This window comes from Bacillus bruguierae (assembly GCF_037104725.1).
Taxonomy (GTDB): domain Bacteria; phylum Bacillota; class Bacilli; order Bacillales; family Bacillaceae_G; genus Bacillus_A; species Bacillus_A bruguierae.
In genome coordinates this window covers 1-48,104 of record NZ_JBAWSX010000011.1, presented here as the reverse complement: position 1 = coordinate 48,104, position 48,104 = coordinate 1, and the positions used below count along the sequence as shown (strand labels likewise).

43 protein-coding genes and 2 other annotated features are annotated in these 48,104 nt (G+C 37.2%); of the genes, 39 read left to right on the top strand and 4 right to left on the bottom strand.

Annotation, left to right across the window (positions count from 1 at the left end; all coding sequences use genetic code 11):
* The first annotated feature begins 319 nt into the window (after positions 1-319).
* From WAZ07_RS17370 to pyrE, 39 genes are all read left to right on the top strand, one after another.
* The gene (locus WAZ07_RS17370; protein WP_336473478.1) at positions 320-1,201 is read left to right on the top strand and encodes a 2-dehydropantoate 2-reductase; all 882 of its coding nucleotides are present in this window, start codon (positions 320-322) and stop codon (positions 1,199-1,201) included.
* Between the two features lie 78 nt (positions 1,202-1,279).
* On the top strand, positions 1,280-2,896 hold the full coding sequence (bshC, locus tag WAZ07_RS17365) for a bacillithiol biosynthesis cysteine-adding enzyme BshC (protein WP_336473477.1): 1,617 nt from the start codon (positions 1,280-1,282) through the stop codon (positions 2,894-2,896).
* Between the two features lie 383 nt (positions 2,897-3,279).
* Positions 3,280-4,212: a 16S rRNA (cytosine(1402)-N(4))-methyltransferase RsmH gene (gene rsmH, locus WAZ07_RS17360; RefSeq protein ID WP_090914377.1), complete on the top strand. Its 933-nt coding sequence runs from the start codon at positions 3,280-3,282 to the stop codon at positions 4,210-4,212.
* A gap of 15 nt (positions 4,213-4,227) precedes the next feature.
* Complete coding sequence (gene ftsL / locus WAZ07_RS17355) at positions 4,228-4,593, top strand: cell division protein FtsL (protein ID WP_336473476.1); 366 nt, start codon at positions 4,228-4,230, stop codon at positions 4,591-4,593.
* A gap of 21 nt (positions 4,594-4,614) precedes the next feature.
* Positions 4,615-6,786: a penicillin-binding transpeptidase domain-containing protein gene (locus tag WAZ07_RS17350; protein ID WP_336473475.1), complete on the top strand. Its 2,172-nt coding sequence runs from the start codon at positions 4,615-4,617 to the stop codon at positions 6,784-6,786.
* A gap of 85 nt (positions 6,787-6,871) precedes the next feature.
* Positions 6,872-8,788, top strand: a complete 1,917-nt coding sequence (locus WAZ07_RS17345; protein ID WP_090914382.1) for a stage V sporulation protein D — start codon at positions 6,872-6,874, stop codon at positions 8,786-8,788.
* Between the two features lie 364 nt (positions 8,789-9,152).
* On the top strand, positions 9,153-10,628 hold the full coding sequence (locus WAZ07_RS17340; protein WP_336473474.1) for a UDP-N-acetylmuramoyl-L-alanyl-D-glutamate--2,6-diaminopimelate ligase: 1,476 nt from the start codon (positions 9,153-9,155) through the stop codon (positions 10,626-10,628).
* 22 nt (positions 10,629-10,650) lie between these two features.
* Positions 10,651-11,622: a phospho-N-acetylmuramoyl-pentapeptide-transferase gene (gene mraY, locus WAZ07_RS17335; protein WP_090914386.1), complete on the top strand. Its 972-nt coding sequence runs from the start codon at positions 10,651-10,653 to the stop codon at positions 11,620-11,622.
* The gene (gene murD / locus WAZ07_RS17330) at positions 11,623-12,975 is read left to right on the top strand and encodes a UDP-N-acetylmuramoyl-L-alanine--D-glutamate ligase (RefSeq protein ID WP_336473473.1); all 1,353 of its coding nucleotides are present in this window, start codon (positions 11,623-11,625) and stop codon (positions 12,973-12,975) included.
* A 263-nt stretch (positions 12,976-13,238) separates the two neighbouring features.
* Positions 13,239-14,336 carry a stage V sporulation protein E gene (spoVE, locus tag WAZ07_RS17325; RefSeq protein ID WP_090914390.1) on the top strand — a complete coding sequence of 366 codons (1,098 nt, stop codon included), beginning with the start codon at positions 13,239-13,241 and terminating at the stop codon, positions 14,334-14,336.
* 167 nt (positions 14,337-14,503) lie between these two features.
* Positions 14,504-15,607: an undecaprenyldiphospho-muramoylpentapeptide beta-N-acetylglucosaminyltransferase gene (gene murG, locus WAZ07_RS17320; protein ID WP_336473472.1), complete on the top strand. Its 1,104-nt coding sequence runs from the start codon at positions 14,504-14,506 to the stop codon at positions 15,605-15,607.
* Between the two features lie 50 nt (positions 15,608-15,657).
* Positions 15,658-16,563 (top strand): UDP-N-acetylmuramate dehydrogenase, encoded by a 906-nt coding sequence (gene murB / locus WAZ07_RS17315; RefSeq protein WP_090914394.1) that lies wholly within the window; start codon positions 15,658-15,660, stop codon positions 16,561-16,563.
* Between the two features lie 96 nt (positions 16,564-16,659).
* Positions 16,660-17,406, top strand: a complete 747-nt coding sequence (locus WAZ07_RS17310) for a cell division protein FtsQ/DivIB (protein WP_336473471.1) — start codon at positions 16,660-16,662, stop codon at positions 17,404-17,406.
* A gap of 409 nt (positions 17,407-17,815) precedes the next feature.
* Positions 17,816-19,126: a cell division protein FtsA gene (ftsA, locus tag WAZ07_RS17300; protein ID WP_336473470.1), complete on the top strand. Its 1,311-nt coding sequence runs from the start codon at positions 17,816-17,818 to the stop codon at positions 19,124-19,126.
* 39 nt (positions 19,127-19,165) lie between these two features.
* Positions 19,166-20,317: a cell division protein FtsZ gene (ftsZ, locus tag WAZ07_RS17295; RefSeq protein WP_336473469.1), complete on the top strand. Its 1,152-nt coding sequence runs from the start codon at positions 19,166-19,168 to the stop codon at positions 20,315-20,317.
* Positions 20,318-20,736: 419 nt separating this feature from the next.
* Positions 20,737-21,654, top strand: a complete 918-nt coding sequence (spoIIGA, locus tag WAZ07_RS17290; RefSeq protein WP_336473468.1) for a sigma-E processing peptidase SpoIIGA — start codon at positions 20,737-20,739, stop codon at positions 21,652-21,654.
* A gap of 21 nt (positions 21,655-21,675) precedes the next feature.
* Complete coding sequence (gene sigE / locus WAZ07_RS17285; protein ID WP_020059244.1) at positions 21,676-22,392, top strand: RNA polymerase sporulation sigma factor SigE; 717 nt, start codon at positions 21,676-21,678, stop codon at positions 22,390-22,392.
* 141 nt (positions 22,393-22,533) lie between these two features.
* Positions 22,534-23,313 carry an RNA polymerase sporulation sigma factor SigG gene (gene sigG / locus WAZ07_RS17280; RefSeq protein WP_090914402.1) on the top strand — a complete coding sequence of 260 codons (780 nt, stop codon included), beginning with the start codon at positions 22,534-22,536 and terminating at the stop codon, positions 23,311-23,313.
* Positions 23,314-23,617: 304 nt separating this feature from the next.
* Entirely contained in the window at positions 23,618-23,896 is a 279-nt protein-coding gene (locus WAZ07_RS17275) for a YlmC/YmxH family sporulation protein (protein ID WP_090914404.1), read from the top strand.
* Positions 23,897-24,012: 116 nt separating this feature from the next.
* Complete coding sequence (pgeF, locus tag WAZ07_RS17270) at positions 24,013-24,831, top strand: peptidoglycan editing factor PgeF (RefSeq protein WP_336473467.1); 819 nt, start codon at positions 24,013-24,015, stop codon at positions 24,829-24,831.
* The gene (locus WAZ07_RS17265; protein WP_336473466.1) at positions 24,828-25,502 is read left to right on the top strand and encodes a YggS family pyridoxal phosphate-dependent enzyme; all 675 of its coding nucleotides are present in this window, start codon (positions 24,828-24,830) and stop codon (positions 25,500-25,502) included. Before pgeF ends, WAZ07_RS17265 begins: the two co-directional genes overlap by 4 nt.
* 19 nt (positions 25,503-25,521) lie before the next feature.
* Positions 25,522-25,983: a cell division protein SepF gene (locus WAZ07_RS17260; RefSeq protein WP_090914409.1), complete on the top strand. Its 462-nt coding sequence runs from the start codon at positions 25,522-25,524 to the stop codon at positions 25,981-25,983.
* Between the two features lie 6 nt (positions 25,984-25,989).
* Positions 25,990-26,256 (top strand): YggT family protein, encoded by a 267-nt coding sequence (locus WAZ07_RS17255; RefSeq protein WP_336473465.1) that lies wholly within the window; start codon positions 25,990-25,992, stop codon positions 26,254-26,256.
* 10 nt (positions 26,257-26,266) lie between these two features.
* Positions 26,267-27,040: a YlmH family RNA-binding protein gene (locus WAZ07_RS17250; RefSeq protein WP_336473464.1), complete on the top strand. Its 774-nt coding sequence runs from the start codon at positions 26,267-26,269 to the stop codon at positions 27,038-27,040.
* A gap of 92 nt (positions 27,041-27,132) precedes the next feature.
* Complete coding sequence (gene divIVA, locus WAZ07_RS17245; protein ID WP_090914414.1) at positions 27,133-27,639, top strand: septum site-determining protein DivIVA; 507 nt, start codon at positions 27,133-27,135, stop codon at positions 27,637-27,639.
* Positions 27,640-27,690: 51 nt separating this feature from the next.
* Positions 27,691-27,910 (top strand) — a binding site (T-box leader).
* A 79-nt stretch (positions 27,911-27,989) separates the two neighbouring features.
* Positions 27,990-30,755, top strand: a complete 2,766-nt coding sequence (gene ileS / locus WAZ07_RS17240) for an isoleucine--tRNA ligase (RefSeq protein WP_336473463.1) — start codon at positions 27,990-27,992, stop codon at positions 30,753-30,755.
* 129 nt (positions 30,756-30,884) lie between these two features.
* The gene (locus tag WAZ07_RS17235; RefSeq protein ID WP_090914418.1) at positions 30,885-31,217 is read left to right on the top strand and encodes a TraR/DksA C4-type zinc finger protein; all 333 of its coding nucleotides are present in this window, start codon (positions 30,885-30,887) and stop codon (positions 31,215-31,217) included.
* Between the two features lie 121 nt (positions 31,218-31,338).
* The gene (gene lspA / locus WAZ07_RS17230; protein WP_336473462.1) at positions 31,339-31,797 is read left to right on the top strand and encodes a signal peptidase II; all 459 of its coding nucleotides are present in this window, start codon (positions 31,339-31,341) and stop codon (positions 31,795-31,797) included.
* Positions 31,798-31,800: 3 nt separating this feature from the next.
* Positions 31,801-32,709, top strand: a complete 909-nt coding sequence (locus WAZ07_RS17225; protein ID WP_090914421.1) for an RluA family pseudouridine synthase — start codon at positions 31,801-31,803, stop codon at positions 32,707-32,709.
* A gap of 199 nt (positions 32,710-32,908) precedes the next feature.
* Entirely contained in the window at positions 32,909-33,451 is a 543-nt protein-coding gene (gene pyrR / locus WAZ07_RS17220; protein WP_090914423.1) for a bifunctional pyrimidine operon transcriptional regulator/uracil phosphoribosyltransferase, read from the top strand.
* Positions 33,452-33,598: 147 nt separating this feature from the next.
* Entirely contained in the window at positions 33,599-34,882 is a 1,284-nt protein-coding gene (locus tag WAZ07_RS17215; RefSeq protein WP_090914425.1) for a solute carrier family 23 protein, read from the top strand.
* A 148-nt stretch (positions 34,883-35,030) separates the two neighbouring features.
* On the top strand, positions 35,031-35,945 hold the full coding sequence (locus WAZ07_RS17210; protein WP_336473461.1) for an aspartate carbamoyltransferase catalytic subunit: 915 nt from the start codon (positions 35,031-35,033) through the stop codon (positions 35,943-35,945).
* Positions 35,929-37,215 (top strand): dihydroorotase, encoded by a 1,287-nt coding sequence (pyrC, locus tag WAZ07_RS17205; RefSeq protein WP_336473460.1) that lies wholly within the window; start codon positions 35,929-35,931, stop codon positions 37,213-37,215. Before WAZ07_RS17210 ends, pyrC begins: the two co-directional genes overlap by 17 nt.
* Complete coding sequence (locus WAZ07_RS17200) at positions 37,212-38,309, top strand: carbamoyl phosphate synthase small subunit (RefSeq protein WP_336473459.1); 1,098 nt, start codon at positions 37,212-37,214, stop codon at positions 38,307-38,309. The genes pyrC and WAZ07_RS17200 overlap by 4 nt, the downstream gene beginning before the upstream one ends.
* Positions 38,294-41,512 (top strand): carbamoyl-phosphate synthase large subunit, encoded by a 3,219-nt coding sequence (gene carB / locus WAZ07_RS17195; protein ID WP_336473458.1) that lies wholly within the window; start codon positions 38,294-38,296, stop codon positions 41,510-41,512. Before WAZ07_RS17200 ends, carB begins: the two co-directional genes overlap by 16 nt.
* Entirely contained in the window at positions 41,509-42,288 is a 780-nt protein-coding gene (gene pyrK, locus WAZ07_RS17190; protein WP_090914434.1) for a dihydroorotate oxidase B electron transfer subunit, read from the top strand. Before carB ends, pyrK begins: the two co-directional genes overlap by 4 nt.
* A complete protein-coding gene (pyrD, locus tag WAZ07_RS17185) occupies positions 42,285-43,199 on the top strand; it encodes a dihydroorotate oxidase B catalytic subunit (RefSeq protein ID WP_336473457.1) in 915 nt (304 codons plus the stop codon). Before pyrK ends, pyrD begins: the two co-directional genes overlap by 4 nt.
* Before the next feature lie 2 nt (positions 43,200-43,201).
* On the top strand, positions 43,202-43,918 hold the full coding sequence (gene pyrF, locus WAZ07_RS17180; protein WP_336473456.1) for an orotidine-5'-phosphate decarboxylase: 717 nt from the start codon (positions 43,202-43,204) through the stop codon (positions 43,916-43,918).
* Positions 43,915-44,547, top strand: a complete 633-nt coding sequence (gene pyrE, locus WAZ07_RS17175; RefSeq protein WP_336473455.1) for an orotate phosphoribosyltransferase — start codon at positions 43,915-43,917, stop codon at positions 44,545-44,547. The genes pyrF and pyrE overlap by 4 nt, the downstream gene beginning before the upstream one ends.
* A 407-nt stretch (positions 44,548-44,954) precedes the next feature.
* Here pyrE and WAZ07_RS17170 read toward each other — a convergent pair whose 3' ends face one another.
* The 4 genes from WAZ07_RS17170 to WAZ07_RS17155 all read right to left on the bottom strand — a co-directional run bounded on the left by WAZ07_RS17170 (position 44,955) and on the right by WAZ07_RS17155 (position 47,337).
* Positions 44,955-45,407: a hypothetical protein gene (locus tag WAZ07_RS17170; protein WP_336473454.1), complete on the bottom strand. Its 453-nt coding sequence runs from the start codon at positions 45,405-45,407 to the stop codon at positions 44,955-44,957.
* Between the two features lie 61 nt (positions 45,408-45,468).
* Entirely contained in the window at positions 45,469-46,149 is a 681-nt protein-coding gene (locus WAZ07_RS17165) for an HAD family hydrolase (RefSeq protein ID WP_336473453.1), read from the bottom strand.
* Between the two features lie 232 nt (positions 46,150-46,381).
* Positions 46,382-46,636: a YbeF family protein gene (locus tag WAZ07_RS17160; RefSeq protein ID WP_336473452.1), complete on the bottom strand. Its 255-nt coding sequence runs from the start codon at positions 46,634-46,636 to the stop codon at positions 46,382-46,384.
* A gap of 26 nt (positions 46,637-46,662) precedes the next feature.
* Positions 46,663-47,337 carry an MOSC domain-containing protein gene (locus WAZ07_RS17155; protein WP_336473451.1) on the bottom strand — a complete coding sequence of 225 codons (675 nt, stop codon included), beginning with the start codon at positions 47,335-47,337 and terminating at the stop codon, positions 46,663-46,665.
* 486 nt (positions 47,338-47,823) lie between these two features.
* Positions 47,824-48,048 (top strand) — a binding site (T-box leader).
* Positions 48,049-48,104 lie beyond the last annotated feature (56 nt).

The window sequence follows — 48,104 nt, the reverse complement described above, 5'->3', positions numbered from 1 at the left end:
AACAAGAGGGGGATGGAGCTTCTGACATAGAGGCGCTTTTTGCCTCGGCGGAAGACGCGAAGCCACCGACTGTTCTAGCCGCTGGAGCTGGATCATAAAGAAAAGCGGCGCCGACTGTTTAAGCCCTCATAGCTTAGGAGGCAGAGCTAGACAAAGATGTCGAAAATTAAAATGGATTTATATATATAGTAAAGCTTTCGTTAGTAGGAATTTTTTATTAGTGGGAAGCTTTTAACAATTGGTTTTTGTAGAAAGTTAATCATGATGTATCTTTTAAATTTTGATGTATAGCGTGATGAAAATGGGGGTCTTTTTAAAAATGGAAATTGGAATTGTTGGGCCAGGAGCAATCGGACTTCTTTTTGCGTTTTATTTACAAAAAAATGAGCAGGATGTCACACTGTATACACGAACAGTAGAGCAATCTGAGCACTTGAATAAGTGCGGGATTACATGTGTGCAAAATGGTATGAGGGAAACTGTATTTCCTCGTGTTAGCCCTTTAGAGAATATAAAAAATGAAACACATGATTATACGTTTATTGCGGTAAAACAATATCATTTAGAAGAGATATTACCGTATTTGCAAGCGGAAAAACGACTTATTTTCTTGCAAAATGGAATGGGACATCTTCATTTATTACAGCAAATTCAAGGCGCTAGTGTTGCGATAGGAATTGTAGAACACGGAGCGAAAAAGGAAAATGCGAGTATCGTTCATCATACTGGGGTAGGTAGTACGAAATTTGGACTCATACACGGAGAAAAGAAACAATTTGAACCTCTGTTACCTGCATTTTCTTCGGGTCTATTCCCAGTAGCGCTTGAAAATGATTGGAAGCGAATAATGATAAATAAGCTTGTCGTTAATGCGTGTATCAACCCATTAACTGCGCTGTTTGGTGTGCAAAATGGAGAGTTATTGACAAATCCCTCGTTTCACAAAGTGATGAAGCAAGTGTTTTCAGAAGTAATGGGAATTGTCGGCGATTTACAATGTGGAGAGTATTGGGAGCGTGTATGTACAGTATGTGAAAATACAGCTCATAATATTTCCTCTATGTTAACGGATATACGCAATAATAGAAAAACAGAAGTTGATGCAATTGTCGGTTATTTAATTCAAGAAGCAGAGAAGCAACAAAAATCAGTTCCGACGCTGTCTTTTTTGTATCATTCTATAAAAGGATTAGAAAGATAAGAGATATTCTTTGCTTTTACAACGAACATTGACTACAATTTGGTTGGTGAGAGATCAGGAGATGAAAGGAAGAAGTATATGGAGATAAAAGAAATCTCTGTCCCGCTTCAAGGAGTTGTTGCGGACTATTTAAACCATGAAAAAGATATTCAAGAATGCTTTGATTATCAAATAACAGAAGAGAGCTTTGTAAGACGTATACAAGATTTACGAAATAGACAGTATCCAAGACAAGAGTTAGTATCACATTTATTACAATATAATCAAGAATTAAATGCAGGAGAAAAAACGCTTCAAAATATTCATGCTTTGTTGGAAGAAGATACATACGTTGTTGTAGGGGGACAACAAGCTGGATTGCTAACAGGTCCTCTTTATACAATTCATAAAATTATATCTATTTTACAACTTGCAAAGGAAAAAGAAGCTTCACTTGGAGTACGAGTTGTTCCTGTTTTTTGGATTGCTGGGGAAGATCATGACATTGATGAAATTAACCATGCGTTCGTTACGAAAAACGGAAAAGTGAAAAAAACAATTTTTCATGAACGTCATCTAAATAAAGCAAGTGCTTCTGAAACGGAGATTTCCATCGAGGATTGTAAACAATGGATTGAAGAAATATTTAAAACATATCCAGAAACAAAGCATACAAAGGATGTCTTTCGTTTTGTAGAAGAATGTTTACAGCAATCACGCACATATGTTGATTTTTTTGCACACTTTATTACAAAGCTATTTGCGCATTCAGGTTTAATTCTTGTAGATTCTCATCATCCTATCCTTCGGAATATTGAAGTTCCTTTTTTAAAAGAATTATTAGCGCGCTACAAAAATGTGCAAGTAGCACTTAATGATCAACAACGTGTATTACGTGATTTGGGGTATAAACCGATTATTGAAACAAAACAGAATGTAGTTCATATCTTTATGGAAATGAATGGGGAACGTCTTTTGTTAGAGGAAGAAGAAGGGTGTTTTATTTGTAAAGAAGGGATGTATTCGTTTTCCTACGAGGAGCTTATAGAAAGTATGGAAGATCATCCGGAACGATTCAGTAACAATGTTGTTACAAGACCACTTATGCAAGAATATATTTTTCCTACACTTGCATTTATTGGTGGACCAGGAGAAATTGCGTATTGGAGTGAACTACAACAAGTGTTTCATGCAATGGACTTCCAAATGCCGCCGGTTGTACCTCGTTTGACAATTAGTTATTTAGCGCGTGATATTGAAACTGATTTACGGGATTTGCAGATTCAAGAGAGCGAAGTGTTCTGTGAAGGTATTGTTACATTACGAGAAAAGTGGTTATCTATGCAAGTTGAAGAGCCGATAGATAATCAATTTACGAATGCAGTGGAGCAGATTGGAGCAATTCATACATCTTTGCAGCAATTTGTTCAAAAAGTGAGTCCGGGCCTTCGAGATTTTGCGAAGAAAAATGAGTTGAAAATTATGCAACAACTTGAATTGTTAGAGCGGACACTTCAATCTGATTTAGAAAGAAAGTATGAAGTGCAGCTTAATAAATTCCGAAGAATCGAGCACTCATTACAACCGCTAGGTGCGCCGCAAGAACGAATATGGAACATTTGTTATTATTTAAATGGCTATGGGCTTGATTTTGTAGAGCGAGTTATGAAACAAACTTTTCGTTGGAATGGAAAACATCATATTATAAAATTATAAAATCTTGCTCTTAAGAGCAGGATTTTATTTTATTTTGTGGAATTACCTGTAAAATAAATTTATTTATTGATTATGTGTATCGTAAAGTATATGGGGTGAAAGCACTCTGTTTTTGAAGAACGGTTCTTTTTTGATAAAATGAAACAAAAAGAAGGTGAATTATTATCTTTTTCGGCATGTTTTTATGTAATTTCCCGAAAAAGATGATAAGATTTAGTATATAATAAGATAAGACTATTATTTAGTAGGGAGTGGAATTCTTACTAATTACTAACCTTTCCAATCGGAATTTTATGGACAATTATCCTGATTTCTCTTCGTTTTTGAAGTTTGGATAAAAAGATGACTCAAAAAGATTATTTTGTAAAAAAGTAGGTGCAACAATGTTTAAACATGTAACAGTGCTTTTAAAAGAAACAGTAGATGGGTTAGAAATTAAACCAAATGGTACATATGTAGATTGTACGCTAGGAGGTGGAGGACATAGTGCTTATTTACTATCTCAACTTTCTGAAGAAGGAAGACTAATTGCATTTGATCAAGATGAGGTTGCAATTCAAAATGCAAAAGAAAAATTCTCTTCTTACAATGGTCAATTTATAACTGTAAAAAGTAACTTTCGTTATTTAAAGGAAAGGTTATATGAATTAGGAATAACAGAAGTAGACGGTATTTTATTTGATTTAGGTGTTTCTTCCCCACAATTAGATACGCCAGAACGTGGATTTAGTTATCACCACGATGCTCCGCTTGATATGCGCATGGATCAAAATGCCCCGCTAACAGCATATGACGTTGTAAATAGTTGGTCATATGAACAACTTGTAAGAATCTTTTTTCAATATGGTGAAGAAAAGTTTTCAAAGCAAATTGCAAGGAAAATTGAAGCGTACCGTGAAAAACAACCAATTGAAACAACTGGAGAACTAGTGGAGTTAATTAAAGAAGGGATTCCAGCTCCAGCAAGGCGAACGGGAGGACATCCTGCGAAGCGAGTATTCCAGGCAATTCGTATTGCAGTTAATGATGAATTGAAAGTATTTGAGGAAGCGTTGGAAGCGGCAATTGACATGACAAAAACAGGTGGCCGAATTAGTGTGATTACATTCCACTCGTTAGAAGATCGGATTTGTAAAACGACATTCAAAAGATATAGTACAACACCACAGCTTCCACCAGGATTGCCAATTATTCCTGACGAATACAAGCCGAAGTTGAAACTAATTACAAGAAAGCCGATTTTGCCTTCTGATGTAGAGTTAGAAGAAAATAACCGAGCGCGTTCTTCGAAGTTACGAATTGCTGAAAAACTATAAAAAGGAGAGAGAGGTATGTCGAATTTAGCTGTTAAGTATAAAAAGCAACAAATAGAAGTACAATCTCAAGCTCCGCAGCAAGTAGTACAGCCAGCTGTAAAAACAAAAGTTAAGCGAATTACAAGAATTGAAAAATTATTGTATGTTGCATTTATTGGTTTTTTACTATATGCATGCGTAGCCTTTATTGGTAATAAAGCGGCATTATATGAAGCTGATGCTAAAGTAACAGAAATAGAAAGCACGCGCATAAAACAACAAAAAGAAAATCAAGAATTACAAGCTGAAAAGGAAAAGCTAACACGTTATGATCGCATTGCAGAAATTGCAAAAAAACATGGGCTTGAAATTAATGCCAATCATGTAAAAGGCTTAAATTAATATAATAGGTGTGAAGAAGAGATGAATATACGTAAATTTCATACCAATAAAGGAGCAGGATTCTTCATTAAGGTGTTTCTCCTGCTCTTTTTTCTGTTGTTAGCCCGCTTTCTTTATATTCAGACAATGAAAACAGTGCATGGAGTAGATTTAAAACCAATTGCAGAGCGAAAACATAATAAAAATGGAGTACTTGAAGCGAATCGAGGAACGATTTACGATCAAAATGGTTACGTGCTTGCCCAAGATGCAAATTCATATAAGATGGTTGCTGCACTTAAAGGCCAAGAGCATGTGGAAGACAAAGAAGATGCTGCAGAGAAAATATCGAAAGTACTTGAGGTAGATAAAGAAAAGATTTTAGAGTATTTAAATAAAGATGCTGCGCAAGTAGAATTCGGATCGATTGGAAAAAACTTAACGAAAGAAAAGAAAGAACAAATTGTCAATATGCATATAAAAGGAATTTCTTTTGTTACAGAAAAAGCAAGAATATATCCGAATGGGGATTTTGCTTCTTATATACTTGGATTTGCAAAACCAAATGATGAAGGAATTGCAGAAGGAAAGTTTGGACTTGAACAAAGCTTGGATAAATATTTACGAGCTTCTAATGGAAGCATGAAGTATACAGGAGATACGAAAGGTATCGCATTAGAAAGTGGAAAACAGTCTGTGAAGCCGCCTAAAAACGGAGATAATGTATATTTAACAATCGACCAACATATTCAAAGTTTTCTAGAAGATGCGATGGTAGAAGCGGATAAACGTTATAATCCGTCTATGTTAATTGGGATCGTAGCAGATCCGAAAACAGGAAAGATTTTAGCGATGTCTAGCAGACCAAGTTATGATCCGAATAAACAAGATATCCAGTATTTTTTAAATGATCCGATTGCAAATGCTTATGAACCAGGTTCAACAATGAAAATCTTCACGTTAGCAGCTGCTATTAATGAGGGAGTATACAAAGGACAAGATTACTATCAATCTGGTAAATACAAAGTAGGGAATGAGGAAATTGGAGACCATAATAGCGGTGCAGGATGGGGTTCTATTACGTTTGATGAAGGAGTTGAGCGCTCATCGAACGTTGCTTTTGCTATTTTAGGAAATGAAAAGTTAGGACCTGATCGTTTTCGTCAATATATTCATAAGTTTGGTCTAGACGAAAAAACAGGTATTGATTTACCTAGAGAAGGCGAAAATACAATTTTATTTGATAAAAAAATCCAACAAGTAACAACAGCATTTGGACAAGGTTCTACTGTAACTCCGATTCAACTTGTACAAGCAGCTACTGCAATTGCTAACGATGGGAAAATGATGAAGCCCTATGTGATTGATCAGGTTGTAGATCCGATGGATGATAAAGTTGTCTTGCAACACCGTCCAGAGGAAGTAGGGAAACCAGTTACAAAAGAGACTGCAACGCAAGTAAGGCAACTGCTAGAACGGGTTGTAACATCACCAAAAGGGACTGGAACGATGTATAAACTTGATGGATATTCCGTTGGTGGTAAAACAGGAACAGCACAAGTTCCAAATGGAAAAGGCGGTTATATGACAGGGCGAGAAAATTATATTTTCTCCTTCCTTGGTATGGCACCAATGGATGACCCGCAGCTTGTCGTATATTTAGCAATTAAACAGCCTAAATTGAAAGACACTGAAAATGGTGCACAGCCGTTATCTGAAATGTTTAAATCTGTAACGAAAAATAGTTTGGAGTATTTAAAAATCAAACCGAATGAAATAAAAGATGTGAAAAAGCAAGTACAACAGCAGCAAGCTACTGTTCCAAATGTAACAGGTAAAACAATGGAAGAAGCAAAGGGAATATTGGAAAAGGCGAAGTTTCGACCTGTTATATTAGGAGAGGAAAAAGTCGGACAGCAAGTGCCAAAAGCGAATGAAAAAACGTTAACGGGTGATCGCGTATTTTTAGTAGGGAATCAACCGAAAATGCCGAATATTAATGGTTGGGCACTTCGTGATGTGATGAATTTAGCTAAAATATTAAATCTTGATTTGAAGCTTTCAGGTACAGGATATGTAACAGAGCAAAGTGTTGCTGAAGGCACTCCGTTAAAAGAAAAAACGCAGGTAGAAATAAAACTTGAACCACCTCTTGAACCGCAGCAAGAAGCAGAGCAGGAGCCAAATAAGAAGGAACAGAAAGAGAGCACGTAACATAGAAGAGGTGTACGTGTTCTAATCAAACAAGTACAAGCATATATTGGAACAAGCTAGGTGTGAAGGAGGGGCTTGTTCCAATATGCGTGTATCGAATGTAACAGTGAGAAAACGACTTATTTTTGTGCTTATTTTTGGTATACTTATTTTTACAATTATTGATATTCGTCTTGGATATGTGCAGTTTTTTCTTGGAAATATGTTATCGGATCGTGCGAAAGATTCATGGAGTCGAAATATTACATTTGAACCTGAACGGGGGAAAATTGTAGATCGAAATGGTGTGGAACTTGCAACAAATAAAAGTGCACCAACTGTCTTTGTGGTACCACGGCAAATTGAAAAACCAGCAGAGACTGCAGAGAAATTAGCTGCAGTTTTAGGTGTGTCGAAAGAAGAGATTTATCAACGCCTTACAAAAAAAGAGTCCATAGTCAGATTAGACAAAGGCGGGCGGAAAATTTCCCATGATAAGGCGAAAGAAGTGAGAGCTTTAAGTTTAAAAGGTGTATATATTGCTGAAGATTCAATTCGATACTATCCGTTTGGGAAATATTTATCACATGTGCTTGGATTTGCTGGGAGTGATAATCAAGGGCTTATGGGACTGGAGTCATATTATGACAAAGAATTAAATGGTGACAAAGGATATGTCCGTTTTTTTGCTGATGCGAAAGGACAACGCATGCCGAACATTGGTGATGATTATAAAGAACCTGGAGATGGCTTGAATTTAAAGTTGACAATTGATTCACGTGTTCAGACAATTATGGAGAGAGAATTAAATATTGCAGAGTCTACGTATCATCCAGATGGAATAATCGCGATTGCTATGAACCCAAATAATGGTGAAATTTTAGGAATGTCCAGTCGCCCGAGTTTTGATCCAGCAGATTTCAGGAGTGTTTCACCAGAAGTGTTTAACCGAAACCTTCCAGTATGGAGTACATATGAACCAGGATCCACATTTAAAATTATTACACTTGCAGCTGCTTTAAATGAAAAATTAGTAGACTTGGAGAAAGATACGTTTTATGATGATGGAGCAGCAGAAGTTGGCGGTGCAAGATTGCGTTGCTGGAAAGCAGGGGGGCATGGCAGCCAAACGTTTTTAGAGGTTGTTCAAAACTCTTGTAACCCAGGTTTTATAGAACTTGGAGACCGTTTAGGGAAAGAAAAGCTGTTTCAATATATCCGTGATTTTGGATTTGGACAAAAAACAGGTATTGATTTACAGGGAGAAGGCAAAGGGATTTTATTTGATTTAAAAAAAGTAGGACCTGTGGAACAAGCGACTACAGCATTTGGTCAAGGAGTCTCCGTTACCCCGATTCAACAAGTAGCAGCAGTAGCGGCTGCTGTAAATGGAGGTACGTTATATCAGCCTTACATTGCGAAGGAATTTATAGACCCAACTACGAACAAAGTGATTAGTAAAAAAACGCCTGTCACAAAGAAACAAGTTATTTCCAAGGAAACGTCTGAAAAGGTGCGTTATGCACTTGAGAATGTTGTTGCAAAAGGTTCAGGTAACAAAGCTTATATTGATGGATATCGTGTTGGAGGGAAAACTGGTACAGCACAAAAAGTAAAAGATGGAAAATATTTGGATAACAACTATATCGTATCATTTATTGGATTTGCACCAGCAGATGATCCGCAAATTGTTGTATACGTCGCTGTAGATAATCCAAAGGGAATTACACAATTTGGCGGGGTTGTTGCTGCGCCAATCGTTGGGAATATTCTTCGTGATGTCTTACCGGTTATGGGAGTAGAGCCTAGAAAAGAGCAAATTGAAAAGAAATTAACTTGGGATGAGACGCCTTTAGTAGAGGTCCCTGATATAGTAGGTATGGATCGAAAGGAACTACAAAGTCAACTTGTCGACTTACAAATTGATGCCAGCGGTGATGGAAACAAAGTGGTTGAACAGTCTCCAAGACCAGGCACGAAAGTAAAAGCAGGCTCCAAGGTTCGAATATATTTTAATAAGTAAGTATGAAGGCATGTGTGTACGATATAATAACATTCAACTAACTATATAAATACAAATTGAAAAAACGACATAAAAACCGCCCTTTTTTTAGAGGGACGAGAGCATCTGGCCATGCATAGAAGCGATCAGGGCCTATTTTTGGCCACATGCTAGGTTTAAAACAAAAAGAGAAAGCGAGTAGCGGTCATTTTTTGTTTTGCAGAGCAGTGACTTATATGTTGAAAAATCAAAATGGATTTATATATAGTAGTGAGATGTTTGATTCACATTGCCTGTTGATGAAATGTATGACGTTCTTATGTATGGAGTATTTTAACGGCTCCATTTATAAGGGGTAAATAAAGAGTAGAGAGGGTTTAAAGAAATGAAGTTGCATACACTCGTATCAAGTTTGCATGATTTTCCGGTTATTCCAAAAGAAAATCCGGAAATTACATCTATTGAAGCGGATTCACGTAAAGTGACAACTGGAAGTTTATTTGTATGTATAAAAGGTTTCACGGTTGATAGTCATGAATTTGCTATGCAGGCAGCCGCGCAAGGTGCGGCTGCTATTGTTGCGGAAAGGCCTATTGATGTTGACGTTCCAGTTGTACTTGTTAAAGATACAGTACGTTCTTTAGCGATGTTAGCGGATTATTTTTATGGACAGCCAACGCAAAAGTTACATTTAACGGGGATTACAGGTACAAATGGAAAGACAACAACATCGCATATAATGAACGAAATTATGCGCGCACATGGACATAAAACAGGCTTAATTGGAACAATTAATATGAAAATAGGTGATGAAACGTTTGAAGTGAAAAACACAACACCTGATGCATTAACGTTACAAAAGACGTTTTATAAAATGGTCGAACAAAATGTAAACAGTGCTATTATGGAAGTATCTTCACATGCTTTGCATCTTGGAAGAGTGCATGGATGTGATTATGATGTAGCGGTGTTTACAAACTTAACGCAAGATCATTTAGATTATCATAAAACGATGGAAGAGTATAAATATGCAAAAGCCTTGCTATTTGCACAACTTGGTAATAGCTATCACCATAATCGTATCAAGTATGCTGTATTAAATAATGACGATGCTGCAGCAACAGACTATATGAAAAGTACAGCAGCAACAGTGATTACGTATGGTATTGATACAAAAAGTGATATAATGGCGAAAAACATTGAGATGACAAGTGCTGGTACGAAATTTACACTCGTAACTCCGAGCGAAAGTATCGATATCACGATGAAATTAATTGGGAAGTTTAATGTATATAATGTGTTAGCTGCAACAGCTGCGTGTCTTGTTTCGGGTGTAGCGCTGCAAACAATTATTGATGCTGTAAAAGAATTAAAAGGTGTACCTGGACGCTTTGAAGTTGTTGATAGAGGTCAAGATTTTACTGTCATTGTTGATTATGCACATACACCAGATAGTTTAGAAAATGTATTGTTGACAACGAAACAATTTGCAAAAGGAAATGTATATTGTATTGTTGGTTGCGGTGGAGACCGAGATCGTACAAAACGACCAATTATGGCCAGTGTTGCCACTAAATACGCAACGCATGCGATCTATACATCAGATAACCCGCGCAGCGAACATCCCAAAGCAATTCTTGATGATATGATAGAAGGTGTAAAAGGGAATAACTATGAAGTAATTGTTGATCGAAAAGAAGCGATATCTCACGCTGTTGCCGAAGCGAAAGCTGGAGATATTATTGTAATTGCAGGTAAAGGGCATGAGACATATCAAATTATCGGTACAGAAGTACATCATTTTGACGATCGTGAGGTTGCCGGGGAGGCAATTGCACAACGTTTAAGCATGAAAGAATAACAACAAGAGAGGGGGACTAAAAGTGCTTGAACAAGGATTATTAATTACAGTTGGGGTGGCATTTTTAATTTCTGTTGCGTTGTCACCAATTTTCATTCCATTTTTACGTCGTTTAAAATTTGGCCAGAGCATTCGTGATGAAGGACCAAAATCACATCAAAAGAAATCGGGAACACCGACTATGGGCGGAATTGTTATTTTTATTTCAATTATGATTACGTCTATTATTATGATGTTTAAATTTCAAAAGGGTGCTGAGATGTACTTATTGCTTCTTGTTACATTTGGCTATGGTTTAATTGGATTTTTAGATGATTATATTAAAGTTGTTAAAAAAAGAAATCTTGGTTTAACATCAAAACAAAAATTAGTAGGACAATTTATTATTGCAGTAGCTTTCTTTATCATTGCAAAAGGACAAGGATTTGATACACATTTAAATATTCCAGGGACGGAAATTAAGTTTGACTTGCAGTGGGCATACTTTATTCTCGTGCTCTTTATGCTGATCGGAGCTTCAAACGCAGTTAACTTAACAGATGGTCTAGATGGATTATTAGCAGGAACGGCTGCCATTGCATTTGGTGCGTATAGTATTATTGCGTTTGCTGAGGGACAGTACACAATTGCTATTTTTTGTATGGCTGTTGTGGGAGCTGTATTAGGATTTTTAGTATTTAATGCTCACCCTGCAAAAGTATTTATGGGAGATACAGGATCTTTAGCTCTTGGTGGTGCTTTAGCTGCTGTTTCTATTTTAACAAAAACAGAATTGTTGTTAGTTATCATTGGTGGGATGTTTGTTATTGAGACACTCTCTGTTATTATTCAAGTTGTCTCGTTTAAAACGCGAGGAAAGCGTGTATTTAAAATGAGTCCGCTTCATCACCACTATGAATTATGTGGTTGGTCAGAATGGCGAGTGGTTGTGACATTCTGGTCAGTAGGACTTTTATTTGCAGTGTTAGGAATTTATATCGGGGTGTGGATGTAATTGAAAACGATAATTGACTATCAAAATAAAAATATTCTTGTATTAGGTATGGCAAAAAGCGGCTATGCTGCAGCTGTCTTATTAAAGAAACTTGGAGCAAATGTGATTGTAAATGATAGCAAGCCGCTCGCTGAAAATCCGTTAGCGACAGAGTTGCAAGGGCAAGGCATAGAAGTTGTATGTGGTGGTCATCCTTTAGAATTATTAGAAAAAAATATTTCTGTTGTTGTAAAAAATCCAGGGATTCCATACTCTAATCCGTTACTTGTAGCGGCAAAAGAAAAAAATATTCCGATTGTAACAGAAGTAGAATTAGCATATCGTATTTCTGAAGCGCCCTTTATTGGGATTACAGGATCTAATGGGAAAACAACCACAACAACATTAACATTTGAAATGTTAAAAGAAGGAGAAAAACATCCTGTTATTGCTGGAAACATCGGTATGGTAGCATGTGAAGTTGCACAAGATGTAACAGAACAAGAAGTGGTTGTAACAGAACTTTCTTCCTTTCAATTAATGGGCATTGAAACGTTTCAACCGAAGATTGCGGTACTGTTAAACTTATTTGAAGCACACTTAGATTATCATGGTACGAAGGAAGAGTACGGCTTAGCAAAAGCGAATATCTTTAGAAACCAAACTGAAAATGATTTTAGCATCATTAATGCTGACGATGAAGATGTAATGGTGTTATCTGAGCAAAGTAAAGGACAAAAAGTATACTTTTCTACGACGAAAATGATTGAAGACGGCGCTTGTGTAAAAGATGGTGCTCTTTACTTCAAAGGCGAAAAAGTGATTGATATTCAAGATATCGTATTGCCGGGTAAACATAATTTAGAAAATATACTAGCTGCTATGAGTATTGCAAAGCTTATGGGAGTTGCAAATGAAGCAATTGAAGCAGTTTTAAAGCGATTTACAGGTGTAAAGCATCGTTTAGAATATGTAACGACGATTCAAAATCGCAAGTTTTATAATGATTCGAAAGCAACAAATATGCTGGCGACAGAAAAAGCGTTGTCTGCATTTACGCAACCAGTCATTTTATTGGCTGGTGGACTAGATCGTGGGAATGAATTTGATGATTTAATTCCATACTTTGAGCATGTGAAGGCGCTATTTACATTTGGACAAACTGCACCGAAGCTTGTCAAAGCTGCGGAAAAGGCTGGAATGAAAGTAATTACATGTGTTGATAATGTAGAACAAGCAGTACAACAAGCGTTTGTTTTGTCTGAAGAAGGAGATGTAATTCTCTTATCTCCTGCATGTGCGAGCTGGGATCAATTTAAAACATTTGAAGAAAGAGGAGACATGTTTATACAAGCTGTGCATAAGCTAGTATAAAGTGAAAGAATCATCAGGGGATTATTCCTACTGATGATTCTTTTATAGGTAGAATAATGTGAAATTTCTATTAGTGAGAGGATTTACCATCCACTAATAGAAAGCCTTCACCAAATGGGTTCTTACAGGCAGTTTTTCATACATCTCTTCTTTGATATTGCACAATTTTGCGATGGAATCAGACTGCTTGCCTGAATAAATGAGACTTCGGTTGTGAAAAAAGTATGGTTAACGAAAAGCTGCATTCAAAGAGGTGATACTCATTGCGGGCAAAGAAGACGCCTGACTTTATTCTTATTATTGTAACTTTGTTACTTTTGACAGTAGGAATGGTGATGGTATACAGCGCTAGTGCTGTATGGGCTTCGTATAAAATGGGAGATTCATTCTTTTTTGCAAAGCGTCAATTGTTATTTGCTGGAATTGGTGTCGTTGCTATGTTTTTTATTATGAAGATTGATTATTGGGTGTGGCGTACATATTCCAAAGTGATTTTACTCATCTGTTTTGTTCTCCTTATTTTAGTTTTAATTCCGGGTATTGGACTGGTGCGCGGCGGGGCTCGAAGTTGGATTGGGGTAGGAGCATTCTCTATTCAGCCTTCGGAGTTTATGAAGTTTGCGATGATTATTTTCTTAGCGAAATTTTTATCGGAAAAACAAAAAATGATTACGTCTTTTAAACAAGGATTACTTCCTTCGCTTAGTTTTGTGTTTGTTGCATTTGGCATGATTATGTTGCAACCAGATTTGGGAACGGGAACTGTAATGGTGGGAACTTGTATTGTTATGATTTTTGTTTCGGGAGCACGTATTTTTCATTTTGCCATGTTAGGATTAATAGGAATTGCAGGATTTGTTGGGTTGATTGCATCAGCACCATATCGAATAAAACGTATTACATCTTATTTAGATCCATGGTCAGATCCGCTTGGAAGTGGATTTCAAATTATTCAATCGTTACTTGCAATCGGACCGGGGGGATTATTTGGTCTTGGCCTTGGACAAAGTAGACAAAAATTTCTTTACTTACCAGAGCCGCAAACAGATTTTATTTTTGCGATTCTCTCTGAAGAATTAGGTTTTATTGGTGGTTCGTTTGTGTTATTATTATTTAGTCTGTTGTTATGGCGTGGGATTCGTGTAGCGTTAGGAGCGCCAGACTTATACGGTACTTTTTTAGCAGTTGGGATTGTGGCGATGATTGCGATTCAAGTGATGATTAACATCGGCGTTGTAACTGGATTAATGCCAGTTACAGGAATTACCTTACCATTTTTAAGCTATGGTGGGTCTAGCTTGACCCTTATGTTAATGGCGGTTGGTGTGTTACTAAACATAAGTCGTCATTCTCGCTACTAAACCCTGTTTTTTATGACAGGGTTTTTCGTATGTAAAAATGGAAACTAAGTGATTGACATATGAATAGCATACAGTGAAATTTACTATCAGTAAGGTTAGTTAAATAAATCGGACTTTTATTGCCCGGCAGTAGCGGGATAATAGAAAAAGAAGTGGAGGAATAGGCAGTGCGAGTATTAGTCAGTGGTGGCGGAACAGGTGGGCACATTTATCCAGCTCTCGCGTTAATTCGAGAAATCAAAAAAATTCATCCTCAAGCAAGATTTTTATATATTGGTACAGAAAATGGTTTGGAGAGTAAAATTGTTCGCAAAGCTGGCATATCGTTTCAATCCATTGTTATTAGTGGGTTCAAGCGAAAGGTATCAATTGATAATGTGAAAACGGTGATGCGTTTTGTGAAAGGTGTACAGGATAGTAAACGGTACATACGTCGTTTTAATCCAGATGTTGTCATTGGAACAGGTGGTTATGTATGTGGTCCAGTTGTATACGCAGCAGCTAAACTGGGTATTCCAACAATTGTACACGAACAAAATAGTGTACCTGGTGTAACAAATAAATTTTTGAGTCGCTACGTAAATAAAGTAGCAGTTTGTTTTGAAGCGGCAGTAGAACATTTTCCGCAAAATAAAGTTGTGATGACAGGGAATCCTCGTGCTTCAGAAGTGATGAATCAAAATGGTATGAAAGGCAAGCGTTCTGTCAGTTTATCTCTCTCAAAAAAATCAGTGTTAATTTTTGGCGGAAGCCGAGGCGCTAGACCAATTAATGATGCGTTTTTAGAAGCAATTGAACAATTTGGTAATAAAGCTTATGAAGTATTGTACGTTACAGGTGAAGTGCATTATGATAAAGTAATGGAATTGGTGAAACAAAAAGGGAATCCACACAATGTTATCATTAAGCCGTTCATTGATAATATGCCAGAAGTACTTACTGGGGTGGATCTTGTTGTTTCGCGTGCAGGTGCCACAACGTTAGCTGAGTTGACAGCTTTAGGAAAACCAAGTATTTTAATTCCGAGTCCATATGTAACAAACAATCATCAAGAGAAAAATGCTCTTTCTGTCGTTGAGAAAGGGGCAGCGAAAATGCTTCTTGAAAAAGATTTAACAGGTGAAACGCTTCTTGGTGATATTGATGAAATTTTATTGGATACACAAAAATTACAAAATATGAAACTAGCTGCAAAACAATTAGGAATTCCGGATGCAGCAAACAAATTATTTGAGGTTATGAAAAAACTTGTAGAAAATAACGTTAGGTGAATGCCCTGCATACTACTGTAGTACGGAGATTTAATACGGGGGAGATCATCATGAAACAATTAGTAAAAGAACTTATGGAAGCACAGGTAGGAAAAGTATTAGAAAATGAACCGTTAGCTCGTTATACAACAATGAAAATCGGTGGTCCAGCAGATATTTTAGTAATTCCAAGTAGCGTGGAAGGTATAGAAAAATCGCTAGAGCTTGTGAAAAAGCATGGAACAAAATGGACCGCAATTGGTCGTGGTTCAAATCTGCTTGTATCAGATAAAGGAATTGAAGGTGTTGTCATTCGATTAGGAGAGGGTCTGGATCATTTAGAAGTGATCGGAATGAACGTTCGTGTAGGGGGAGGATATCCTCTTATCAAGCTTTCAACTTTACTAAGCCGTCAAGGACTTGCAGGATTAGAGTTTGCTAGTGGAATTCCAGGAAGTGTAGGCGGAGCCGTTTATATGAATGCAGGTGCTCATAAATCGGATATGTCTGAAATTTTGAAGAGCGCTCGTGTGATGTTTGAAGATGGAAAGATTGAATGGTTAACGAAAGAAGAACTAGAATTTTCTTATCGTACATCTGTTTTACAAAAGAAACGCCCTGGTATTGTACTAGAAGCAGAATTGCAGTTGAAAGAAGGAAATCGTGACGAAATTATTGGGATCATGCAAAAAAATAAAGATTATCGTCGTGATACACAACCTTGGAATCATCCTTGTGCAGGAAGCATTTTTAGAAACCCACTACCAAACTATGCTGGAAACCTAGTGGAAAAGGCTGGGCTACGCGGTTATCAAGTTGGTGGTGCGAAAATTTCAGAAATGCATGGAAATTTCATTGTAAATACGGGGACAGCATCAGCGCAAGATGTTCTTGATTTAATTGCTTTTGTAAAGAAGACAATAAAAGAACAGTTTGGGGTAGATATGCATACTGAAGTAGAAATCATTGGAAGATAATAGTTGTCTGTCCCGCTTTGTATCATTTATGATATAATAAGAAGAAGAACGGCATGCATAACATGCCGTTCTTTATGTTACATAGGGGGAGCGTACATGAAGAATAGTAAAGTTATTAAGTTACAAGATCGTGTACCAAAATTAAAAAATCAAAAGAAGAAAAAACAAGTAAATAAACGATTAATTTTATATGTATCGATTTTATTTTTATTGGTGCTTTTTTTAATTTATTTTCGATCTCCGCTTAGCAACATAAAGGGGATTACGGTTCATGGTAATCATTATATGACGGATGAACAAATAATGGAGCAATCAGGGATTGCATATAAAACAAGCTATTTTAGTGTTATAGGACATCAAGCGGAAGCGAAATTAAAGAAGAAAAAGGAAATTAAAAATGTCCATGTGAAGAAAGAATTTCCAAATAAAATAGTCATCAATGTTGAGGAATATGTAACAATTGGCTACATTAATAAAGAAGGAAAATTATATCCCCTTTTACAAAATGGGAAATCATTAGATGCTCTTCCAAATGGGAAATTACCAGTTGCTGCGCCGATTTTTGTTCCTTTTGAAGAAAAGAAAATGAAAGAATTGATTGCTGAACTAGAAAAGTTAACACCAGCTGTTCTTCGGTCCATTTCTGAAATTCATTACAAGCCAACAGACTTGTATGCAGATCATCTTACACTGTATATGAATGAGGGATACGAAGTAAGTACAGTTATTCAAGATTTTGCAAAACGCATGGAAGCTTATCCTCTTATTGTTAAGAACTTGTTGCCAGATAAAAAAGCAATTATCCATTTAGAGGTAGGAGCTTATACTGAATATGTTAATTAATTGATTGATAAAATCGGGGTAGAGTGGATATTTTAACTGTAAAGGGTGCTTGGTTAAGGAAAATAGAAACGTATTCTTAAAAATTATGTAATTAAGTCATATTTTCCCTTATTTTCTTTTTTAATATAATCTTAGGTGCAAGTTTCACTTTTCTAGAAGTACATCTTAGTGTAGACTTATATTTGGCGGTAATCTTTGTAGTTAGATAAGATTGTTTCAAAATATAACAGTGATTCGCATGTAGTTATTATAAAAGTGAATAAATGCCAAATGAAAATAAGAAAAATATAGTGTTAAAAAAGGGAAACGCATAAATACGTTGAATATTTTTCTTATAGCATAGTAAAACAATGATTGTTGTTCCGGATATTGAATTTTATGGTATAAATAAAGAAGGAGGTGCCAAAGAATGAACAGCAATGAAATATATGTGAGTCTTGACATCGGTACATCCAATGTTAAAGTCATCATTGGCGAGATGGTCAATGACGCTTTAAACATTATTGGTGTTGGAAATGTAAAGTCAAATGGTTTGAAGAAGGGCTCCATTGTTGACATAGATGAGACTGTGCAATCGATTAAAAAGGCGATTGAACAAGCTGAACGCATGGTAGGAATACACATTGAACGCGTTGTTGTAGGTGTAAATGCAAATCAAGTACAGCTTCTTCCTTGTCATGGAGTAGTCGCTGTTTCAAATGAAGACCGTGAAATTGGAAACGAAGATGTGCTTCGGGTACTTGATGCAGCACAAGTTGTGTCAATTGCACCAGAGCGTGAGTTTATTGACGTGGTACCTCGACAGTTTATCGTAGATGGTCTCGATGAAATTAATGATCCGCGTGGAATGATTGGCGTACGTTTAGAAATGGAAGGTACATTAATTACAGGCTCGAGAACATTGTTACATAATTTACTTCGATGTGTAGAAAAAGCGGGTCTTGAAATAATTGATATTTGCCTTCAGCCATTAGCAGCATCAGCAGTTGCTTTATCAATCGATGAAAAAAATCGTGGAGTCGCTCTTGTTGACATTGGTGGAGGCTCGACGACATTATCAATTTTCCAAGATGGAGAATTACAAACAACAAGTATATTACCGATTGGCGGAGATCATATTACAAAAGATATCGCCATCGGATTGAAAACATCAACTGAAAATGCCGACCAAATTAAACTAAAATATGGACATGCTTTTTATGATACAGCATCTGAGGAAGAAATATTTACTGTTTCAATGATGGGCAGTGATCAAACAGAGCAATATTCTCAATTAGAGTTAGCTGATATCATTGAAGCTCGTGTAGAGGAAATTCTTATGCTTGTACAAGATGAGGTACAAAAACTTGGCCTGAAACAGTTACCAGCTGGTTATGTACTTACTGGTGGTGTTGTTTCTATGTCTGGTATTCTTGACCTTGCAAATGACATTCTACATCAAAATGTTCGTATTGCAACGCCAGATTATATTGGTGTACGTGAACCACAATATACAATTGGTGTTGGACTTATTAAAAATGCATACCAAAAAGCTAAGTTACGAGGAAAGAGTGTGCAGGAAAAGCAGGAAAACTATGAGTTACAGCATACACATGCACCAGTACCTGCTGCAGTGCAACAACCGGTAAAGCAAAAGCCTCGTAATAACAATGATAACAATGATAACAATGAACGAATGATGTCAAAAGTGAAGCGCGTATTCCGATATTTATGGGATTAGATTTAAACGCGAAAAATGAGGTTCTAGGGGGATTTCGACATGTTAGAGTTTGATACTACACAAGATCAATTAGCAAATATAAAAGTTATTGGTGTTGGCGGCGGAGGAAACAATGCTGTCAATCGTATGATTGAAAATGGCGTACAGGGCGTAGATTTTATCGCTGTAAACACAGATGCACAAGCACTGAATTTATCAAAAGCTGAAACAAGAATGCAAATCGGTGGTAAATTAACGCGTGGACTTGGTGCTGGAGCAAACCCAGAAGTAGGAAAAAAAGCTGCTGAAGAAAGTAAAGAGCAGATTCAAGAAGCACTTCGCGGTGCGGATATGGTCTTTGTCACAGCTGGTATGGGCGGTGGAACTGGGACCGGGGCAGCTCCAGTTATTGCACAAATTGCAAAGGAGCTAGGGGCATTAACAGTTGGGGTTGTAACGCGCCCATTTACATTTGAGGGTCGTAAGCGTGCAACGCAAGCTACATCTGGAATTGCTGCGTTTAAAGAAAATGTAGATACGATCATTGTTATCCCGAATGATCGTATTTTAGAAATTGTGGATAAAAATACACCAATGCTTGAAGCATTCCGTGAAGCAGATAACGTATTACGTCAAGGTGTTCAAGGTATTTCTGACTTAATTGCAACGCCTGGTCTTATTAACTTAGACTTTGCAGACGTAAAAACAATTATGTCTAACAAAGGTTCTGCTTTAATGGGTATTGGTATTGGAACTGGTGAAAACCGTGCGACAGAAGCAGCGAAACGTGCGATTTCTAGTCCGTTGCTAGAAACATCTATTGATGGTGCACAAGGTGTTATTATGAACATTACAGGTGGCACGAATTTAAGTTTATATGAAGTACAAGAAGCGGCAGATATTGTAGCTTCAGCTTCAGATCCAGAAGTAAATATGATTTTTGGCTCTGTTATTAATGAAAACTTAAAGGATGAAATTGTTGTAACAGTGATTGCAACAGGTTTTGATGATAGCATCTCAATGCAACCACCTAAGCCAATTACTCGTTCTACAGTAACTGCTACTAAAAGTGTGCAGCAACCAGTACAACCAGTTAAACAACGTGAAGTAAAGCGTGAAATAAAGCGTGAAGAGCCGGTTGGAAATGATCGTCATACAGATGTAGATGATATTGATATTCCAGCATTTTTACGTAATCGTCGCAGACGCTAAGGGAGCGTTTGTAAAGTGAAACTTTAAGCAGTGGGGAGCCCCCACTGCTTATTAGTTGAATCAATCAAGTTCTTACTGTCCATAAGTATCGAGATGAATTTTCGTATTTCATGGAAACATAAAAAAGACAATCCTCTATTATGAATAGATGGTTGTCTTTTTTATTTCCTTTATCCCGCTATTCACAGGCAGTAAAATCCCCACTGATGGAGGAATCACTTTATATTGATGCCAATTCCGTTACTTACTCAAAGAAAGCGCTTTTCCAGTAGCTTATTTTTAAAGAGTCTTCTTTTTCTACATGACAAATTATTCCTCAAAGTTTCAAAATAACAAAAAATCCCTTCCGTGAATTGACACACTTTTCCATTGGATATGCATTATACTAGTCTCAACTTTATAAAAAAGAGGTGAACCGTTTGATCGTTTACGCCGACATTATATGGTTATTAAATGTCTGCATTGATTTTCTTTTACTTCTATTAACAGCAATTGTTTTAAAACGGAAAGTGAAAAGATGGAGACTTGTGCTTGGCGCATGTATCGGTTCAACAATTGTTATTTTTGCATTCACGCCGTTAGCATCGTTGATGACACATCCTGTAATGAAATTAATATATTCATTTTTTATTGTTTATGCTACATTTGGCTTTATTCGTTTTCGGACATTTTTACAGAGCGTTTTAATGTTTTATTTTGTGACGTTTATGGTAGGAGGAGGCCTTGTTGGCACACATTTTTTTCTTCAAACGAATGACATGATGAATGGACTCATTTCGATAAAATCCATTTCGTATGGTGATCCTGTAAGTTGGTTGTTTGTAATAATCGGGTTTCCTATTATCTACTATTTTTCTAAAAAGAGAATTGCAGATGTAGAAGTAACAAAAATTCATTATGAGCAAATTGTGAAAGTAGATATCAAAATTGATATAAATGATATTCAACTGGAGGGATTGATTGATAGTGGAAATCAATTGTATGACCCGCTTACAAAAACACCAGTTATGATTATACATGTTTCTTCTTTGGAACATGTGCTACCCAAGTGGCTAATAGAACAAGTTCAAATGAAAACAGCAATTCCTCATATACCAGATGAAGAATCAAAGTGGGCAACACGTTTGCGCTTAATTCCCTACCGAGCTGTAGGGGTTAACCAACAATTTTTATGGGCGTTTAAGCCTGACTTTGTACAAATTTATCATGAAGGTACAAAGGTTACTGTAAATAAAGTATTAATTGGTTTGAATGCACAGCAGTTATCAGCGAATGGTGAGTATCAATGTATTTTACATCCAAAAATGTTATTGTCACAAAAAATAACAATTGCTTAATACAGAAACGGAGGGATTAGATTGAAACTGAAATTTCGGTTAACTTATCTTTGGTATAAGTTATTACTAAAACTTGGAATAAAGACCGATGAAATTTACTATATTGGTGGAAGTGAAGCGTTGCCACCGCCATTAACAAAAGAAGAAGAAGAAATTTTGTTGCAAAAACTACCAAAAGGGGATGAAACAGCAAGGTCACTTTTAATAGAACGCAATTTACGTCTTGTTGTATACATTGCCAGAAAGTTTGAAAATACAGGAATTAATATTGAGGATCTTATTAGTATTGGAACCATTGGTTTAATTAAAGCGGTTAATACATTTAATCCAGAAAAAAAGATTAAACTTGCAACGTATGCTTCAAGGTGTATTGAGAATGAAATATTGATGCATTTGCGGAGAAATAATAAAAATCGTTCAGAAGTGTCATTTGATGAGCCTCTTAATATTGACTGGGATGGAAATGAACTATTGTTATCAGATGTTTTAGGAACAGATGAGGACATTATTACAAAGGATTTGGAAGCAACTGTTGACCGCCATTTACTTATGAAGGCATTGCATCAATTAAATGATCGAGAGAAGCAGATTATGGAACTTCGTTTTGGGTTAGATGGTGGAGAAGAAAAAACACAAAAGGACGTTGCAGATATGCTTGGGATTTCCCAGTCTTATATTTCACGTTTAGAAAAACGGATTATTAAAAGGCTTCGTAAAGAATTTAATAAAATGGTATGAGATGAGGCTAAACGGCCGATTGTCTCGTTATAAAGAATGTAAGTTTCATTTGATAAAGTGAGATAAATAAATATATGCATAAAATTCCCTCCAAAGGAGATACTTTACACTGTACAGCAACTCCCGATAGGAGGGAACACTTTGACGAGAAACAAAGTAGAAATTTGCGGTGTTGATACATCTAAACTTCCAGTACTAAAAAACGAAGAGATGCGACGGCTATTTCGAGAAATGCAAAGCGGTGATATAAGCGCAAGGGAGAAACTAGTAAACGGAAACTTACGTCTTGTACTAAGCGTCATCCAAAGATTTAACAACAGAGGGGAGTTTGTTGATGATTTATTTCAAGTTGGCTGCATTGGACTTATGAAATCCATTGATAATTTTGACTTAAGCCAAAATGTTAAATTTTCAACATATGCTGTACCGATGATTATCGGAGAGATTCGAAGATATTTACGTGATAATAATCCAATACGAGTATCGCGTTCCTTGCGAGATATTGCTTATAAAGCATTGCAAGTACGCGAAAAACTTATTGCTGAAAATTCGAAGGAGCCAACAGCAATGGATATAGCAAAAGTACTTGATGTGACGCACGAAGAAATTGTATTTGCCCTCGATGCAATTCAAGATCCAGTTTCATTATTCGAGCCAATATACAATGATGGTGGGGATCCAATTTTTGTTATGGATCAGTTAAGTGATGATAAACAAAGGGACGAACAATGGGTCGAAGAGCTAGCATTAAAAGAAGGAATGAAGCGATTAAATGAACGAGAAAAGATGATTATTCGCAAGCGTTTCTTTCAAGGGAAAACACAAATGGAAGTGGCTGAGGAAATTGGGATTTCTCAAGCGCAAGTGTCACGTCTTGAAAAATCAGCAATTAAACAAATGAATAAAACAATTCAAGGCTAAGGTCTCATCATTTATGATGAGACCTTTTATAGTTTTGAGGGGAAATTCTGTTCATAGGAAAGATGGCGTATTCATATAATGGCTATAAAGAAAAAGTTTTGTACGTGAAGGGACATATTCTCTACTAATGAAGGCGCATTAACGGTCCGCACCTCAAGATGCAGAGAGAAGCGAAGAAGATAGGTGAGGGCTTTCCATCAGTGGGGGATGAAAAAAACCCCCAATGATGGAAGTTTCACTTTATTTTTTACTTGAGGTGAAATTGCGATTGTCAGTTAAGTATGAGGAAAAGGAGAGGGTTGCAATGATACGCATTTCAGAATTTCAAATGAAAGATGTTGTCAATGTGTCAGATGGAAAGAAACTTGGAAACATTGGAGATATTGATATTGATATGAGGACAGGGAAAATTCAGGCAGTTATTATTACGAAACAAGGGAAAATGTTGGGGTTATTTGGAAAAGAAGAAGAATCTGTAATTCCTTGGAAACAAATTGTAAAAATAGGGGAGGATGTTATTTTAGTTCGAGCAGATCATGTTCCTACAGTTACAGAAACATTACAAACACCAACAACTTTTTGAAAAATATTACAAGTTTCTCTTTTTTTTAATGTTGTCATTATGGAAAAATAAAAGTATGGTAAAATAGACAGGAAGTACCATACTTTTTATGTTATTTTATTATAAGGAGCCTTTTTATGAGAGAACCATTTACATATAAGGACGGTATGTTACATTTACATATGTGGGAAGAACTTGGACCCATTATAGCTGGATTTACCACAAAAGAAGGTGGAGTGAGTACTGGGCCGTTTTATACAATGAATCTGGGGCTACATGTCCATGACAAAGTGGAAGATGTTCATGAAAATCGACGTCTTTTAGCAGAAAAATTACACGTTCCATTAGAGACCTGGATTTGTTCTGAACAGGTTCATGATCATCATGTTGCAAAAGTGGGCAAACAAGAGAGAGGAAAAGGTGTCTTTTCCTATGAAGACGGTATCCCGAATACTGATGGCATATATACGAAAGATACAGATGTGCTATTAACATCTTGCTATGCGGATTGTGTACCACTCTATTTTTATGCGCCATCTTATAGAATGATTGGACTTGCACATGCTGGCTGGAAAGGAACTGTAAAAGGAATTGCGAGTGAAATGATCGGTAAGTGGAAAGATGAAGGTATACCGCTTGGTGATATACATGTTGCTATCGGTCCGTCTATTGGCGCGTGTTGTTATGTTGTGGATGAACGTGTATTATCTGCCGCTAAACAAGTGCTTCATGGTTCCGTTCCATATGACATGGTTTCTGATGGACAATATGCAATAGATTTAAAAGAAATAAATCGGTTGCTATGTTTACAAGCCGGGATTAAAGAAGAGCAGATTGCCATGTCATCTCTTTGTACAAGCTGTGAAACGCAATTATTTTTCTCACATCGACGCGACCATGGGAAGACGGGAAGAATGCTTAGTTTTATTGGTTTTAAGGAGGATGAAAAGCAGTGACAGTACAAGGGAATTTAACATATGTTAGGCAAGAAGTTGAAAGAGCATGTAGGCGAGTGAATAGATCTATAGACGAAATTACACTTGTTGCTGTTACAAAAACAGTAGGGATTGAAAAAACAAATAAAGTGCTACAAGCGGGGCTTGTACATCTTGGAGAAAATCGCAATGAAGGTCTTTTACAGAAGTATGAGTATTTTGGAAACAAAGCGACGTGGCACTTTATCGGTTCCTTGCAATCTAGAAAAGTAAAAGAGATTGTAAATGAGATTGATTATTTGCATTCACTTGATCGTCTTTCACTTGCAAAAGAAATTCAAAAACGAGCAATGAAACCGATTCGTTGCTTTGTTCAGATAAAAACCTCAGAAGAAGAGTCTAAACAAGGGCTAAACATAGAGGAAACGGTTGAGTTTATTTGCAGCTTACAACAATTTGATAAAATTGAAGTTGTCGGACTGATGACAATGGCACCTTACACAGACGATGAAATGCAAATTCGTAGCTGTTTTCAAATGTTGCGTAAACTGCAAAAACAAGTACAAGATTTAAACCTATCGCATGCTCCGTGTACGGAGTTATCAATGGGAATGTCGAATGATTATACAATTGCAATTGAAGAGGGCGCTACATTTATTCGTTTGGGAACGATTTTAGTGGGAAAAGAATAGAGGGAAGGAGAGTTTGATTATGAGTTGGTCAAAAGTAAAGTATTTCTTTTTTGACACACCAGAAGAGCGAGAAGCACACTATGCTTACGAAAAGGAGCAAAATGAAATGAAAAAACAACAGGAACCAGAGTCAGATATTCCTCTTGCAAAGGTACAACCGAAACAAAACGTAGTAAGCATTGAAACAGCGAAACAACCTTCGAAAGTTGTTTTATTAGAGCCTCGTACGTACTCAGAAGCACAGGGGATTGCTGATCATTTGAAAGGTCGTCGTGCAGTTGTAATTAATTTACAACGTATGTCTACAGATCAAGCGCTGCGTATTGTTGACTTTTTAAGTGGAACTGTATATGCGATAGGCGGAGATATTCAAAAATTAAGTCCCAAAACATTTATATGTACGCCGGATAATGTAGATATTGTTGGAGCAATTTCTGAATTGTTTGGTGAAGAAGAAGAGACAAATATAAAAAGGTGGTAGTGCGCTATGACGCTGGTTTTACAAATTTTGCTTTATCTATTCGAGTTATATTCATATGCGCTTATTATTTATATCCTTTTGACTTGGGTTCCAGGAGCAAGAGAGTCGACATTTGGTGATTTTCTTGCCCGTATTTGTGAGCCGTATTTAGAACCGTTCCGGAGGTTTATTCCACCACTTGGTGTAATTGATATTTCTCCAATCGTGGCGATTCTTGTACTACGTTTTGCAAGTTCAGGATTAGTACGTATATTCGAATTATTTTTAAGGTAATCAAGTATAGATGAGCATTTATGAACATTTTAGACCTGAAGAAACAGTTTTCGTTGATAAAGTATTAGAATGGAAGCATGCAGCAGAAGAATACCATCAAGTGAAACTTACTGATTTTCTTGACCCGCGAGAACAACAGATTGTTTCTATGATTGTTGGACATCAAGGAGATGCTGCCTTTCAGTTATACGGGGCTGCTCCGAGTGCAGAAAGAAAACGAGCGTTAATTTATCCCAATTATCTTATGCCGAATGCAGAAGAGTTTCAAATAGAAATATTAGAAATTGACTATCCTTCTAAATTTTATACGCTGGAGCATCGTCAAATATTAGGAGCATTTATGTCTCTTGGTTTAAAGCGAGAGAAATGCGGAGATATTTGGCCCCAGAACGATCGTGCCCAAATTGTAGTTGCAAAAGAAGTTGTATCGTATATAGAAATGAATTTACAATCGATTGGAAAAACAAAAGTATCTTTATCACCTGTGTCAATTGATCATGCATTACATATACAAGATCAGTGGGATGAAAAGTCAGGGACTGTCTCGTCGCTTCGATTAGATGTACTACTAGCAGAAATGTTCCATCTATCTCGGCAAAAGATACAGCCGTTCATTAAAAATGGTCTTGTGAAAGTGAACTGGAAAGTAGTTGAGCAATCTGCTTATGAATGTTTTCCGGGAGATGTATTTTCTATAAGAGGTCATGGTAGAAGTAAATTACTCACTGTTGAGGGAAAAACAAAGCGCGATAAATGGAGAATTTTGTATGGTATTTTAAAATGATTTCTTTTTTTAGAAGGAAAATCTCCCATTTTGTCGAAGAAAAGATATAATTAAAAAGGAAAATTTAGATAACCTACTTGGAGGTGGCGTTTGTGCCGTTAACACCGTTAGATATTCATAATAAAGAATTTAGTCGCGGCTTTCGTGGCTATGATGAGGATCAAGTAAATGAATTTCTTGATCAAGTCATTAAAGATTATGAATTAGTAATTCGTGAGAAAAAAGCATTAGAAGAAAAGGTTGCACAACTAGAAGGGAAATTAGAACATTTCTCCAATATTGAAGATACATTAAATAAATCTATCGTTGTAGCACAAGAAGCGGCAGAAGAAGTAAAGCGTAATGCACAAAAAGAAGCAAAGTTAATTGTGCGTGAAGCAGAAAAAAATGCGGACCGTATTGTTAACGAAGCGTTAGTAAAATCAAGAAAAGTTGCATTTGATATTGAAGAATTGAAAAAGCAAGCAAAGGTGTTCCGTACACGTTTCCGCATGCTATTAGAAGCGCAGCTTGAGATGTTAAACAATGATGATTGGGACAAGCTAATTGAGTTAGAAGAAGAAGTAGATGAGCTTCTTAAGAAAGAAGAGACAGTGTAAGCTTGACGTTTTTCTCATTATTACATATAATTCTATACAACATAATTTTTTAGAAAAACGAAGATAGGGATAAGTACTTTTTTCATACCTTATATAGCGAACTGAGGACGGTGGAAGCTCAGGATAAGGAGAGAATGGGAATATCACCCTGGAGTTCCTCGCTGAACAACAAAGTAAGCAGAGGCGTGTATTCGCGTTAAGAATATAAAGAGGATTGCTACATATAGCAGTCTACTAGGGTGGTACCGCGGGAGACCTTCTCGTCCCTTTTTTGGGATGAGAAGGTCTCTTTTTTATTCCATTTATTTAGAAAAATGTCTTTCTGTTATATATTCAAGGAGGAATTAAGTATGGAGTACAAGGATACATTATTAATGCCAAAAACAGAATTTCCAATGCGTGGAAATTTACCGAAGCGTGAGCCTGTAATGCAAGAAAAATGGGCTGAAATGAACATTTATGAAAAAGTACAAGAACGTACAAAAGGACGTCCGCTATTTGTACTACATGATGGACCGCCATATGCGAACGGCGACATTCATATGGGACATGCGTTAAATAAAGTATTAAAAGATTTTATTGTCCGTTACAAATCGATGACGGGATACTGCGCGCCATATGTACCAGGTTGGGATACACATGGATTACCAATTGAGCAAGCTTTAACAAATAAAGGTGTTAAACGTAAAGAAATGACAGTTGCTGAATTCCGTAAACTTTGTGAAGAATACGCATATGAACAAGTAAGCCGTCAGCGCGAGCAATTTAAACGTTTAGGTGTACGCGGTGATTGGGATAATCCATACATTACATTAAAGCCAGCATATGAAGCACAGCAAATTAAAGTATTTGGTGAAATGGCGAAAAAGGGTTATATCTATAAAGGACAAAAACCGGTGTACTGGTCTCCAACGAGTGAATCTGCATTAGCAGAAGCAGAAATTGAATATAAAGATAAAAAATCTGCATCTATTTATGTAGCATTCCCTGTAAAAGATGGAAAGAATGTTTTAGAAGGCGACGAAAAATTCATTATTTGGACGACGACACCTTGGACGTTGCCAGCTAACTTAGGTATTTCTGTTCATCCAGAACTTGAATACAGCATTGTAAAAGTAGCAGATGCGAAGTATATCATTGCTTCTGAGTTATTTGAAACAGTTGCCAAAACATTAGAGTGGGAAAATACTGAAGTTGTGAAAACAGTAAAAGGTAGCGAACTTGAGTATACAACGGCGAAACATCCATTCTATGATCGTGATTCTCTTGTTATGCTTGGTGAGCATGTTACAACAGATGCTGGTACAGGCTGTGTACATACAGCACCTGGACACGGGGAAGATGACTTCCTTGTTGGAAAGCAATACGGTTTAGAGGTTCTTTGCCCAGTTGATGATAAAGGTGTATTAACAAGCGAAGCACCTGGATTTGAAGGATTATTCTACGATAAAGCAAATAAACCAATTACAGAAAAATTAGAAGAGGTTGGTGCGTTATTAAAATTAACATTTATTACGCATTCTTATCCACATGATTGGAGAACGAAACAACCAATTATTTTCCGTGCAACAGCACAGTGGTTTGCATCTATTGAAGCGTTCCGCACAGAATTATTACAAGCAGTAGAGGAAACAAAATGGGTGCCAGCTTGGGGTGAAACACGTCTTCACAACATGGTTCGTGACCGCGGTGACTGGTGTATTTCTCGTCAACGTGCATGGGGTGTGCCGATTCCTGTATTCTATGCAGAAAATGGTGATCCGATTATTACAGACGAAACAATTAACCATGTAGCAGCGCTATTCCGTGAACATGGTTCAAACATATGGTTTGAACGTGAAGCGAAAGACTTATTACCAGAAGGGTTTACACATCCATCTAGCCCAAATGGCGAATTCCGAAAAGAAACAGACATTATGGATGTATGGTTTGATTCTGGTTCTTCTCATCAAGCTGTATTAGAAGAGCGTGATGATTTGCAACGTCCGGCTGATTTATATTTAGAAGGATCTGACCAATATCGTGGTTGGTTTAACTCTTCATTATCAACAGCAGTTGCGGTAACAGGTAAAGCACCATATAAAGGCGTTTTAAGTCACGGCTTTGTACTAGATGGTGAAGGGCGTAAAATGAGTAAGTCTATTGGAAACATTGTTGTACCGAAGAAGATTATGGACCAATTAGGCGGCGATATTTTACGTTTATGGGTATCCTCAGTTGATTATCAATCTGATGTACGTATTTCTGATGATATCTTAAAACAAGTAGCAGAAGTATATCGTAAAATTCGTAATACATTCCGTTTCTTATTAGGAAACCTAGCTGATTTTGAACCAAGTAAAGATGCGGTATCTGCTGCAGAACTTCGTGAAGTTGACCGCTACATGTTAGTGAAATTAAATGACTTAATTATAAAAGTAAAAGATGCTTATGAGACGTATGAATTCGCTGCTGTATATCATGCGATTCATAACTTCTGTACAATTGATTTAAGTTCATTCTATTTAGATTTTGCAAAAGATATTTTATATATCGAAGCAGAAAATAATCACGATCGCCGTGCAATTCAAACGGTATTATATGATGTACTTGTTGCATTAACAAAACTCGTAACGCCAATTTTACCGCATACAGCAGATGAAGTATGGCCATATATCCCTGGCGCTGTAGAAGAGAGCGTCCAATTAACTGATATGCCAGAAGCTGTAGAAGTAGAAGATGCTGAAGAATTAAAAGTAAAATGGGATGCATTTATGACACTTCGCGATGATGTATTAAAAGCGTTAGAGGATGCACGTAATGCAAAAGTGATTGGTAAGTCATTAAATGCAAGTATCACACTTTATCCAACAGCAGAAATGAAAGAATTATTACAATCTATTACAGAAGATGTGAAACAATTATTTATCGTTTCTGAGTACCATCTTGGTGGAACAATGGAAGAAGCGCCAGCTGATGCGCCGAAATATGAACATACAGCTGTTGTTGTAACGCAAGCAACTGGTGAAACGTGTGAACGATGCTGGGTTGTCTCTGAAACAGTAGGAAGTAATGCGGACCATCCAACATTATGTAAGCGTTGCGGAGAAGTTGTAACAGAACATTATGTAAAATAATGAGATGAGAGAAATCGACTGTAAACAAGGCAGTCGATTTTTTCTTCCTTCGAAGGAAAAATGTGTGTGCAGTAATCGTTTTCTTTTCGGATAAACTAACGATACATTCCAGCCGGGAGGGACGCGCTTGTGACTGACACATACATGGAAATCCAAGAAGAATTACAATTAATGCAGCGGGAATTACAGCAGCGATTAGCAAAAGAAGAGTTGTATGCGTATGAGGTAGAATTTGGACAGGAATTGCTAGCTATGGCCAAAACAGATGTGAAAAATAAATTATTATTGCATGATATAAGAGAAGATTTAAAAGATGTAGAGCGAGCACTTTGGAAAATAGAAATAGGCATGTATGGAATTTGTGAGGAAACCGGACAAAGAATGACACTTAGGCAATTAAAAAGCATGCCAACAGCACGTACAGTTCATGAATGTTTCTATGAAAAAGTAAAAACAATTTAAAGACAACAATATTATATTACCTAATTCAATTTATTTTATGCTCCCATGCGATGCTTCATTGTGAAAACATAGCAGCTATGCTAAAATTTTGAGGTACACTGTCATTGTGGGGGAAATGAAAATGATATATTATTTAATAGCATTATTCGTGATTGCCATTGATCAAGTATCAAAATGGATTATCGTAAAGGAAATGGAATTAGGTGAGAGCATTCCAATTATTGATAATGTGCTGTATATAACGTCTCACCGCAATCGCGGAGCTGCATGGGGCATTTTAGAAAATAAAATGTGGTTTTTCTATGTTATCACCGTTATCTTTGTTATTTTTATTCTGTTTTATATGAAAAAATACGCAAAGACAGACAAGCTTCTCGGCATTTCACTTGGGCTTATTTTAGGCGGAGCCATTGGTAATTTTATTGATCGTGTAGTACGAAAAGAAGTTGTTGATTTTATTCATACGTATATTTTTTCATACAACTTCCCGGTATTTAACATTGCAGACTCGGCGCTATGTGTTGGGGTTGCATTAATTATTATTCAAACATTATTAGAAGGAAAGAACACAAAGGAGTAAATAATGAGCGAAGTAGTACAAGTAACAGTTATAGAAGAGCAAAAGAATGAACGGATTGACAAATTTGTTGCTGGGGTGAACAATGAATGGTCTCGTTCACAAGTACAGCAATGGATTAAAGATGGTGTTGTAACGGTAAATGGTAAAGACGTTAAAGGGAATTATAAAGTAAAAACAAATGATGAAATTACAGTTACCATTCCAGAACCGGAGTCATTAGATATTCTTCCAGAAGATATGAATTTAGAGATCTACTATGAAGATAGTGATGTGCTTGTTGTAAACAAGCCACGTGGCATGGTTGTACACCCAGCACCAGGGCATACGAGCGGTACGTTAGTGAACGGCTTAATGTATCACTGTAAAGATTTATCAGGTATTAATGGCGTAATGCGCCCAGGGATTGTGCATCGCATTGATAAAGATACATCTGGGTTATTGATGGTGGCAAAAAACGATATGGCACATGAGGCACTTGTCAATCAGCTTGTAGAGAAAACGGTAACGAGACGTTATCAAGCGATTGTTCACGGTGTTATCCCGCATGACAAAGGAACAATTGATGCTCCAATTGGTCGTGATAAACAAGATCGTCAAAGTATGACCGTTGATGAAAAGGGAAAACATGCTGTGACTCATTTCCGTGTACTAGAACGTTTTAATAATTTCACTCATGTGGAGTGTCAATTAGAAACAGGCCGCACGCATCAAATTCGTGTACATATGAAATATATTGGATATCCACTTGCAGGTGACCCAAAATATGGCCCAAAGAAAACATTTGATATAAATGGTCAAGCACTGCATGCAGGTATTTTAGGTTTCATTCACCCGCGCACAGGTGAATATTTAGAATTTGAAGCACCAGTTCCACAACTCTTTACAGATCTTCTAAATGATTTACGAAAATAATATTGACAATCGTTATAAAAACTGACATAATAACAGCAGTTGAATAAGTCCTTTAACACAACCCCGTGAGGTTGAGAAGGTAACGGTTTGAAATAAGTAGGGTATTTGTACCCTTTTTCAGAAAACCCTCTCGCACACGACGAGAGGGTTTTTTTATACCATTCCTCTCACGCAAGAAAAAAGCCTGGAGGTGAAGAACATGAATGAAAAAGCAGTGGTACTAGATGATCAAATGATTCGCCGCGCTTTAACACGCATTAGTCATGAGATTGTGGAACGCAATAAGGGTGTTGAAAATTGTGTTCTAGTTGGGATTAAAACACGCGGTATTTTCATTGCACAGCGCTTAGCAGAACGAATTGGGCAAATTGAAGGAAAAGAAATAGCTGTCGGTGAATTAGACATTACATTATATCGTGATGATTTGACTTTGCAATCTAAAAATAAAGAACCGCTTGTAAAAGGTTCAGACATTCCTGTTGACATCACGAATAAAAAAGTTATTCTTGTTGATGACGTATTATATACGGGAAGAACAGTGCGAGCTGCTATGGATGCATTAATGGACATCGGTAGACCATCACAAATTCAGCTAGCTGTTCTTGTAGATAGAGGTCACCGTGAACTGCCAATTCGCGCTGATTATGTAGGAAAAAATATTCCAACATCAAGCGAAGAACGTATTGAAGTAGACCTTCAAGAAACAGATAAACAAGATCGAGTAAGCATATACGAAAAATAAAGCCCTTTTAAATGTAGTCCTGTGAGGCTGCCAAAGGGTCTTGACTTTCATATGTCTAATTTGACATACGTAAGTATAGGACTCTTTGTGCATAGGCGCAAAGAGTTTTTTTATTGTAAGTTTCCAACATTGGAGGAGGAGATAACAATGGAACAAAAGCCAGTGTTAGACATTCATGAAGTACCGAAACCAGGGAAATGGTTATTGTTAAGTATACAACATTTATTCGCAATGTTTGGGGCAACGGTGCTTGTTCCATTCTTAACAGGATTAAGTCCAGCAGTTGCTTTAATTTCAAGTGGATTAGGAACGCTAGCATTCTTGCTTGTGACGAAAGGACAAGTGCCTGCTTACCTCGGATCATCGTTTGCATTCATTGCACCGATTATTACAGCAAAAGCAGCAGGTGGCCCAGGAGCAGCTATGCTCGGCGGAATGCTAGCCGGTCTTGTCTACATGTTAATCGCACTTGGAATTAAAAAGTCTGGATCAAACTGGATTATGAATCTCTTACCTCCAATTGTAGTTGGTCCAGTTGTTATGGTAATTGGACTTGGGCTTGCACATACAGCGGTAAATATGGCAATGAATAATGCAGATGGAAAATATAGCTTTACACACTTTTCCGTTGCACTCGTAACATTAGCAATTACAATCATCTGCTCGATTTTTGGAAGAGGCTTCCTTAGCATCATACCAGTTTTAATTGGAATTATAGGTGGTTATATCTTTGCTTACTTCCAGGGCTTAGTCGATTTGAAACCAGTGGTAGAAGCAAAGTGGTTCGAAGTACCGGACTTCGTAGTACCATTTGTCACATATACACCGGAGTTCTCGTGGAAAATCGTACTAGTAATGGTACCAGTTGCAGTCGTAACAATTTCAGAACATATCGGACATCAAATTGTACTTGGAAATGTTGTAAATAGAGACTTGATTGAAAAACCAGGTTTGCATCGCTCTATTATGGGGGACGGCATTGCGACATTTATCGCGTCCACAATTGGAGGACCACCAAATACAACGTATGGTGAAAATATTGGGGTACTTGCGATCACTAGAGCATACAGCGTGTACTTGTTTGTCGGATCAGCAATATTTGCAATTATCTTCGGATTTATTGGGAAAATCTCAGCACTTATCCATTCGATTCCAACGCCGGTAATGGGCGGTGTATCAATCTTGCTCTTCGGTGTTATTGCATCAAGCGGTTTACGTATGTTAGTAGATGAGAAAATAGATTTTGGAGATAAACGTAATCTAATGATTGCATCTGTTATACTAGTCATTGGCATCGGCGGTGCAGTGCTTCATATTGGTCAGTCTTTTCAGATGGAAGGTATGGCTCTTGCGGCAATGGTGGGAGTACTGTTAAATCTAGTTTTACCTGAAATAAAAACGAAAAAACAATCAAAGCAAATTGCTTCATAAAGACAGCCTTTTAATTCAGTCCTGTGAGACGGAAAAGGGTGTGTAGTTTGTTACACCCTAGTCTCACACGGCTAGGGTATTTTTATGCAGAAAATTTTATATAAATTCAAAGGTATTATTATAAAAATCAGAAAGATGAGGGATGACAATGAACCATTTGTTAACGATGAGTGAGTTATCGGAGCAGGAGATTTCAGAAATCCTAAAAGATGCAGAAGATTTCGCAAACGGAAAGGGTATAAAAGCGACAGAGCAAACATTTGTTGCAAACTTATTCTTTGAGAATAGCACGAGAACACGTTTTAGCTTTGAAGTAGCAGAGAAGCGTTTAGGACTTGATGTTCTCAACTTTTCAGCAGAATCTTCTAGCGTACAAAAAGGAGAAACATTGTACGATACGGTAAAAACACTAGAATCGATAGGAACAAGAGCTGTTGTCATCCGCCACGAACAAGATCGTTATTTCGACGAGCTTAGAGAACAAGTAAATATTCCAATCTTAAATGCAGGTGATGGATGTGGAAATCATCCAACGCAATGTTTGCTTGATCTACTAACGATAAAACAAGAATTTGGAACATTTGAAGGACTGAAAGTGGCAATTGTTGGAGATATCAGTCATAGCCGAGTAGCACGTTCAAATGCAGAGGCGTTAACGAAATTAGGAGCAACCGTTTATTTTGCAAGTCCAGAAGAATGGAAAGACGAAACGAACACATTTGGAACGTACAAAGCATTAGACGAACTAGTTCCAGAAGTAGATGTAATGATGCTACTACGCGTGCAGCATGAGCGTCATAATCATTATGAAACAGACATTATGAAAGAGTATCATGAAGAGCACGGTTTAACGATCGAACGTGAGAAACGCATGAAGCCAGGTAGCATTATTATGCACCCAGCACCTGTGAACCGTGATGTAGAAATTGCGAGTGAGCTTGTCGAGTGTGAGCGTTCACGCATCTTTAAACAGATGGAAAACGGTGTTTATGTAAGAATGGCTGTATTAAAACGCGCACTACCAAATGTATTAGGAGGAATGAAACATGAATTATTTGTTTAAAAATGGTCGCTATGTAAATGAAGAGGGAAATATCGTCACAACAGACCTTCTCGTACAAGATGGTAAAATTGCGAAAGTAGCAGAAAGCATCACTGCTGAAAATGTAGAAGTAATTGATGTAACCGGAAAATTAATTGCACCTGGGTTAATTGATGTACACGTACACCTTCGCGAACCAGGTGGTGAACATAAAGAAACGATTGAAACAGGAACCCTTGCAGCAGCAAAAGGTGGATTTACAACAATTTGTGCAATGCCGAATACGCGCCCTGTACCAGATAGTAAAGAACATATGGAAGATTTGCAAAAACGAATTCAAGAAAAAGCACATGTAAATGTACTGCCATATGGCGCTATTACAGTACGCCAAGCAGGTTCTGAAATGACTGACTTTGAAACATTAAAAGAACTTGGTGCATTCGCGTTTACTGATGATGGAGTAGGAGTACAAGATGCAAGTATGATGCTGGCAGCAATGAAGCGTGCAGCAAAATTAAATATGGCAGTTGTTGCACACTGTGAAGAAAATACGTTAATTAATAAAGGTTGTGTACACGAAGGGAAGTTTTCTGAGAAACACGGATTAAACGGTATCCCATCAGTATGTGAATCTGTACATATTGCCCGGGACATATTACTTGCGGAAGCGGCGGATTGCCACTATCACGTATGTCACGTAAGTACAAAAGGATCTGTACGAGTGATTCGTGATGCAAAACGTGCTGGAATTAAAGTAACAGCAGAAGTAACACCGCATCACTTAGTATTATGTGAAGATGATATCCCATCAGCTGATCCAAACTTTAAAATGAATCCACCACTTCGTGGAAAAGAGGATCAAGAAGCATTAATTGAAGGATTATTAGATGGAACAATCGATATAATCGCAACAGATCATGCACCGCATGCAGCGGAAGAAAAAGCACAAGGTATTGAAAGAGCTCCATTTGGAATTACTGGTTTTGAAACAGCATTCCCACTACTATATACAAACCTTGTGAAAAAAGAAATTATCACATTAGAACAGTTAATTCAATTCTTAACAGAAAAACCAGCTGACACATTTGGTTTAGAAGCAGGCCGACTGAAAGAAGGAAGAGCGGCTGATATTACAATTATCGATTTAGAACAAGAAGAAGAGATTGATCCAGCAACATTCTTATCAAAAGGAAAAAATACGCCATTTACGGGCTGGAAATGTCAAGGATGGCCGATGATGACATTAGTTGGCGGTAAGATCGCATGGCAAAAGGAGAGTGCATTAGTATGAAAAGACAGCTTATCTTAGAAGATGGAACACTATTAATTGGAAAAGGTTTCGGAGGAGAAATCGAAAAGTCAGGTGAAGTTGTATTTACAACTGGAATGACTGGATATCAAGAAACACTATCTGATCCATCATACTGCGGTCAAATTGTAACATTTACGTACCCATTAATTGGAAACTACGGCATTAACCGTGATGATTTCGAATCAATTCATCCATCTGTAAATGGTTTAATAGTAAACGAAATTTGTGATCACCCATCTAACTTCCGTAATGAAATTTCGTTAGATGATTATTTAAAAGAAAGAAACATTCCAGGATTAGCAGGAATTGATACAAGAAAATTAACACGAAAAATTCGTCAATATGGAACATTACGCGGACGTCTTTGCAACATGGATGCGGATGTAGAGTACATCGTTAGTCAATTAAAAGAGACAGTCTTTACAGATCATGTGAAAAGAGTATCAACAAAAGATCCATATCCAAGTCCAGGCCGTGGCCATCGCGTTGTACTTGTAGACTTCGGTATGAAGCATGGTATTTTACGAGAACTAAATAAACGTGACTGTGATGTAATTGTTGTACCATACAATACAACGGCTGAAGAGATTTTACGCCTTAGCCCAGATGGAATTATGTTAAGTAATGGACCTGGGGATCCTAAAGATGTACCAGAAGCAATTGAAATGCTAAAAGACATTATCGGAAAAGTACCATTATTCGGGATTTGTCTTGGACATCAATTGTTCGCTCTAGCATCTGGTGCAAATACAAGCAAGTTAAAATTCGGTCACCGTGGTTTAAATCATCCAGTAAAGCATCTTGCAACTGGAAAAGTAGCCATTACTTCTCAAAACCATGGTTACGCAGTAGAAGAAGAATCAGTTAAAAGTACAGATCTTGAAATTACACATGTAGCTTTAAATGATGGAACAGTAGAAGGTCTTCGTCATACGAAGTTCCCAGCATTTACAGTGCAATATCATCCAGAAGCATCAGCAGGACCAGAAGATGCAAACAATTTATTTGAAGATTTCTTAACAATGATTGAAAACTTTAAGAAAGAAGGGGAAGAGTTATGCCAAAACGCCTAGACATTAACACAATTTTAGTAATCGGATCAGGACCTATTGTAATCGGGCAAGCAGCTGAGTTTGACTACTCTGGAACGCAAGCTTGTCAATCTCTTAAAGAAGAAGGTTACAAAGTAATTCTTGTAAACTCTAACCCAGCAACAATTATGACTGATACTGCAACAGCAGATAAAGTATACATTGAACCATTAACATTAGAATTTGTAAGCCGCATTATTCGTAAAGAGCGCCCAGATGCAATTTTGCCAACACTTGGCGGACAAACAGGACTAAACATGGCTGTTGAACTTGCAAAATCAGGTGTACTTGAAGAGTGCGGAGTTGAAATTTTAGGAACGAAATTATCAGCAATTGAGCAAGCGGAAGATCGCGATTTATTCCGTACATTAATGCAAGACTTAAACGAACCAGTACCACCAAGTGAAATTATTCATACGCTTGATGAAGCATATGAATTTGTAAAAGAAATTGGCTATCCAGTAATTGTTCGCCCTGCATTTACGCTAGGCGGAACTGGCGGTGGTATTTGTCATAATGAAGAAGAGTTAATTGAAACTGTAACAAGCGGTCTAAAACATAGCCCAGTAACACAATGTCTATTAGAAAAAAGTATCGCTGGTTTTAAAGAGATTGAATATGAAGTAATGCGTGATGCAAACGATAATGCCATTGTAGTATGTAATATGGAAAACATTGACCCAGTTGGTGTGCATACAGGGGATTCGATCGTTATAGCGCCGAGCCAAACATTAAGTGACCGCGAATATCAAATGTTACGTAATACTTCATTAAGAATTATTCGTGCACTTGGAATTGAAGGTGGATGTAACGTTCAGCTTGCGCTTGATCCGCATAGTTTCCAATACTATGTAATCGAAGTAAATCCACGTGTAAGTCGTTCATCTGCATTAGCATCAAAAGCAACAGGATATCCAATTGCAAAATTGGCAGCGAAAATTGCAGTCGGCTTAACGCTTGATGAGATTGTAAACCCGGTTACACAAAAAACATATGCATGTTTCGAACCAGCATTAGACTATGTTGTTTCTAAAATTCCACGCTGGCCATTTGATAAGTTTGAATCAGCAAACAGAACGCTTGGCACACAAATGAAAGCGACTGGGGAAGTCATGTCAATCGGTCGTAATTTAGAAGAATCGCTATTAAAAGCGGTTCGTTCTTTAGAGCTTGGTGTTTATCATTTAGAGCTTGATCACTTAAAAGAACTTGATAAAGACACAATGAAAAAACGTATTATGAAAGCAGATGATGAGCGTCTGTTTGTTGTAGCAGAAGCGATTCGTCAAGGTGTAACGAAAGAAGAAATTAATGCATGGTGTGAAATGGACTTCTTCTTCTTACAAAAAGTTGAAAACATCGTAAACATGGAGCATAACGTTAAAAACCATATAGGCGATATGGAAGTATTACAAGAAGCAAAAGCAATGGGATTCAGTGATCATTATATCGCAGCTGCTTGGAATAAAACAGAGCGTGAAATTTACGATATGCGTAAAGAAAACAGCATGACACCAGTATTCAAAATGGTAGATACATGTGCGGCGGAATTTGAATCTGCAACGCCTTACTACTACAGCACATATGGCGATGAAAACGAATCAATCGTTACAGAGCGTAAAAGTGTAGTCGTTCTTGGTTCTGGTCCAATTCGCATCGGTCAAGGTGTCGAGTTTGACTATGCAACAGTTCATTCTGTATGGGCAATTAAAGAAGCTGGTTACGAAGCAATTATTATAAATAATAACCCAGAAACAGTTTCAACAGACTTTAGTATTTCAGATAAATTATATTTTGAACCACTTACAATTGAAGATGTAATGCACATCATCGATTTAGAACAACCAGAAGGCGTAATCGTTCAATTTGGTGGTCAAACAGCAATTAACTTAGCGGCAAAATTACAAGAGCGCGGCGTGAAAATTTTAGGTACATCCCTAGAAGATTTAGACCGTGCAGAAGATCGTGATAAATTTGAGGCAGCTTTAACAGATTTAGGTATTCCACAGCCAGTTGGAAAAACAGCAACAACTGTAGAACAAGCGGTAGCAATCGCTGAAGAAATTGGCTACCCAGTATTAGTAAGACCATCTTACGTACTAGGTGGGCGTGCGATGGAAATCGTATATCGTCAAGAAGAACTACTGCACTACATGAAAAATGCGGTTAAAGTTCATGCGGATCATCCAGTATTAATTGACCGCTACATGGTTGGGAAAGAAATTGAAGTAGATGCAATTTCAGACGGTGAAAATGTATTCATTCCAGGTATTATGGAACATATTGAACGCGCTGGAGTTCACTCTGGTGACTCAATTGGAGTATACCCACCGCAAAGCTTATCTGCAAAACTGAAAGAACAAATTATCGAAAATACAATTGCACTTGGAAGAGGATTAAACATTGTTGGATTACTGAATATCCAGTTTGTAGTATTCAAAGACGAAGTGTATGTAATTGAAGTAAACCCACGTGCGAGCCGTACAGTACCATTCTTAAGTAAAATTACAGGTGTACCGATGGCGAATATCGCAACAAAAGTTATTTTAGGTCAAAATCTTGTAGAACAAGGATATGAAACTGGATATCGCCCAGAAGAGAAAGAAGTGTATGTAAAAGCACCGGTATTCTCTTTTGCGAAACTACGTTCTGTTGATACAACATTAGGGCCTGAAATGAAATCAACAGGGGAAGTAATGGGTAAAGACTTAACGCTTGAAAAAGCATTATATAAAGGACTTGTTGCTGCTGGAATCAATATTCCAACGCACGGATCTGTAATCATCACAGTAGCAGATAAAGATAAAGAAGAAGCAATGGAAATCGCAAAACGATTCCATGAAATTGGCTATAACTTATTAGCGACAGCAGGAACTGCGAAATCATTAACAGACCAAGGCGTTCCAGTTCAAGTTGTAAACAAAATTGATTCTGAAGACTACAACTTGCTTGATATTATTCGCCAAGGAAAAGCGCAATTTGTTATTAACACATTAACAAAAGGAAAACAACCAGCGCGTGATGGCTTCCGTATTCGTCGTGAGTCTGTAGAAAATGGTGTAGCATGCTTAACATCATTAGATACAACAAGAGCAATTTTACGCGTACTTGAATCTATGACATTTTCAGCTCACGCAATGAAAGAATTTACGGGGGCTGAGCGTCACGAGGTGGTACATGCATGATGCAAAAGCAAAATATGATCGTCGTTAACCAAAAAGAAATCGCAAAAAATATTTACGAACTCGTACTTCAAGGTGATTTAGTACAGCACATGAACGAGCCAGGGCAATTTGTACACATTAAAGTAGCAGAGGGCAATGCGCCTCTGCTGCGCCGCCCGATTAGTATTTGTAATGTAGATCAAGAGAAAAACGAATTTACAATGCTATACCGTGCAGAAGGACAAGGAACAAAAACGTTGTCACAAAAGAAACAAGGTGAAATGGTTGATGTATTAGGTCCATTAGGCAACGGTTTTCCGGTGCAAGAAGCAAAGTCGGGACAAACAGCTCTTTTAGTAGGGGGCGGAATTGGTGTACCACCGCTATATGAATTATCACAGCGTCTTACAGCAAAAGGCGTTCGTGTCATCCACATCTTAGGTTTTCAGTCAAAAGATGTCGTTTTCTACGAAGAAAAATTTGCAGAACTTGGTGATACGTACGTTGCGACAGTAGACGGTACACATGGTACAAAAGGATTTGTAACAGATGTAATTGATGCATATGGAATTGACTTTGACATTCTTTACTCATGTGGACCGCTGGCAATGCTACGTGCACTAGAAGGGCGCTATAAAGAGAAAAAAGCGTACATTTCACTTGAAGAACGTATGGGCTGCGGCATTGGAGCATGTTTTGCGTGCGTATGCCATCTGCAAGAAGATCCAACTGGCTATTCCTATAAGAAGGTGTGCAGCGACGGACCAGTATTTCCAATCGGGGAGGTTGTACTATGAACAACAGATTGCAAGTTGACTTACCAGGCTTAACATTAAAAAACCCAATCATCCCAGCATCTGGTTGTTTCGGATTTGGCCGTGAATTTGCAAAGCTCTACGATTTAAGCGTACTTGGATCAATCATGATTAAAGCGACAACAGAACAACCGCGTTTTGGAAATCCAACGCCGCGTGTTGCTGAAACACCTGCTGGTATGTTAAATGCAATTGGTTTACAAAACCCAGGGCTAGAAAAAGTTGTGAACGAAGAATTACCATGGCTTGAGCAGTTTGATGTACCTATTATTGCGAACGTTGCTGGATCACAAGCTGAAGACTATGTGGCAGTTGCGAAAGAAATTTCAAAAGCACCGAATGTTCATGCATTAGAGTTAAATATTTCTTGCCCGAATGTGAAGACAGGTGGAATTGCTTTCGGTACAGTACCGGAAATTGCAGCAGATTTAACGAAACGTGTAAAAGAAGTATCTGAAGTTCCGGTATACGTAAAGCTATCACCAAACGTTGCAAACATTGTTGAGATTGCAAAAGCAATTGAAAACGCGGGGGCAGACGGATTAACGATGATTAATACATTGCTTGGCATGCGTTTAGATTTAAAAACAGCAAAACCAATTTTAGCAAACCGTACGGGTGGATTATCTGGACCAGCAATTAAGCCAGTGGCAATTCGTATGGTGCATGAAGTGAGTCAGGCTGTTAACATTCCGATTATCGGAATGGGTGGTATTGAATCGGCAGAAGATGTAATTGAATTCTTCTACGCTGGTGCAAGTGCAGTAGCAGTTGGTACAGCAAATTTCGTTGATCCATTTGTCTGTCCAACAATTATTGAAGAATTACCAGCGCTTTTAGATGAATTAGGATTTGAACACATTTCGGAATGTCAAGGAAGGAGCTGGAAGTAAATATGTCACAGTCTTTAATTGTTGCACTGGATTTTCCAGATAAGGCAGAGGTAGAACAGTTTTTAAGCCACTTTGAAGGGGAACAGTTATTTGTCAAAGTTGGTATGGAACTGTTTTATAAAGAGGGACCTGCTATTATCACATATCTAAAAGAAAAAGGACATCAAATTTTTCTAGATTTAAAACTTCATGATATTCCGAACACAGTAAAAAGCGCAATGCGCAATTTAGCTAGTTTAGAAGTTGATATGGTAAACGTTCATGCTGCTGGGGGAAGCAGTATGATGAAGGCTGCGCTTGAGGGATTAGCGGAAGGTACGAAAGAAGGAAAAGAGAGACCGATTTGTATCGCAGTTACACAACTAACAAGCACATCGGAAGAAGTAATGAAAAAAGAGATCGGCATTGAGAAAACGTTAGAAGAAGCTGTTGCTCACTATGCGAGGTTAACAAAAGAAAGCGGTTTGGACGGCGTTGTTTGTTCAACGCTTGAAGTACCAAAATTACGTGAAGTATGCGGAGACGCTTTCGTAACAGTAACACCGGGGATTCGTCTTGCAAGCGACGATGTAAATGACCAAGTGCGCGTAGCAACGCCAAAGCGTGCGCGTGAACTTGGCTCTAGTTATATCGTAGTAGGACGTAGTATTACAAAAGCAGAAAATCCGCGCGAGGCGTATCAAATTGTAAAAGAACAATGGGAGGGTGTAACAGTATGAAAAAACGAATAGCATCTCATTTATTAGATATCGGAGCAGTATTCTTACAACCAAATGATCCATTTACATGGTCTTCTGGCATGAAATCACCAATTTATTGTGATAACCGTTTAACGTTATCCTACCCAGAAGTACGCGGGGCGATTGCTGCAGGATTAGAAGAATTAATTCAAACACACTTCGGGGCTGTAGAAGTTATTGCAGGTACAGCAACAGCGGGTATTGCACACGCTGCTTGGGTAAGCGATCGTATGAACTTACCAATGTGCTATGTACGCAGCAAGGCAAAAGGTCATGGTAAAGGAAACCAGATCGAAGGTAAAGCAGAAAAAGGCCAAAAAGTTGTCGTAGTAGAAGATTTAATCTCAACTGGCGGCAGTGCAATCACTTGTGTAGAGGCACTTCGCGAAGCTGGTTGTGAAGTATTAGGAATCGTATCAATCTTCACATACGAACTTGAAGCAGGAAAAGAAAAATTAGCAGCAGCAAATGTTGCATCATACTCTTTAAGCGACTACAGTGCGCTTACTGAAGTAGCAGCAGAAAAAGGTATGATTGGCGAAGCAGAAACGAAGAAACTACAAGAATGGCGTAAAAATCCAGCTGACGAGGCACAGTGCGCTTACTGAAGTAGCAGCAGAAAAAGGTATGATTGGCGAAGCAGAAACGAAGAAACTACAAGAATGGCGTAAAAATCCAGCTGACGAGGCTTGGATTACAGCGTAATGATAAAGAAAACACGACCGTGGGGGGAAACTCGGTCGTGTTTTCTTTATATTAATACAAATTAAAAAACCGACATAAAAACTCTTTTTTAGGTGGACGAGAGCGTCTGGCCATGCGTAGAAGCGGTCAGGGCCTTTTTCTGCCACAAGCGATGTTCAAACAAAGAAAGTGAACGCAGAATCATTTTTCTGCATAGCCGCAATCTATATGTCAAAAAGTTAAAATGTATTTATATATTCATAAAGTATAGCTACTTGTCCCAAGATTCAGAAAAAAAGAGAGGTACAGAAATCATTATCTGCCTATCTTATTATAAAAAATAAGGTAGGTAATAAAATATGCCAACACCAATACTTACAGTTGATAAAATAATCGTTCCTAATACAGGAGGATTTAAAGAAAGACGGAATACTGCTACTGATCCTAACTCCACACCACCGCTATGATATTTATCTGAAATTCTAGCATTGTTTCTTTGAATCGTAACGAAATAGGGAATGAGCCAAATACAACATAATAATAAAATACTTCCCATCACTAAACTTTCTAAGGCAGATACTTTGAAAAAAATTGAGAAGCGCCAGATTACGAGTAATTCGAATAGGATGGTCATGGTTGTTAAGATGACATTTCTCCACCTTTTACTAACCTTTTTTAAAATGGTTGTATTAAGAAATTGCTCGGTTTTATCCCATGCAAATGCTAAAAAGAAGATACAACAAACAAAAATGAGAGGGACTAGAAATTCTAATAATAAGGACATATGCTTGTTCCTTTCTTTTATTGTTTTATAATAGATAGTCTAAGTATTCGTACTAGAGCGTTTATGTGAGTATGTGAATTAGCTCATATAAGGATTTTATGGTAGGAGAACTACATTGTTCTTGTTTATTACATCGATCTAACCATATTCCATGCATACCAGCATTTTTACTGCTTAGGGCGTCTGTTTCTAACCTGTCTCCTATATAATAGCAATCTTGAACTCGGCACTTTGCTTTCATACTAGCTATTTGAAAGATAGCTATATTTGGTTTTGCCACCCCCACTCTACTAGAGGCGATGACTGGGTTAAAATAATGTAGGATATTTAAACGATGTAGTTTTTCAATTTGTTGTTCATAATTCCCATTACTAATAATTCCTAATGGATAACCTTTTCGTTTTAAGTCCTCTAATACATCGATTACATCTGCATACACTGTCCAATTTTCTCTATATGAGGATAAATATAGGTTGAATTTCTGATCAGCTTCTTCATTAGTTAAATGAATGCCGTATTGCTGAAAAATGCCTTTCATTCGTAACCTTTTTTGTTCGTGAAACGATAGTTCATTAGATAAAAATTGATTGAAGTATTGTTCTGAGAGTTGATTCCATAGTTTGCTAGCTTCGAATTCTTTACCAGAAAAAATAGGATTATGCTCGCGAAAGAAGTCAAGAATACCATTTTTTTCAGCAAGCTCATAATTAAGTAAAGTACCATCAATATCAAAGAAAATCATGAATAATGCCCCTTAAAGAAAATGGACTAAAAATTATATATAAATCCAAATAAAAAAGCGACATAAAACCATTCTTTTTCAATGGACGAGTGCATCTAGCCATGTATAGAAGTGGTCAGGGCCTTTTTCTGCCGCATGCGAAGTTCAAACAAAAGGAGCAAGTGAGTGTAGAATCCTTTTGTTCTACATAGTCGCAATCTATATGTCGAAAAATTAAAATGGATTCATATAGTTATTGCTTTTTATCTACTTCCTTTTCACCCTTTATAAATAATAGCGTTATATAAGAAACAAGAAATGAAAAAATACTATACATCCCTACCCAAAAGAAAAATGATCGATTAAACAAGGTTACTGCCAATATAAGAAAAATCGCAAACGTTATAATAGGCATCGTATAATACGTTTTTGTAACCCGTGTACCAATAACAGAGAAAATAAAGACAAGCAATGGACAAACAAGTAATGCGAATATAAATTCACTCATGCACTGTCTCCTTTTCTATCAATGTATTATTTTCCTGTTAAACGTTTTTCTGTGCTCGTTTCTTTGCCTTCTAATCGTTTCGTAAATGTATTTTTCCAGCTTTCTGATAAAGAATCAACTGTTAATATGCGTTGTATGCCCTCTATATTATGTTTATCGTGGTGCATGATTTCATTTGCGAAGGATATTGTGATGTGATGTTTATTTTGTTCTATTAATTTCATTTCATCAGAAGGGGAAACAGTTCCTTCCTCTAATACTCGTACGTAAAAACCTGTAAATCCTGTATTTTGCACGAGAAGCGGGAAATCTTTTCGGTCATAGCGATAAGATAGCTTATAGCAAGGTTGTCTTGGCTGCGTTACTTGAACGAGCGCTTCTCCTATTTTATATATATCGCCAATACATACATCAGATTCTAGTAATCCTGTAATTGTTAAATTTTCTCCAAATGCTCCGTATGAAAGTTGCTGTGATAGTTCTTGTTCCCAATATGGATAATGTTCAAATGCATATACACAAACAGCTTTGTCTTTACCACCATGGTGCTTTAAATCTGCTTGGCCATCACCTTCAAAGTTCAGTGTTGTTAAATATAAAGGTTTGTTAACACTTTCTTTAAAGAGGCCGGTTTCGACTTCTTTCCCTTGAAACTGGAATTTTTGCGGTGTTCCGATATTGAGAGAAATGATGTGTGGCATAAGTATAACTCCTTTCTGTCTTCGTATATGGTTTATATTACCATAAAATGAGATAGGGATTACGGATTTTGTGGGAAAATTCATGCATTTGCAAATTGATTATAGCAGAGGTCATAAGTGGCATGAAGAAGTATGAATCCCCCAGTAGGGTGGTTAACTGTTTAAAACAGGAGAACAATTTCACTCACTGTAATGGAATAAGTACGACATACAGAAAACATAATGAGTAAATATTATAATAAAAGCAATCCTAAATATGGAAAATAAAGGGGCGTTCATGGCGAAAAAAATAGGTTTTTACGGTTTAATTGGTTGTTTTATATATTTGTAATTTTAATTGTTTCTGGGATGATTGTTTCCACAGTGAATAGAAAATTATTATTACATGACGATACTTATGAATATAGTTAACGGATGAGAAAGTTAAAGGAATAAAAAATATTGCTTTTTCACCTTATTTATTATAGGATAATCATTAAGTAAATAAGACAAGCGATGAATGGAATTAAGTAGTGTATGTTCTCCCTGTTAAAGAGAGCTGACGGTAGGTGTAAGTCAGTACATAGAACAACATGAATTACAGTCCAGGAGCATCTTCTTCGAGCGAAATGTAAGGGGAAGACGGTGAAGAGCCGTTATGGAGAATGAAGAGATTGACATATAGGATTTGTCAATAATTAGGGTGGTACCGCGAATAAAATCGTCCCTACTGATTAATTTCAGTAGGGATTTTTGTATTTTCATAACAACTAAATAATAGATAAGCG

Excerpts from the sequence above, each read along its gene's own strand:
- pyrC (WP_336473460.1), top strand. The coding sequence starts at position 35,929 with ATGAATTATTTGTTTAAAAATGGTCGCTATGTAAATGAAGAGGGAAAT.
- pyrF (WP_336473456.1), top strand. The coding sequence starts at position 43,202 with ATGTCACAGTCTTTAATTGTTGCACTGGATTTTCCAGATAAGGCAGAG.
- ftsZ (WP_336473469.1), top strand. The coding sequence starts at position 19,166 with ATGTTAGAGTTTGATACTACACAAGATCAATTAGCAAATATAAAAGTT.
- WAZ07_RS17170 (WP_336473454.1), bottom strand. The coding sequence starts at position 45,407 with ATGTCCTTATTATTAGAATTTCTAGTCCCTCTCATTTTTGTTTGTTGT.
- WAZ07_RS17260 (WP_090914409.1), top strand. The coding sequence starts at position 25,522 with ATGAGTTGGTCAAAAGTAAAGTATTTCTTTTTTGACACACCAGAAGAG.
- carB (WP_336473458.1), top strand. The coding sequence starts at position 38,294 with ATGCCAAAACGCCTAGACATTAACACAATTTTAGTAATCGGATCAGGA.
- murB (WP_090914394.1), top strand. The coding sequence starts at position 15,658 with ATGAAACAATTAGTAAAAGAACTTATGGAAGCACAGGTAGGAAAAGTA.
- WAZ07_RS17340 (WP_336473474.1), top strand. The coding sequence starts at position 9,153 with ATGAAGTTGCATACACTCGTATCAAGTTTGCATGATTTTCCGGTTATT.
- WAZ07_RS17310 (WP_336473471.1), top strand. The coding sequence starts at position 16,660 with ATGAAGAATAGTAAAGTTATTAAGTTACAAGATCGTGTACCAAAATTA.
- WAZ07_RS17215 (WP_090914425.1), top strand. The coding sequence starts at position 33,599 with ATGGAACAAAAGCCAGTGTTAGACATTCATGAAGTACCGAAACCAGGG.
- WAZ07_RS17155 (WP_336473451.1), bottom strand. The coding sequence starts at position 47,337 with ATGCCACACATCATTTCTCTCAATATCGGAACACCGCAAAAATTCCAG.
- WAZ07_RS17255 (WP_336473465.1), top strand. The coding sequence starts at position 25,990 with ATGACGCTGGTTTTACAAATTTTGCTTTATCTATTCGAGTTATATTCA.
- WAZ07_RS17345 (WP_090914382.1), top strand. The coding sequence starts at position 6,872 with ATGCGTGTATCGAATGTAACAGTGAGAAAACGACTTATTTTTGTGCTT.
- bshC (WP_336473477.1), top strand. The coding sequence starts at position 1,280 with ATGGAGATAAAAGAAATCTCTGTCCCGCTTCAAGGAGTTGTTGCGGAC.
- ftsA (WP_336473470.1), top strand. The coding sequence starts at position 17,816 with ATGAACAGCAATGAAATATATGTGAGTCTTGACATCGGTACATCCAAT.
- pyrE (WP_336473455.1), top strand. The coding sequence starts at position 43,915 with ATGAAAAAACGAATAGCATCTCATTTATTAGATATCGGAGCAGTATTC.
- WAZ07_RS17370 (WP_336473478.1), top strand. The coding sequence starts at position 320 with ATGGAAATTGGAATTGTTGGGCCAGGAGCAATCGGACTTCTTTTTGCG.
- WAZ07_RS17275 (WP_090914404.1), top strand. The coding sequence starts at position 23,618 with ATGATACGCATTTCAGAATTTCAAATGAAAGATGTTGTCAATGTGTCA.
- pyrD (WP_336473457.1), top strand. The coding sequence starts at position 42,285 with ATGAACAACAGATTGCAAGTTGACTTACCAGGCTTAACATTAAAAAAC.
- pyrR (WP_090914423.1), top strand. The coding sequence starts at position 32,909 with ATGAATGAAAAAGCAGTGGTACTAGATGATCAAATGATTCGCCGCGCT.
- WAZ07_RS17350 (WP_336473475.1), top strand. The coding sequence starts at position 4,615 with ATGAATATACGTAAATTTCATACCAATAAAGGAGCAGGATTCTTCATT.
- pgeF (WP_336473467.1), top strand. The coding sequence starts at position 24,013 with ATGAGAGAACCATTTACATATAAGGACGGTATGTTACATTTACATATG.
- WAZ07_RS17200 (WP_336473459.1), top strand. The coding sequence starts at position 37,212 with ATGAAAAGACAGCTTATCTTAGAAGATGGAACACTATTAATTGGAAAA.
- WAZ07_RS17225 (WP_090914421.1), top strand. The coding sequence starts at position 31,801 with ATGAGCGAAGTAGTACAAGTAACAGTTATAGAAGAGCAAAAGAATGAA.
- ftsL (WP_336473476.1), top strand. The coding sequence starts at position 4,228 with ATGTCGAATTTAGCTGTTAAGTATAAAAAGCAACAAATAGAAGTACAA.
- WAZ07_RS17160 (WP_336473452.1), bottom strand. The coding sequence starts at position 46,636 with ATGAGTGAATTTATATTCGCATTACTTGTTTGTCCATTGCTTGTCTTT.
- WAZ07_RS17250 (WP_336473464.1), top strand. The coding sequence starts at position 26,267 with ATGAGCATTTATGAACATTTTAGACCTGAAGAAACAGTTTTCGTTGAT.
- WAZ07_RS17165 (WP_336473453.1), bottom strand. The coding sequence starts at position 46,149 with ATGATTTTCTTTGATATTGATGGTACTTTACTTAATTATGAGCTTGCT.
- rsmH (WP_090914377.1), top strand. The coding sequence starts at position 3,280 with ATGTTTAAACATGTAACAGTGCTTTTAAAAGAAACAGTAGATGGGTTA.
- WAZ07_RS17210 (WP_336473461.1), top strand. The coding sequence starts at position 35,031 with ATGAACCATTTGTTAACGATGAGTGAGTTATCGGAGCAGGAGATTTCA.
- lspA (WP_336473462.1), top strand. The coding sequence starts at position 31,339 with ATGATATATTATTTAATAGCATTATTCGTGATTGCCATTGATCAAGTA.
- ileS (WP_336473463.1), top strand. The coding sequence starts at position 27,990 with ATGGAGTACAAGGATACATTATTAATGCCAAAAACAGAATTTCCAATG.
- pyrK (WP_090914434.1), top strand. The coding sequence starts at position 41,509 with ATGATGCAAAAGCAAAATATGATCGTCGTTAACCAAAAAGAAATCGCA.